The organism is Noviherbaspirillum album, from assembly GCF_035916955.1.
Classification (GTDB): Bacteria; Pseudomonadota; Gammaproteobacteria; order Burkholderiales; family Burkholderiaceae_D; genus Noviherbaspirillum; species Noviherbaspirillum album.
This window is the reverse complement of record NZ_JAWIIV010000001.1, coordinates 422,287-479,957: the sequence shown is the minus strand read 5'-3', so window position 1 is coordinate 479,957 and position 57,671 is coordinate 422,287. Positions and strand designations below refer to the sequence as shown.

The window sequence follows — 57,671 nt, the reverse complement described above, 5'->3', positions numbered from 1 at the left end:
AGATTGCCGCTGGTGATGCGGCTGATGTCAAGCAGGTCATCGATGATGCGTGCCTGTGCCCGCGCGTTGCGGTCGATGACCGTCAATGCCTTTTCCAGGCCGGCATCGCCCGCGCGCTGCATGCGCAGCAGCTCGGACCAGCCGGCGATGGCATTGAGCGGGGTACGCAATTCATGCGACAGCACCGACATGAACTCTTCCTTGAGCCGGCTCTCGCGCTCCGCATTCGCTCTCGCTTCGCGCTCCGCCTTGAGCAGCGTCTGCGTTTTTTGATACAAGTGCGAATTGATAATGCCGATGGCAGCCTGCACGGAAATCCCGTGAATCAGTTTTTCATGCGCTGCGGTGAAACGCCCCGTCTGCCGGTGTCCAAGAAAGATGCCGCCGAAGACCTGACCGTCCCGGCTTTTTACCGGTGCGGCAAGATAACTCCTGACCGGGAGGTGTCCCTGCGGCATGCCTTTGTACGGCGGGTTTTTAGCGTAATCAAGGTCGCGGGTGATGTCGTCGCTGCGGCGAATTCCGATGCCTTCGAAGGTGGGACCAAAGATCGCGGTATTGCGCGGCATGGGAAACCCGGAAAATGCCTCCCGCGGCACGCCCGAGATCGTATAGAGCGTATAGGACTCGCCATGCTCGTCGACCACGTTGTGAAAGAAGGCGCCGAACTCCGCGCCGGTAATCTTGACGGCGGCATCCGTCACCTTCTGCAGCAGGGGCTCCAGGAGCAGTTCGGAATGCACCGACTCGCTGACCCTATTAAGTTGCTCAAGAGCGATGACGCTTTCCTGCAGCGCTGTCTCCGCCCTCGCCTGCTCGACGATGCGCCAGGCGGTTTCGGCGGCGTCCCTGACAAGATCGATTTCATGAGTCAGCCATGAATGCGGCTGGCCGTGTTCGGCGAACAGCAATGCGCGCAAATTGCCGTTCCGAACTATCGGCGCGATCATCAAGGAACGGACGGCTCCAGCCCAGCGCTGAACGAGTCGTTCGCGTATGGCGGGCTCGATGCAGGCATTGCGTCCGCCATCAAGAAGATCGTCGATCACCAGCACGCTGCCATTGCGCAACAAGGCAAGCAATTCATCGCCCAGGTCAACGGTCGACCGTACCCCCATGCCGCCGATGCCTTCGCTGTCTCCGCCGCGTCCATGCTGGCGAATCGTCCCGCCCGCTTCATCCACCTCGCCGAACAGGACTGCATCGATGCCCAGCTGCCGTGTCAGCAGGCGGCTCGCCTCGTGCAGGATGACATCCAGGTTCGATAAACCGCGCAAGCGGTCGGCGATGGCGAGCTGAAAGCTCTGCCGTTGCTCGACGCGTACCTGACGAGTGGTTTCCATGCAGGTGCATAGCACGCCGTGGATGATGCCATGCTCATCGGCCAGCGGTGAGTACGAGAACGTGAACCAGGCCTGGTCGGGGTAACCGCTTCGGTCCAGCAGGACAGGCATGTTTTCGAAGAACATCGACTCGCCGGACATCGCGCGTGCAATGATGGGCGCGATGACATCTTTCACTCCCGGCCAGATCTCGAAAAAAGGCCTGGTGAACGATTGCGGATGCAATCCGCCGAGAATGCCGACATAGGCATCGTTATAGAGACAGTGAAGCGGTTCGCGCCACAGGATGAACATCGGGAATGCCGAGTGCAGCATCAGGTTGACGCTATTGCGCAGGACCGGCGGCCAGGCGTGAAGAGCCCCCAGCGGAGAGGCTTCCCAGTCATGCGTCTGGTATTGGCGCGCGATTTCTCCGCGCGCGCTAAAGACAGGCGCAGCCCCGGCCGTCGGCACGTTGGGTGGGTTCATCGATGCAGGCGCAGGCACGCCGGAAAATTGATCATGAGTCGCGGGGAACGGGCAATAAGCCGACATCCTACACAATTTCGCCGCACGGACATGCCATGCAGCGTTATTTTGTTTGCAACGACAATCCGGTCCTCGTCTGCCGGACGATTCGCGAGTTCGCCAGATGGAAAATGTTCTAATATACGGCGCGCCCGCCGTCTTCCCATTACCGCAACCGCTCCGATGAATGATCCGTTTTCCCTGTTCGGTCTCACCACCACCCCGCTAGAACTGATTTCCTTTGTCCTTTCCGTGGCGACGGTGGCGCTTAACATCCGGCAGGTGCATTGGGCATGGCTGTTCGCCATCGTTTCTTCGGCGACCTATGCTGTGGTCTTCTTCCACTCCCGGCTTTACGGCGACATGGGATTGCAATTCGTCTTCATCGGCACGGCCATATGGGGGTGGCAGCAATGGCTGCGCGGCGGCGCGATGCATCGCGGGCTGAGTGTTTCCCGGCTTACTTCCGCCGGCCGCGCCTGGTGCGTTGCAGCCTGGCTTGCCGGCTTTCTGCTTCTCTCTTTCTTTCTTCGGACCTACACCGATACCGACGTGCCCTATATCGATGCCTTCCTGACCGCGGGCAGCCTGGTCGGACAGGTACTGCTGGCGCGCAAGAAGATCGAGAACTGGCAGGTCTGGATTGCGGTGGACGTGCTGTATGTTGGCCTCTACCTGTACAAGCAGCTGACCTTGACGGCCCTGCTCTATACGCTTTTCATCCTGCTGGCATGGATGGGATTGCGGACATGGCAGCGCGCGCTTCGGGCCGACGCCGCTTCGAATGCGGGAATGGACCATGCCGCCCGACTCTAAGTCTAAACCGGCGCGCATCGCCATCCTGGGCGCGGAATCCAGCGGCAAATCCACATTGGCGGCAGCCCTGGCTGCGCGGTATGGCACGCTCTGGGTGCCTGAATACCTGAGGGAGTTCGTCGAGACCCGGGGCCGCACGCCGCGCGAGCAGGAGCAGATCGAAATCGCGCTCATGCAGGTACGGCGCGAGGAAGAGGCCGCCCCTCAGGCGAAACGTTTCCTATTCTGCGATACGACCCCGCTCATGACCGCGCTCTACAGTCAGTTTTACTGGGAGCGCGTGGATCGCAGGCTGGCTGCGCTGGTTCGCGAACGACATTACGAGATGACACTGGTGGCCGTGCCCGACATGCCCTGGATCGCGGATGGCATGCAGCGGGAGTCCGACGAAGTGAGGCATGCCATCCACGCAATGCTGCTGGCGCTGCTTGACCGTCAGGACATCCGCTACGAGTTGCTCGACGGGGGAGAAGCGCGGCGGCTCGCGAGCGCCGCCGCGCTGCTGGAACGACTGCCCTGACGTCCCGGATATCGTTCAGAAAACGCTTATAAATCCCTTAGAAATCGAATTGCGCTGATACCCGGAAGGTACGCGGCGCACCCGGGAAAAGATAGCCGCCGAGCGACTGGGTCACATCCCGCCAGTAAAACTTGTCGGCCACGTTGTCGATGCCGGCGCGCAGCGTGGTTGCCATGCCGCCGACCCGGGTGGAATAACGCGCGCCGATATTGAAGAGGTGATAACCGGGTACCGTTACGCTATTGTCCGGGTTGAACGCCTTGTTGCCCGCGTACTGCCAGCTGCCATTGAGCGCAAGACCGGCCAGCTCCGGGACCGTGTAGTCGAGATGGACGATCGCCTTCAACTTGGGGACGTTCGTCGTGCGCTTGCCGTCAACACCTGGCAGGCCGGTGTTCTCCTGGCGCGTTCGCAGGGCCGCGAGGCTTGCGCCGATGGTGAGGTTGCGCGTGGCACGGCCCTGGGCCGACAGTTCCAGGCCGCGGTGTTCGGCATCGCCGTTCCTGATGTAGGCAAAGTCTGCATCGGTGTATTCAAGCGGCTTGCGGATCTGGAACAGTGCCGCCGCAATCTGCCAGTCGTCGGCGACCGCCATCTTCATGCCGAATTCCACCTGTTTCGACTTGCTCGGATCAAGCGCCTGGTTGGCGTTGCTGGCGAAGAGCGGCGCGATGCCGCCGTGTTCAAGTCCTTGTGCATAAGAAACATAAGCCGTCCAATCCTTGCGCGGCGAGTAGGCCAGCGCCACGTTCGGGAGGAAATAGCCTCGGTCATGGTTACTTGCGCGCAGGCCGGCGGGATCGTACTGTTCACGCTCGATATGGGTATAGCGCACGCCGGCATGCAGTTTCATTGACTCGGACAGGCTGATGACGTCGTTGGCAAACAGGGAATGCTCATTGCCGCTGCGGCGCAGGCGCACCGGCCCGGTGGCGATGGTCGAGGCCGGAACGGCCACCGGGTTGTAAAGATTGCTGCTGCCATTCGGCGCGGAACCCAGGCAATCGACCGCTCCGTAGACGCAGTCGCCGAATTCGTCGCGGCGGCGCAGCGTCGAAACGCCGACCGTCGCCGCATGAGCCAATCCGCCGGTGGCGAAACGGCCTTGCAGCATCGCCTGCGTCGTCAGCAGCGACTTGTTTTCGTTTTCGCTCTGGTAATCGTAAACGTCAAAGTCGCCGTTGGCGCAGAATCCGAAGAACAGCCCGCCTGCTGCACAGCCGAACGGAAACGCGGCGAAGTCGTCGCGGCGGAAGGCATGCCGGTTGATGGCGACCGATGCGTTCCAGTCCGGATTGAACTGGACATCGAGACGCAGGCCGACGTTGGCACTGTCGGTTTTCACCGGGCGGCTCCACGGCTGGTTGTTGAGCATGGTGCGCGCCGAGATGCCGGTGGGCAGATCGGTGCCGTTGATGAGCTGGAAGCCCGGCACCGAAAGCTGGGATTTGTGCTGATAGTCGAGATCGAGCTGCAGCAGCGCCTGCGGCGTCAGGCGCCAATCGAAGGCGCCGGAGACAAACTGGCGTTCGCCATCTGCATTGCGCACGTAGGAACGCAACTTCTCCGCGGCGGCATTGATGCGATAGCCGAAGCGGCGATCATCGAAGCGTCCGCCGAGGTCGACCGCGCCATACAGCGTGCCGCGTTCGCGTGCCTCCAGCGTCACCGTCCGCAGCGTTTCGGCGGTCGGTCGCTTGGTGACATAGTTGATAATACCGCCTGGCGTGGCAATGCCCGCCTGCAATCCGGCGAGGCCTTTGAGCACTTCGATGCGTTCCTTGTTTTCCAGAGGAATGGAGGCGTCGGCGCCAATCTCCAGACCATCCTTGCGATAGCTCGACGCGTTATCGAGGTTGAAGCCGCGAATCGAAAACTGTTCGGCATAACCTATTGCGTTATATGCCTCGTTCAGGCTGGCATCGAGTCGAAGGACATCAGTGGTCTGGCGAATGCCGCGTTCCTGCATCTGCCCGCGCGTGATGACGCTGACGGCGGCAGGCGTCTGGTGCAGGGGAATCTGCCCGAATGCGGCTACGCCTGCGGAGTCAACCTGATCGCCGGAAATCCTCGGCGCGGAAACGGAAACGGACGGCAGCACGGTTTCGGCACTGCCGGCTTGCTGAGCCTGGGCAATTGATGCGCCTGCAAGCACTGGCAGTGAGGTTAATATTGCGATCGCGTGGCGGGTATGCGAAGTGGTCATTGTTTGCTCGGTGAAGATGAAGGCCGATCGGGGCGGCGCGGGAGCAAACAAGAGCCTTGGCTTTGCGCTTCCCTGCGCTGGCATTATCCAGATCAGGTACGAAGGGTCTTTCTCACCCGAAGCACATCGTCTTCAGGACCCCTAGCGTGGGCTGAATGCTATCACGGGCGAGGTATCGCGTGCGAGGCGCTTCAGCCCGCATTCTCCTGGCCATGCATTGACCGACTCTTACTCAGGACCAAAATCGGCTCTGGCGTCATGCGGCGCCCTGGGTGCCGCCATCCAATCTTAATCAGGCCGGTTCAGGAGGCCGGCGGCACATGACTTCAGACTTTCGATCGATTTCCTTTAATAAATAACAAAATTAGTTAAGACAGTTTTTCCGTTTTAAAGTACCTTATTAAAAGTTTTGTTAAAGTTAAAAATATTCGCTTGAGTAATTCCGTCTGCTGCCATCTAGGGGCCGGTCGCGCCGAAATCGCTTTTCCGAAGTGCTTTCGGCGCAGGAACCCTGGCAATGGCAAGCTGGCAATCATGAACATTCTAGGAGGAGTAAATAATGTCTAATCTGAAGTCCGCTGAACTAGCTATCCAGGCTGAACTCGATCATGCCAGGCAGGGACTGGCTTATTATCAGTCGAAGGTGGAAGCGCTTGAAGATGCGCTTGCCAAAGTGCACAGCGTGCAGACGGTACTGAGCGAAGAGGGCAATGTTCCCCGCGCGGCAAAATCCAGGAATTCCGCCGCCGCCGCGCCGAAGAGCCAGGGCAAGCGTCGCGCGCAACCGGCAGCCGAAGATGAGAAATTGCCGTCCACGGGCAAGGACTTCTGGCCGAGCCTGTTGAACGATGAGCCGCAATCTCCCGCTGAAATTCTTGCCGCAGCCGTCAAGGCACTCGGAATTACACCGTCCGCCGACCAGACCAAGAAACTCTCGCAACGTCAGGCCAATGCATTGAGCGTGATGGCCAAGAACGGAGATATCGGCACGGTTGGAGATGGGCGGTCGCGCCGCTATTTTAGAAAAGAAGGCAATCGCGCTGCATGACGCTAAATGGAGACGACATGGCTGGCGCCATGACCGTCAACATGATGCGCGACGTAGCGCTCGTCGCTTAACGCAGCGCATCGGTTACTTGAGCACGCCGATCTCCACCCTTCCCTTGCCGCTGTAACGCTGATCGGCCAGCGCCTGCTGCTCGTTCTTGATGCGGATGGCAAGGTCGGTCAGTTCGTAATCGGACGGCTTTTCCCAGCCGTCCTCCCAAACCGCGTTGCCGAGAAATTTAAGGAACACCGGCCGTACAATCTGGCTGGCAATGCCCTTGGTCTGGAATGCCTTGCGAATCGCGCCGCTGGCCGGAAGGCTTTCCTGCTCGAATCGGGAAATCCACTGCGCCTGGTCGGCTTCGGGCATTTCCTGAAACATCTCATTGAGTTGCGCGCGCTTCATCGCCATGAACTGTTCTATCAGTTTCAAGCGTTCTGCCTTGGTATCGTAAATTTTGCGCGCCGGCGGAGCAGCCGGTTTCTCGCCACCGAACTGGCCGGACTGAAGAATCGCCGTCAGGTATTTTTCAGGCGTGCGCACCGGCTCCATGTCGGCCCGGCGATGCCGGTCATTCATTACCTCAATGGCTTCGTCGATCGGCTTCGCGCCATAGCGCAGCAGCAGTTTTTCAGCCCGGTCCTGAGGAATTCCCGCACGTATCATGTTGCCGATGGTTTTCAGGTCGACCGGCTCAATCGGCCGCTCCGCCAGTGCGAGCTGAGGCTGCTTGCGCTTGACCCGGAACTGCAGATCCTGCACCGAGCGGCCGCTCTTGTGCTCGATCAGCTCGATTTCGAGATCGGTGGCTTCATTGACCTTCTTAACCGCCTTTTTCACCACGTCGCGATTGAATATCTTGTATTCCTGATAGGCGCTGGCAGGGCTGTCCGGCGCGCCGGTGAGAACCGGTCGCCACCACGACCAGGCTTGGCGCGCGGTCAGGCCGCCGGGATTGTCCGCATAACGACAGCAGATTTCGTAAAGCACCAGCGACGCCATGGTGTTGAGCGCTGCCAGCACCTGGAGCGACATCTTCGCGAAACGCTGCGGATCCAGCAATTCCTGCTTGATGTTGGGGGCATAACTCCATTCCAGCGTCAGTTCATTGCCCCGCTGGATGAGATCGGCATGGGCAATCAATGCGGAAATGCTCCAGCGCGCGCCTTCACCCGTGGTCGGAGATTGCCACTCCACGCCGGTGGTGGCCATTTGCCGGAAGTACTGCTTGATGACTTCCGTATTGTTGGAGTTGAAATCGATACCGATGGCTATCTCCGACAGCCGCGCCCGATAGCGTTCCTTTTCCACGCCCTGCCGCTGCGCATACTGCAGCATCACGTTATAGATCTTGCGCGCGGTAACCGTGATTTTTTCGGACTTGGGAACGATGGCGAGCGTATTGACGGGCTTGCGCAATAGGTAGTCATGTTCGCCAGCCTTCTTGCCGCTGCGCGCGCGCCGGGTTGTCGTTGCGTTGTCGGCCATCGTGGTAAGGGAAATGGAATCTTTGCAAGAGTCTATAGTGAGACTAATGGAAAAGCAAACTCACCTTTCTGCGGCGTGTTAAACCGCATCCACACTTGAGTGAGAATCGCTTTTCAACCCACTCCCAAAAATTCTCACCTTTGCAGCAGCTCGCCAGACGTGTCCAGAAGGGCATCAGTAAGTTGCCAAGACCCTATATCCACTCACCGTTCCACCCAAACTTTCTCACCTTGTTTCCCATTAGTTTTCACCATAAGTCCCAATATCTCTCACCATAGGTCCCAAAAACTCTCACCAAAGTGAGCATAAGCTATTGATATTAAAAGATTTTCAGCTTCCTATAGTTCTTAAAGAGATGTTAGATTTTTTTATTATTTTTAGCCCCGTATCGGGCGACGGTGTGGACAACTGGAACAAAACTCGAAACTTTTACGGTTTTCGCGGATTTTTTGAAAAAGCATTGAATTTGTTGTTAGTGGAAAATAAGCCTTTGTCGTAAAATGTTTTTCCCTTAGAGAATCCTCAGGAATACTATGATTTCACCAAACGTAAATAGTCCGCAGAAAATACATATCAGCGACATTGTTGAACAGGCGGAGCGTGCGACGCAGATGGTGAATCAGATTCGGTCACGCATGCTGGCGCCGAACACCATCAAGAATCCCCCAGTGTTTTCGCTGACTCAGCTCGCGAGTCTGTGCGGTATTGACAAGGGGCAGGTCGCTTATCGTATCAGCAAAGGAGATTTGCCTGCTGGACAGCTCAATGACAAGGGCTCCCGTCGGGAATTTTCCCTTCATGAAGCCCGTGTCTGGGTGCAGCAATACCGTAGTACTTATCTTCGCCCGGAAGGCGCGCGTGCGATTACGCTGGCAATCGGCAATTTCAAGGGCGGGGTCAGCAAGACGACCACCGCGATGGTGATGGCTCAAGGCTTGAGCCTGCGAGGCCATAAGGTGCTGGTTGTCGACGCCGATCCGCAAGGGTCTTTGACAACCCTGTTCGGCATCATGCCGGATACGGAGGTCAGCGAGAATCAGACAATTGCACCGTTGGTCTATGGTGACACGACCTCGATCCGCCCTTCAATCCAATCGACTTACTGGGACGGAATCGATCTGGTTGCCGCGTCTTCCAGTCTGTTCTCTGCTGAGTTCGTCTTGCCTTCGCGGCAGATGAAGGACCCCGAATTCCAATTCTGGGACGTATTGAACTTGGGATTGGAAGATGTGCGTGATGAATATGACGTGATCATCATTGATACCCCGCCTTCCCTGTCCTATGTAACCATCAATGCCTTCATGGCGGCAGACGGCCTGATGGTTCCGCTGCCGCCGAATGCTTTGGATTTCGCCAGTTCCGCTCAGTTCTGGAGCCTGTTCAGTGATCTGGCATCCAACTTGGTGGAAAGTGCCGGTATCAGCAAGACATTTGACTTTATCCATGTGCTGCTGGCGCGCGTCGACTCCGCCGATGTTGCAAGCGATGTTGTGCGGTCGTGGATCTCGGCGACCTATGCGGAAAAGGTACTACCCGTGGAAATCCCGAAGACGGCGGTGACATCGTCCAGTTCGGCGGAATTCGGCACGGTATATGACATCAGTCGATACGATGGCAGCATGAAAACGTACAGTAGGGCGCGGGATGCTTATGACCGTGTAAATGATTTGGTCGAGGTATCGATCAGGAATTCTTGGACAGCGCAGCTGGATTAAGGAGAGGAATAATGTCGATCAAGGACCGACTTGCGAAGAAAACAGAAGGTCTGCTCGTTCCGAACAAGAACGAGTCCGCAACAGGAAGTGCTCCACTGAGAACTGGTCCCGGCCAGATGCTGATGGTGAACTCTCTGATGAAGGAGAGTAACGAAAAGCTGGCTGTGCTTGAAGCGCGGCTGAAAGAGTTTGAAGGGACTTTGCCGGTCAAGCTTATTGAGGCGGAAAAGATCCAGCCTTCAAGATGGGCAAATCGGGACACGCGTAGTTATGAGCATGCAGACTTCCTTGCGTTAAAAGAAGAGATCCGAAATGCCGGGGGCAATATCCAGCCTATCAAGGTTCGCCCGCTTGCTGCATCTTCCGATCGTTATGAAATTGTATTTGGGCATCGTCGTCACCAAGCATGCCTTGAACTTGGATTGCCTGTGCTCGCATTTGTCGAGGCTGTCAGCGATCAGGATCTGTTCAAGGAGATGGAGAGGGAAAATCGCACGCGCGCTGACCTCTCGCCGTGGGAGCAGGGGATTATGTATCGCCGCGCGCTGAATGATGAGTTGTTTTCGTCGCAGGAGCAGCTTGCTCGGGAGATCGGAGTTGATCCTGGAAATTTGAGTAAAGCGCTTCGCTTGGCAGACCTGCCGGAAGCGGTGGTACGCGCATTTCCTTCGCCGCTCGATTTGCAGTTCCGTTGGGCCAAGGCGCTTAACGATGCATTGCAGCGTGATCCTGAGGGTGTTCTTGAGCGTGCCAGCGAGTTGGCGGCAAACCGTTCGGTTGGACAGTCCCCCAAAGAAGTCTTCGAAGTTCTTACCGGCTTGTTTTCTGACACGCCCAAGGAGGAAGCGATTCTCGTTGGCGGCCGTATCGTCGCAAAGATTGTTGCGCATCGTGGTGAAGTATCGCTTCATTTCGGGAAGGGAGCGTTGAGCGCGGAGCAGGCGAAGCGCCTTGGTGAAATCGTCAAAGAATTTATGAGTACCTAAACTGCAGTTTTCGTATTCGCACGTATTTCAAAAGGGGTTGTACGGTACAACCCCTTTATTATTTGAGCGGCAATTGCTTCGTCACTCCAATCTTGTATCTTCTGCCTTGTACGGTACAACCCTTCCATACCCGCAACGCCGCCTTGCTGTTTCACCATCTGACCACGCTAAAATGTGGCCGGCAAGTTTGAATCATCCGACGCCATATGCTCCGCGATAACCACATCCAATGGACCCCATTTAAGTTGCTCAGTGTGTGATCTCTTGCTTGATTACGTGGAACGCGGCGCAGCGCGACACTACGGGTTTCAGCGTGTACAGTTAGCTCGCACTTGAAAAAAGCGGAGAACGGGGGGATTCCCCCGACGCCGCTACTCCCGTAATCCTGGCCGCGAAAGCCGACAGAATCGATGGACATCAGGTCAATACATCTGTGCCAGCAACCAGCGCTAAAGCCGCAAGCACCAGTCGGAAAACTGTTCGAAATTCCGTAGTTCGCGCTCGCCCTCCACGAGACCTCAACTGCCTCTAAAAACCGCCTCGGGAGAGGAATTGGTAATTCTATCCAGCGGTGCGAGTTAAAAATTTGCTGATCAAATGGTGGACGAGAATCATGTCAATACTGCGTCAAAGATACGCGGAAGGCCCGGGCCTTGCCGTGCTGTTATTCTTGTCTCGACAGGACTGAGGCACATTCGCTTTCAACAAATTCCAACTTACACCACAAATCAATCTGATGAATCCCCCGCGATTAGTCCCAAATTTTCTCACCTTAGGCGGTACAGGCCCAGACTTCTAAGTGCTGTCCGTAGGAATAGATTCTCTGAATGATCACGTCGGCCTCGCGTCGCGCCACGCACATTACAGGTGGCGCGCACTCGAAGTTTCGATAGTTCAGCAAGAGACAACATCCCGCAAGAACAGGGTATTAACATCGCAAATCTCTGTGTTATCCGCGAGTCTTTGAGTTTCTACAGTTACGGTTTCGCTAAGCCGTAGTGTGTCTCGTCTGTATATGAAAGCTGTTTCGCTATGGCCGCTTTAGGCGAAGCTGCTGGGTATTGCTTCGGGCCAAGGCGTAGCGACGTGACATGGCAGGCTTAGCACGCGGGTGCAACGAGATACTAGAGGCAATCCGCCTGAGATCGGCAAACAGGTCAGTAAGAAAGCGCTCTAGCGGCGAATGATTAATTCTGGTCAGCGTGTCAGCCGTAACCAAGTACCACGTGTTGATAGCCCGCTCTAGGCCACTCGATGCAGTAGTTAAGAGCAATACGATGACATTTTCAAACAAGATAGACTTTGAATGAAACCATCCCAAAACTTCTCACCTTTGAGCTCTGTGCCACATTGTAAATATTCAATAAAAGATACTTGCTAAGAGGCATAACACCGTAAAAGCTGGACGAGGCATTCTTGCGGGAATCTGCATCGGAATGCGTTGACAGTTACGCATCGGTTAGAGAATGTTCTTAAAGAAAATGGCGGTCTGCAATCCATTGGTTCGCGACTGCGTGCTTTCATTGGTTATAAACGAATTTGTACGGTACAACTAAAGGTCTTTGCCAAAAATCGTGTGACCTTAGAAGTACTGCTTCAGTAAAGCCTCCCAAATCTTCTCACCTAACTCGGCCTGACAAAAATCTCCGTCTGCATCGAATAGGTGTGAATGCTGGCAAAGCCGAGGTGAGCTTCTGCAACATTGGCTTTTCAGGAAGAAATGCTGCAGAAAAGCGAACAGGCATAAGCATCAGGACAACGACAGACGTACCTTGTACTGACTGACCTGATATTCACGACTCTAGCAAAGCGTGCAAATTCGGCCGCCAACACCCCGCCAGAAACCCATGTCAAACGGGGTTTTGGAAAATATGCCTTGAGCTTGGTGCACTTGGGAGCATGAATCCCATGAATGAAGCGCCCGTTCGATTCAGCATTTTTGTCGTATCTGAGAGGCGAGCGATATAAGGTGTATCGTCCATCGTGCCAAGCGGATGCGTGCTTATCCAGATTCAAGGTGATGAATGTATTCCTTGAGATAAGTGCTTGAAATTAAAGGTTAAATATCTCCCTTACTAAGAAAAGCTGTCTGGTTGCAACAATTTTTGCGATCAATGATAATGGCGGCTATGCAGACACTCCCTCCGCAGCCAATGGCAGTCATGGAAAATCAATCCGCTGAGATCACCCGACACTCAGCCAGGAAGGGGCACTCGCTCGCGACCCTGGTGCAAGGATCGACCGCGCGGCGCCTGCATATCGGCCACTTCGCATTTATGCGGGCGGTTGTCCAGGGGTTGGATACACGTGATAGCTGGAACCGGTATCTCCGGGTGGAAGGCGAACATGACGACATTCGCAATGTGAACCGCACGATTCAATGGATCAGGGACGAGTTCGCCGCCGCCGCCAGAAGAAGCGAGCGGCATGGGCTGGCCCGACTGATCCGGATCGATCCCAACCGCATTGAAGACAAGGGTGAAAAACTTCCCAGCCTGGAAGAGCATGCAATTGCTCACGGCCTGGAAGACTTTTCCCAGGCGGAGCAGGTTGAACACTACCAGAGCCACTACGGCAATCTGCGCACAACGCAATCCCGCCGGAGACGCTTGATCGGCAAGCAGCTGGAAGCGCTGCACTGGCTTGAAGCCCTCGCCGTTCAACCTCCCCGTGCCGATGATCCGGTGTCGGCATGGTTTAACCCGGACCTCGCGCACCGATTGGAGGCGGCAGGCCTCTCCACCTTGCGTCAACTGATCGGGCAGATCAATGGCGTCGGCTTTCGCTGGTGGGTCAAGGTGAAGGCGATCGGCAAGGGAAAGGCCGACCGCATCGTTGCATGGCTGCAAGCGCATGAACATACCATCGGCATGAAGCTGGGAGAGCATGTCCGCGCACGCCGCGCCGCTCTGGGTCCGGGCCAGCTTGACCAGGTTGTCGCCCCGGCGACGGCTGTCGTACCCATGGAAAAATTGATCGTTCCGGCCCATCTTGACGGAACATCCGGCAAGCACCGTCTGCCGCAGCAGCAGTGCGCGATCCGGGCATCGAATGATATCGAAGCCGTCTTGAGCTGGATAGAAGCGAAAGGCCGGCGCGCAAAACCGGCGTGCGGCGACACCGGAAAACTGACACATACGCAACGCTCCTATCTGCGGGAAGCGGAACGTTTTCTCCTTTGGGCCGTCGTCCAGCGCCAGCTTCCACTGTCTTCCGTCGAACCGGCGGATTGTCAGGCCTACCTTGAATTCCTGGTCGACCCTGCCCCGGCCGAGCTGTGGTGCGGAAAGCGGGGAAGGGAAAAGTGGAGCCCATTATGGCGGCCGTTCGAAGGGCCGCTCTCACCCGCCGCACGCCGTCATGCGGCCACCGTCCTCAAGAGTCTGTACGCCTATCTGGTTGAACAGCGATATCTGCATGCCAATCCCTGGCTCGGAATGGCGGAGGCAAGCGGAAATACCGCGGGGGCAATCGCCAAGCCGCGCGAAAAGCAGCTGACACAGGAACAATGGCAGTGCCTTTGGCAGCAGGCAGAAAACTTGCCGCATAGTTCAGTCAACCTGCGTCTGCGGCTTGCATTGAAATTATTTGAAGTCACTGGTTGGCGTCTTGCCGACATCGTCGCTTGCCGTGTCGATGCCCTGAAGCGTTCGTCCGGCGCAGACTGGAAAATTGCCATCGATAGCCAGGGTTCCCGACGAAGCTGCCGTATGGATGATGCTTTCATGCGAGCGGTGTCGGGTTATCTCGCTTCGCGCGGCCTTCATCCCGATCCGGAGCATCCAACGAACCATGGTGTTTTCCTGCTGGGTCGGGCCACGGACGTATCCGAGCAGGCGCCATGGAGTCCCGCACGCTTGCGCGAGGTCGATCCTAGGGCCGGCATCACGCCGGGGACGCTTTATGGCCAGCTGAAGTCCTTCTTCGATCAGTGCGCATCCAACTACACAGGAACCGGAATCAATGTGTTTGCGATGGCGAGTACTGAATGGCTCAGACACATCCGGCGCGCAAGCAACTGATCCCTTCAAAAGGAAGTACGTCGCCGAACATAAGAACAGACCAGCATACCCGAAAGGCATGATTTGCGGTTAGTTCGCTTGGTGGATTATTGAAAAGCTATTGATAAAGCTGCCGATGCGGAAAACGTGCCAAAATGAGAATGTCGGCCCTTGCGAGGAGGAGCAGCATGCAGGGATGCAGCGAAACCAGCGCAACCGCAACCCGGCAAGAAAGTCCAATCGGCCTCGGCAACCGCTTCCGTAACAGAGTACAGTTGAACTTTCCGTAGTTGCCTGCACATGAAACAAACGGCATCTGCCGGAACCTCGCTGCATCGCCAGTGACTTACTTCTTACGATTCTGCATTCACCTTCCTCTCAGGTCGCATTTACAATGACATTTCAAAAATTCCGCACCCGTCACATTCCTGCCATGCAAGCCGAAGTGCAGGAATACGAAGATACCGGCACTGGCGCAAGACATATTCACCTTGCCACGGACGATGCGGAAATGGTGTTCATGGTGGGTTTTCCCACGGTTCCCGAAGTCAGCGACGGACGCGCGCACATTCTTGAGCATCTCGCCCTGTGCGGCAGCGACCGTTATCCGGTGCGAGACCCTTTCTTCGCCATGTCGCGCCGTTCGATTGCGCACTTCATGAATGCAATGACCTATCCCGACAAGACGGTCTATCCGTTCGCCAGCACCGACAGGACCGACTTCTTCAATCTGCTCGATGTCTACCTCGATGCCGCGTTCTTTCCGCGCCTTGACTATCTGGATTTCCTGCAGGAGGGATGGCGACTGTCGCTCGATGGCGACAAGCTGTCCTACCAGGGGATCGTGTTCAATGAAATGAAAGGCGCATTCGCCGATCCGGTGCGCGCGCTCGACAGCGGCATCGCCGCGCAACTCATGCGCAATACCACCTATGCGGTCGAATCGGGAGGCGATCCGCTGGTCATTCCCGAGCTCACCCATGCGGCGCTCAAGGAATTCCACGCTTCCCACTACCATCCTTCCCAGGCCGTCTTCATGACTGCGGGAAGCGTCGATCCGCGCGAAGTCCAGGCCTTGATCGAGGAGCGCGTGCTGTCCCGCCTGTCGGGCCGCAGTCCTCGCCTGCTGCCCGAGCGCGCGGTCACCTGGAAAGCGCCGGAACAGGTGCGCATCGAGGTGCCGGTCCGCGAGCATGGCATGCAGATCGCATGGCTTCTTGGCGACGCGGTCGACCCCATGAGCTATTACCGCGCCGAATTGCTGGAAGCCGGCCTGCTGGGCAATGCCGCGGCGCCGCTGATGCGGGCAATGGAGTCCGCCGGATATGGGCGGCCGTCCGCCTTGAACGGCACAGATGCCAGTGGACGTCAGATGGTTTTCCACCTCGGCATGGAAGGACTGACCGCCACACAGGTCGGCAAGGCGCGCGACCGCATCTGGAGCGCCCTGGAAGAGGCCGCGCGCGATGGCGTGCCGCAGGCAATCCTGAACGCCACCCTGCGCGACATCCGTTTCCGCCAGCAGGAAATCACCGGCGGCTCCACACCTCACCTGCTGCGCCAGTTGCTGCGCGCGATGCCTCATGAAATGTACGGCGGCGACATCATGAATGCCTTCGACAGCGAAGAGGTTCTGAAGCAACTGCGGGAAGACATCGCCGAACCCGCCTTCTTCAAGACCTTGGTGCGCGAGCTGATCGACAATCCTACCCGACTCGATGCGCAGATCGTGCCCGATCCGGAATACTTCCAGAAGCGCAAGCGCATCGAGGATGAGCGTCTTGCGGCGCTGCAGTCCGGCATGTCGGACTCGGACAGGGAGCGCATACGTGCCGAATCGGCGGCCCTGCTCGAGCGTCAACGCCAGCCCGTCAACAATGACCTGCTGCCTCGCATACGTCCGCAGGACGTCAATCCGCTGCCGCATCCGATGCCTGTCCTGCCAGCGACGGATGAAGGAATCGTGGTGACGCCGATCGCCTCCAACGGCATTGCCTACGCGCGCGTGCTGGCGGACGTCTCCGGCATGCCCGAGGAAACATGGCCGTGGCTGCAGCTGTACATCGAAGTGGTGCCGGAGCTCGGCGTGGGCAGCATGTCTTACGAGGAGGCGGATGCCTGGCGCCATGCGCGGGCGCCCTTTTTCGACATCAATCTTCATGTAACGCAGTCGCAGCAGCCCAACCGCGGCCTGAACATGCATGTCGACTTCTACGCAAAGGGCCTGGCGGAAGAGCAGCAGGCCATCGTCGAAATCATTTCCGAATCGCTGAACGCGCCCCGCTTCGATGAACTCGACCGCATTGCCTTCCTGATCGACAGCAAGGTTCAGAATATGCGTGACAGCCTGGCCGACGAAGGCGATGACTATGCGCGATATGCGTCGTCGGCGCCGCTGTCGCCGCTGCGCCGCTTCGAGGACAGCGCCAAGGGCGTCGCCTCGCTGGCCTTCTTCCGGTCGCTGCATGCGCAGATGGAGTCGGAGCAAGGCCTCAAGGAGATTGCTGACCGACTCGCGCAGCTGCACCGGCAAATCATCGGCTCTCCCCTTACCGTCATGGCCGCCGGGGCCGCGGATCAGAGCGCCGAATTGGCGCGGCAGATCCGCCTGCCCGCGCCGGGTGCTCATCGTGCCCCGACAGCGTCAGCGCCGTCGGCGGCATCCGTATCGCCTCAGCAGGCTTCGGGCATCGGTTCCGGCATCAGCAATGTCAGCAATGTCAGCAATGTCAGCAATGTCAGCAATGTCAGCAATGCTGCCTTGCATGCGGATGCGCAGGTCAACCATTGTTTCGCAGTGTGGCAGGCACCCACTCTGACCGATCCTGACGCCGCCGCACTTTCCGTGCTCGGGGAATTGCTGACGAATGTGGTGCTGCATCAAGCCCTGCGGGAAGAAGGGGGCGCCTATGGCGGAAATGCCTACTATTCTCCTGGCACCGGCACTTTCGCCATGACGTCGTACCGCGATCCGCGGCTGACGGCAACCTACCAGGACTTCGAAAGGGCGATCGCCTGGGTGATCGATGCGGAGCTTAAGCAGGAAAATATCGAGGAAGCCATCATCTGCGTCATCCAGAGCCTGGACCGGCCGCGCTCGCCTTATGGCGCGGTGATGTGGGCCTGGGAGCTTTCGCAGCAGAACATCGATGAAGACATGAGAAAGCGCTACCGGCAAGGTGTTCTGCAGTGCAACGCCGACAGGCTCAAGCAGGTTGCTGCGACCTGGCTTCACGGAAAGCCTTATAGCCGGGCGGCATTCGTCGGCAACAAGTCACAAGACCTGGCTGGACTGGAACTCATCGAGTTGGCCGAGCTGGCTGAACCGACGGAGTGATTGCGAGGGGAGACAATCGAGAGATATTTTGAATGGTGATAACAGATATCATAAAACGAAAGCAGACAATTTTTGTGCACTGCACTAACCTTCGAAGTGTCTCCTCCAACTCTCCTTGAATTGGATTCACCCGCAAACCGCAAGGTCTGCGGGTTTTTTTTTGCCAGGCGCAAGTCCGGCGATCATGCAATGACCGGTCCGACGCCGGTCGGACTTCTCGATCGGTTTCAGCGCCCCAATCCGGCGAGAAGGGAAGGCTGGACGATTTCGATCCAGTAGCCGTCCGGATCCTTGATGAAGGCAACATCCTTCATCTTGCCCTGCTCTGGCCGCTTGACGAAATCAACCTTGTTCTCGTCGAACCAGCGCACTGCCGCTGCCAGGTCGGGCACCGAAAAGCAGATGTGCCCGAAGCCCTGCGGCTGTGCATTGCCGTCGTGATAGCGAAAGTCCGGGTCCTGTTCCGTGCCCCAGTTGTGTGTCAGTTCGAGAATGCCGCGCTGGCTGAACGTCCAGCTGGTACGCGCACCTTCTTCCTCCGGCACGGCTTCCTGTTCATCGGGGCGAGCAAGGAAGTACAGCGAAAACTTCATTTCGGGAAAGTCCAGCTTGCGCAATACGCGCATGCCGAGCACGCGCGAATAGAAGTCCAGCGATACCGCCGGGTCCTTAACGCGGAGCATGCTATGGTTGAACACGAAACCGCGTGTGGCGACGGGAACGTCGGCGGTAACGCCGGGATGCATTTCGGTTTGGAAGCTCATGATCGTCCAAAGAATAAACAAGGGAAAGAAAGCACGGAACGAAGCCCGCATGCAGCGAGGTCCAGTTCTCGGTAAGCCGCGATGCTTTGCAAGATGCGCATTGAACCCGCGCGCAAGCCTGGCATCCTAGCAAAAACACATGAAACGCGAATGATGGCAAACAATTCCAACGGCAACGAACACGATAACGCACGCGACAACGGCCATGAGCGCGAAGATGGTGCCGGCCGGCTCGACTCCGACGGCAGCGACATCCAGTATCGAAAAGAAAACGGCGGCAGCGCCGCCACGCCGGCCATCCATCCGCAGGCTGCGGAGCGGCATGTGCAGTCGCTCGGCGCGGAGATCGTGAAGCTGGAAGGCCGCGTGATGGTACGGTATGCCGGCACGGCAAGCGCTGCCGGACTGGAGATTCCCTACGATCTCGTTCCGGGTGACGGCGTCCTCGCCAAGACCGGCAAATGGCGCAACATGGTACCGGACAAACAGCTGCAGGTGGTGCAGGAACGCGTGAATCCGGCGGCCATCGAGAAGCTCCATCGCACGGTATGCCAGTTCGTTGTCCGTCTTGCCGAAGAAGCGCGCGATTATCAACTCGATCCCTTGCCGTTCCTGCAGGCACTGGCCGTGAAGGAGTCGTCGGTGCCGTTCGACCAGGTCTTTGGCCGCATCGAACAGCGGCTCGAACACGCGATCGAGCGGCAGCAGGAGCAGATCCATGCCGAGCGCACCCGGGAGAGCATCAACCTCGCCGAATACCCCGCATCCTTCGAACTGGCGCGCCGACTGCCGCGCCGTTTCATCGCGGTGCTGGGACCGACCAACAGCGGCAAGACGCACGAGGCAATGGAAGCGCTGGCCAAGGCCAAGACAGGCGTCTACCTGGCGCCGCTGCGCTTGCTGGCCCTGGAAAATTATGAACGCCTCGCCGCCGCCGAGCGCAACGGCGAAAAGATCAAGGTCAGCCTCGTCACCGGAGAGGAGAGGCGCATCATCGAAGGCGCGACGCATGTCGCCAGCACCGTGGAGATGCTCGATACCAGCACGCGGGTCGATGTCGCCGTGATCGATGAAATCCAGATGCTAGGTGACCGCGACCGTGGAGCGGCCTGGACCGCGGCGGTCTGCGGCGCGCCCGCCACCACCGTCTATCTTGTCGGTGCGCCCGAGGCCAGGAAAGCCATCGAGGCGCTGGCGCGCCGCCTCGACTGCCCGCTGGAGATCCGCTTGCTTAAGCGCAAGGCGCCGCTGACGATGGAAGCCAACGCGGTTCGCAAGCTGCGCAACCTGCGACGCGGCGATGCGGTGATCGCGTTCTCGCGGCGCGACGTGCTGATGTGGCGCGACATGATCACCGAAATCGGGCTGTCGGTGGCGACTGTCTACGGCAACCTGTCGCCGGAAGTGCGCCGCGCCCAGGCCGCGCGTTTCCGCGACGGCTCCGCGGATGTCGTGGTCGGCACGGATGCGATTGCGATGGGCCTCAACCTGCCGATCCAGCGCGTCGTCATGACCACGGCCACCAAATACAACGGGATTGAAGAGGAAGAATTGAGCGCAGCGCTCGCCAAGCAAATCGCCGGCAGGGCAGGGCGCTTCGGCGTGCATGAAGAAGGATTTGTCGCCGGCTATGATGAACAAACGCATTATGTGATGCGTTCCTTGCTCCAGGAAAAGGTGCCGCCGGTTCCGGCACTGGGTTTCTCGGTAGCACCGACGCTGGAGCACCTCAACCGCATCGCCTCGGTGACCCGCGAGCAGTCGCTTTCCAAGCTGCTTCGGCGCTTCGAACACAACATCGACGTACCGGACGGCTTCTTCACGCCGCGCATCACCGAAGAGCAGTCGGAGCGGGCGCTGTGGCTCGATACGCTGCCGATGCCGCTGGCCGACAAATTCACGCTTTCGCTGGTGCCGATCTCCTCGCGCATTCCCGTCCTGCATGAAGCATGGCAGCAGTGGGCACGCGCGGTCGCGCGCGGCAAGCCCAGTATGCTGCCGTCGGCGCAGCTTACCGACCATCGGCGCAATCTGCAGGAGGTCGAGGACGACTGCAAGCTGTATTCAGCGTATGCATGGCTGAGCTACCGCAATCCGGAGCTGTTTCCGCAGGGAGAGGAGGCGCAGCAGCGCGCTCGCGATGCCTCCGAGACCATCGATCGCATCCTGCAGTCCCAGAATGCGGCGATGCGGCGGCGCACCCGCAACCAGGCCGCGTAAGCGGTGCTGACGCTCGCGTAGCGCCCTGAAACAGCCTTTACTCTGCTTCAGACGCCGGTTCACCGTGTCCCGGGAGCGTCCGCTCGCTCATCCCCATTGCACGCAGCTCGGCAGACCGGCGTCATCGGCATCCATCGCGCGCCTGCGTATTCCCGCTTCGACGGCCGGCTGCCTCGCCGGCACGAATTCGCCCATCCTGTATTCCCGGCGCCGGTCGCCCATCAGCTGACGCAGCTCGCGCACGTTGATGCCGGAGAGCTCGTTGATGCGGATCAGCAGCGAAGGAGGAATCGGCGATTGCCCGCTGCGGATGCGGGCGATGACGAACGGGGCGACATGCAGTTCGGCGCAGAGCGCATCGTCATTCGCCAGCTGCAGCCTGCGCAGCAGGACGTCGAGCATGCGGTTGGGGTCGAAACGGAAAGCAGGATGGTGCGCGATTGTTTTCATGTCCGGTGCAAGTGAATATGGTTCTGCCGTTCAGACTGGTTCTGACCATTCCGGTGCGTGAAAATTCCTGGGCATGCACCATGAAGCGGCAGGCATGCACAACGATGGCGAGCATTGAGCCTGCACAGCTGCGGCGTTAAACCATTTCTCGCATTGCGGGTCATATCGCTATACGATCGCGTCTCCCCGACGATCTTCCGACCCTTCCCAGACACCGATGCATGCTTCCGATCTTCCCCATCCGCCGCCCGGCATGATGACGCTGCGCGTCGGATGTACGCTGTCGTACATAGTCCAGGGCAATGTGCCGCTGCTGCTGCTCGTGCAGCCGCGCCTTGAAGGAGGGCAGGTGCTGCTGCAGGAAGAATGGACGCATGCATCCGGGTCTTCAACGACGCCGGCAGCGGATCGGTTCCGGGATGCCCATGGCAACGCCGTGATCAGAACCATGCTGACCCCCGGCCTCAACCTGATCCGGCATGACATGGTGGTGCTCGTGCCCGAGAGCGAAGAGAGGCAGGAAGAGCCGATGGATCTGGTGTCGCCGTCGGCACTGCCGCCCGAGGCATTGCGCTATACCTTCGCGAGCCGGTACTGCGAGTCGGATCGCCTGGTGCAATTCGCCTACGAGCGCTTCGGCCACCTGCGCCAGCATCCGGCGGAGCTGATCGATTCCATCTGCGGCTGGACGCATGCGAACATCGAATACCGCTACGGCTCGGGCAGTTCGCTGCTGTCGGCCTGCGATATCCTGGCCCGGGGTTACGGCGTCTGCCGCGATTATGCCCACGTCATGGTGGCACTCTGCCGCGCCATGGACATTCCCGCGCGTTACGCGGCCGGCTACCTGCCCTATCTCGATCCGCGCACCGCCGAGGGCGACATGGGGGTGGACTTCCATGCCTACTGCGAAGTCTATCTGGGCGGGTGCTGGCACATCTACGATCCGCGCTACAACCGCACGCACAAGGGGCGCATCAAGATCGCGCATGGCATGGACGCAGTCGATTGCGCGTTCGCCACGCTGTACGGCGAAGCCACGCTCGACCGCTTTCAGGTATGGGCCTACGACACCGGCGGCCGCGACGAGCATGCGGGAGATCCGGTGGCGGTGGTCAGGGGGAAGGACGGGAACGCGGTGCTGGCAGCGTAGAGTTTGCCTTCTGAAAGTCGCCTTGCGTCCCGCCAGCCGGGATCGCTTGCTGAATCAGGAATATTCCTCTCCCCGCGAAATCAGCGTATCTGCTGCCGCTCAAGCACCACTTCATGCACGAAGCGCAGCTTGTTGATCACCGGCGTCGACAGCGTGAATGGATAAGGGTCGGGCATGCCGACGCTGCGGTTGAGGCTGTTGAGCACGTAGCTCAGCGAAAACCATTCGGCGATCACGTCATCGAATGCGGTGCTGCGCGCCGGACGTTCGTCGATCTTCAGTTCCGGTTCTCCGGGCTTCTTCGGCTGCAGCACCATGCCGCAGGCATAAGCGGTATCGAGCGTGTCGACCATGTGAAGATAATGCGCCCAGGTCTCGGCCCAGTCCTCCCAGGGATGTGAACTGGCATAGCTGCTGATGAAACGCGTGTCCCAGTCGGCCGCCGGCCCTTCCTTGTAATGCCGCTGCAGGCATTCGCCATAGTCCTGCCGCTCGTCGCCGAACAGTTCGCGGAACGGCTCTATCCATTTCGACTCCACGATCAGGCGGTCGAAATAGTAGTGGCCGCTCTCGTGGCGGAAGTGGCCGAGCAGGGTGCGGTAGGGTTCGCCCATCTGCTCACGCGTCTTTTCCCTATGGGCAGGATCGGCTTCGGCGATGTTGAGCGTGATCAGGCCGTTCGAATGCCCGGTCATTACCCGCTTGCCGGGCGTGTCTTCAAGGAACTCGAAGGCCAGGCCGCCCTCCGGGTCATTGATCTTCGGTGTCGGCTGCAGCCGCAGATCCCACAGCGAATACAGCAGGCGGCGCTTGGCCGCTTCCAGTCGTTTCCAGTACAAGCGGTTCTTTTCCGACGACAACGCCGGAATGATATGGGTCAGCTGGCAGGATGCGCAAAGTTCGCTCGGCGCGTCGGCCGGCAGCATCCAGTTGCAGACATCTTCCCGCGAATAGTTGATGCACTGCTTGTACAGCAATCCTTCATTGGCCGGATTGAGGCTGCGCCACACATTGTCGCCGGCCGGCTCGAAGCTGCTGATCGCATGATGCTCGGGCTGATAGCCGAGCATGCTGCCGCAATTCTCGCAGCGTACATTTTCAAAAAACACCTGTTGTCCGCACTTGTCGCAGTGAAACGTTTTCATGCCTGAATGTCCGCTCGAGGGAAAAAGAGATGGTGCCGGGGAAGGAAAAACGCTGCTAGTGGAACCCTCATGCAAGCGATCGTTCCCGTTTTTTGCCTGCGTCAATGGTTGGCGGAATTTATCTCCGCCGGGACGCTGCAATGCCGCGAAAACGATGCGCGTTGACAAATTGTCAGGAACAAACGGGCGCTTTAGGCCTCTACATACCCAGACGAGGTGCGGGTTCAACCGGTTCCAACCTTGAGGCACCTCAGGGCCACGCAATATTGCGTTTGGAAAAGTCACGCAGCCCAACGCTGTCTTCCGTGCCGGGCCAAGAATCTCGCACCGCCTATCCAACTTCCCCCAAGAGGAGTTTGATCCCATGTGCGGTATCGCCGGAGAAATACGTTTCGATCAACAATTTGCCGATGTACGCACGGTCGTGGACATGACCGAAGCGCAGTCGCGCCGCGGCCCCGATGGCGAAGGCATCTTCAGCCTCGGCCCGCGCTGCTTCGGCCATCGACGCCTGTCCATCATGGACCTGAGCCATCGCGCTCATCAGCCTTTCGTCGACAATTCGCTCGGCATGGGCATCGTGTTCAACGGCGCCATCTACAACCACCATGAACTGCGCGAGGAACTCAAGGGCGCAGGCTACCAGTTCGCCTCCACCGGCGACACCGAAGTCATCATCAAGGCCTGGCATGCCTGGGGCCCGAAGGCGCTCGACCGCTTCTACGGCATGTTCGCCTTCGCGCTGTGGGAACGCGACAGCGGCGTCACCTATTTCGCGCGCGACCGCCTCGGCATCAAGCCGCTCTACTATTCGCTCGACACGCGCCGCCTGCGCTTCGCCTCCTCGCTGCCGGCACTGCTGGTGGGCGGCGACATCGATACCTCGCTCGACCTGCAGGCGCTGCATCATTACATGAGCTTCCACGCGGTCGTGCCGGCACCGCATACCATCCTGCGCGGCGTGCGCAAGCTGCCGGCCGGCACCTACATGAAGATCACGCCCGACGGCGACTGTAGCATCAAGCAATGGTGGAACCTCGAATTCAAGCGCAATGAAGACGATGAAAAGCGCAGCTTCGAGGACTGGAAATCGGAAGTACTGGATGCACTGCGCCTGTCCGTCAAGCGCCGTCTCGTCTCCGACGTGCCGGTCGGCGTGCTGCTGTCCGGCGGCCTCGATTCCAGCCTCATCACCGGCTTGCTGGCCGATGCCGGCACCCGGGATCTGCGCACCTATTCGATCGGCTTCGATGCGGTGGATGCCGAAGCCGGCGACGAATACTACTATTCCGACCTGATCGCCAAGCATTACGGCACCGTGCATGAAAAGCTGCATATTCCCGCCGATCATCTGCTGCGCTCGCTGCCGGACGCCATCGCCGCCATGTCCGAACCCATGGTCAGCCACGACTGCGTCGCGTTCTACCTGCTGTCGCAGGCGGTCTCGCGCCACAGCCGCGTGGTGCAGAGCGGGCAGGGCGCCGATGAAGTATTCGGCGGCTATCACTGGTATCCGCCGCTCACCGATATCAGCGACCCGGCGCGCGGCGTCGCGGCCTACCGCAACGTGTTCTTCGACCGCAGCCATGAAGAGCTGATGGGCCTGCTCAACCCGGACATACGGCTGGAAGATGCCAGCGGTCATTTCGTCGAGCGGCATTTCGCGCAGCCCGGCGCCGACAGCGTGATCGACCGCGCGATGCGTCTCGACACCACCGTGATGCTGGTCGACGATCCGGTCAAGCGGGTCGACAACATGACCATGGCCTTCGGCCTGGAAGCCCGCGTGCCCTTCCTCGATCACGAACTGGTGGAACTGGCCGCGCGAATTCCCGCCCGCCACAAGGTGGCCGAGGGCGGCAAGTATGTGCTCAAGGAAGCCGCGCGCGCGGTGATACCCGCCGAAGTCATCGACCGGCCCAAGGGCTATTTCCCGGTGCCGGCGCTCAAGTACCTGCGCGGCGATTTCCTGCATTTCGTGCGCGACACGCTCGATTCGCGGGCGGCGCGCGAGCGCGGACTGTTCCGGCGCGATGCCGTCGAGGCCATGCTGGAGGCGCCGGACAGCCACATTACGCCGCTGCGCGGTTCCAAGGTCTGGCAGATAGCGCTGCTGGAATCCTGGCTGCAGACGCGCGGCCTGTGACGCGAGTCCATGCGGATATACGCCGAATTCATCCCAATCTGATAGGAAGCATGACATGACCGCTCTTCATCACGATCCTTCTCTCCAAGGGAAACGCAATCAAAATCTGCCCTTCTTCGCCGAAGGCAGCGATATCAACAGCAATGAAGGCGACAAGGTGAATGAAGCCAGCCGTCCCAATGCGACGCTGGAATGCGGCTGGGGCCGGCTGCTGTACGGGCCATCCTTCGAATCGCCGCAAGCGCTGGCGCGGGCGCTGCAGGAAGAGCAGCCGGGCAAGCGCGACATTGCCCTGCATGTGGAAGCGCCGCAGCTGGTGCTGGCGGAAGCGCCGTCGGGCCTGTTCCTCGACCCTTCGCTCATCTTCCGCAAGCGGCTCGATGATGCGCCGGCCGAAGCGCCGCCGCCCGGCATCGTAATCCGGCCGCTCACCACCCGCGCCGACATCGCCGCCATCAACCGCCTCTACACCATGCGCAACATGGTGCCGGTCGATCCGCGCACCGTCTGGCGGCAGCGCCATTCCGACGCGGTGGTCTTTCTCGTCGCGGAAGACGAGCGCACCGGCGACATCATCGGCTCGGCCATGGGCGTGGACCACTACGAAGCCTTCGGCGACGAAGGTCAGGGCTGCAGCCTCTGGTGCCTCGCGGTCGATCCCCAGACCGGCCTGGTCGGCGCCGGGCGCGGACTGGTCAATTTCCTGATCGCGTATTACGCCAGCCGCGGCCGCAAGTTTCTTGAACTCTCGGTCCTGCACGGCAACGAACCGGCGATCGCGCTCTATCAGAAGCTCGGCTTCGAGCAGGTGCAGGGCTTTGTCGTCAAGAACAAGAACGCGATCAATGAAAAGCTGTTCGTCGAGACCACCGACTTCGGCGGACTCAATCCCTATGCGCGCCTGATCACCGATGAAGCGCGCCGCCGCGGCATCAGCGTCGAGGTCATCGATGCGGTCGCGGGCATCTTCAAGCTGCGCCATGCCGGCCATGAAATGCTGTGCCGGGAATCGCTCACCGAACTCACCGGCGGCGTTGCCATGACCTGGTGCCAGGACAAGGTGCTGACTTCGCGCCGGCTGGCCTCGATCGGCCTGCGCGTGCCGCGCCAGGTCACGGCCGGCGACCCGGAAGCCAATGCCGCCTTCCTGCAGGAGTGCGGCTCGGTGGTGGTGAAGCCGGCGCTCGGCGAGCAGGGCAAGGGCATCAGCGTCGATGTGCGCAGCGAAGACCACCTGGTCGAAGCCATCGATCGCGCGGCCGCCCAGGGCGGGCATGTGATCATCGAGGAATTCTGCAGCGGCCAGGACCTGCGCATCGTGGTGATCGGCTACAAGGTGGTGGCCGCGGCCATCCGCCGCCCGGCCGAAATCGTCGGCGACGGCGAGTCCACCGTGCTGCAGCTGATCGAGCGCCAGAGCGCGCGCCGCGCTGCCGCCACTGGCGGCGAAAGCAGGATACCGGTCGACGGCGAAACCGAACGCTGTCTCGCGGGCCAGGGCCTGAGCTACGACTCGGTGCTCGACGCCGGCCAGGCGGTCAAGGTGCGCAAGACCGCCAACCTGCACACCGGCGGCACCATCCATGACGTGACGGCCGAGCTGCACCCGATGCTGCGCGACGTGGCCGAAACCGCCGCGCGCGCGCTGCGCATCCCTGTGGTCGGCCTCGACTTCCTCGTGCCCGAACCCTCGTCCGACGACTATGTGATCATCGAAGCCAACGAGCGACCCGGCCTGGCCAACCACGAGCCGCAACCCACCGCCCAACGCTTCATCGACCTGCTTTTCCCGTTCACCATGACAGGAAACCCGTAACCGCCATGCAAAAGCTTCCCATTGACACCACTTTTCTGAAAACCACGCTGCTCGAACTGCTGCACATCCCGAGCCCGGCCGGCTTGACCGATGAAATCGTCCATTACACCGGCGCCAAGCTCGACGCCATCGGCATCGCCTATGAGCTGACCCGGCGCGGCACCATCCGCGCGGTACTGCGCCGTAACATGCCCGAGCGCCGCCGTTCCAGCCCGGCCTGCGCTATCGTGTCCCACCTCGATACGCTGGGCGCGATGGTGCGCGAGATCAAACCCAACGGCCGCCTGTCGCTGTCGCCCATCGGCACCTGGTCAAGCCGCTGGGCCGAAGGAGGGCGCGTGACACTGTTTACCGAAACCGGCCGCCATCGCGGCTCGGTGCTGCCGCTGCTCGCTTCCGGCCATGTATTCAACGAGGCCGTCGATGCCCAGCCGGTCAGCTGGGACCAGCTCGAACTGCGGCTCGATGAAGACGTGGAGACCGATGGCGACGTGCGTGCGCTGCGCATCCAGATCGGCGATTTCGTTTCCTTCGATGCCAATCCCGAGCTGCTGGAAAACGGCTATGTGGTGTCGCGCCATCTCGACGACAAGGCCGGCGTGGCTGCGGTGCTGGCCGCCGTCAAGGCAATCGTCGATTCCGGCGTGCAGATCCCGATGGACTGCCACGTCGTCTTCACGCTCACCGAGGAAGTCGGTTCCGGCGCGCGCGCCGTGATACAGAGCGATGTCAGCGAAGTCATCGGCATCGACATCGGTCCGGTCGCGGCCGGGCAGGGCGCGCGCGAACGCGGCGTCACCATTCCGCTGATGGATTCGGCCGGCCCGCACGACTACCACCTGACCCGCCGCCTGCTCAAGCTGTGCGACGAGCATGGCATCCATACCAATCGCGACGTGTTCCGCTTCTATCACTCCGACGCCGGCGCAGCCGTCAGCGCCGGCCACGATGTGCGCACCGCGCTGCTGTGCTTCGGCGCCGATGCCTCGCACGGCTACGAGCGCACGCACATCTCGGTGCTCAGCGATCTGGCGCAGCTGATGACGCTGTATATCCAGAGCGGGCCCACCCTGGCGGAAGACCGGCACCACCGGCTCGATTCCGTCGATTCGTTCTCGCACCAGCTCGATGCGGGACAGCTTGCGCCGGTCGAGACGACCCAGCCCGACGTGACCGAACTGGTACGCCTGAACGAGCCGCGCGAGCCCCACGAACCCCACTAGACGCAAGTCAAAGATCCTGCAGAACTAAACGGATCGTCCATCTGCCTTACACGTCCGCATCCGCGCTCGCGGATGCCGACTTGAAAGGAGAAACGATGAGCCGAGCAAACGATGTCACTGCGCTGCTGCAACAATATGCCGCCGAGACCGGCGTACGTTCCATGCAAAAAGTGGAACAGGATTTCATCGACATTGCGCATCAGGTGCCTTCCGAGGCCATCAGCAACGGCCTTTCCGAAGCGCTCGATTCCGAACATACGCCGCCCTTCGATCAGATCGTCGGCGCTTCCTTCGAGCGCGGCGACGCAAGGCAGCGCGCAGGCATGCTCAAGCCGCTGCTCGAAGCCGCCGGTCCGGTGGCCACCAGGCCGCTGATCGAACAGGGCCTGTCGCCGCAGGCCACCGGCGCCCGCCAGGATGACTCCATGCCGGTGGAATCTCGCCTCGCCTCCTATCTGCATCCCGAAGCGGTGCAGCGCCTGGCTTTCCATGCGGTACAGGTGGACCCCGCCGTGGTTCACAGGATGAGCAGCCTGTACGCCGGCGACCCGGAGCTGGGCAAGACATTGGGCGGAGCGACGCTCAGCGTGGCCCTGGGCAAGCTTGCCGAGATCCGGTAAGGGCGCGCTCATTGATGGCGCCGGTCGGCCCCGCTGCAGTCACTTCAGTGCCGCTCCCGGTGCCGCGGCGCCACCGGTAGTCCAGGCGGCTCCAGCCGGCCATGTCGGAACCGCCGCTACCACTTTCCATCCCTCCTTACTTTCTTCCTCTACCCGACCTTGCCGATGCACGCGATCGGCAAGGTCGCATGTTTCCGCATGGATGGAACTCTTCGGTCCTCGTCCGCCACTCAGACTCATCCGACGCATGATTTCGCAAGACACCGCCCTTTCTACATGACCGGTGTTCAGCGCATGCATTCCATTCCTTGACCGGACGCCGCCATGTTGAAACTACCTTCGCTGTTCCAGGCCTTGCACATCCCCGCCGGCAGGGGTAATGACTTGGCGTCACCGGAGGCGCCGGGTGCCATGCGGAATGCGCAACGGGCGACGCAGGAACAGGCCCAGACCCAAACACAGACACAGACCGGTGGGCGTTCCGGTCAAGCCAGAGGGCAGCGGACGTTTCTGCAAACAGCGTTGACCAACCTGTTCCGGAACCGACCGACGGCGGAGATCGAAATACCGGCGAAGTCTCCACGCCGCAAGCTGAAGAAAAAGCGGCCTCCCAAGTCCATGAATAGTGTGGCCGGCAGGGGTAATGCCTTGGCGTCGCCGGAGTCGTCGGATCCCATGCGGAATGCCCAACGGGCAGCGCGGGAACAGGCGCAACCACAAAACAAGTTGCGGAAACCGCGTCCCGGGCAGGTCCCTCCCTCGGCAGCGGGCCAAAGCAACGCACCTCCTATGCAGCGCACGCGGGTTCGCGAATTATCTACGCCCATGTTGGAAGGAGTACGGCTTGTAGATCCAGGGGCAGTAGCCACGACAGCAAGGTTCGCAGATAGATCCTCATCCGCATCCGTGCCGCGCCGACACCGGCAAGTGGACCAGCACCAGCAGGCCCTCAAGGACCTGGCGCTATGGGTGCGGCAAGGCGATGATGCCGACGTGGGCGCGCGGTTGAAGATCCATGAGGCCGTCTCGACCCGCTTCAATCCCTCATTGCCGGGGCAGGCAGGATTGCTTCATGCCGCCGCCGACCGTGTATCGTTTACAGACTCGAAGGTGCTCGACAACCTGGCGCAATGGGCGGCGGAAGGCGGCGCTGCCAACAAGGCGGCCCGAACCGAAATCTACGAATGGATATTGAACTGGCAGCAGCGGCCGGCGGCGCAGCAGGCACCGGCATCAAAGCCAAAGTCAAGGCCATTGCCATCGCCGCCCGCCGCTGCCGGCAGCGTGTCCGCCATTAAAAAAGCGGACGCGCAGCTGCTGGAAAGTCTCACTCTATGGGTGCAGCAAGCCGCTGACACCGAACTGGAAGCAAGGACCAACGCAGCGTCCATGATCCTCCATTGGGCGGAAGACACGCAGGACAGTCGCGTATCACGCGGTCTCCCGGGAGGAAGCTCGCTGCAATTACCGGTGCTTGAGCTTTCGGGACGGGGTTTGAGTTCCATGCCGCCCATACCGGAGGGCGCGAAAGAGGTCAGGTTCAGCACCAACGATCTGACCTCCCTGAGCGGATTGCATCGTCTGCCGAAGTCCGTGACTTCGCTTGTGCTGGACAAGAACCTGCTGCAGTTGGTGGCCCCGGATATCTGCCAGCTGAACCGACCCTACCTGAAGATCAGTCTGGGAACGGTCCGCCTTGCGCAGGAAGATATCGCCACGCTGGAGCAAGCCAAGTTGCATTCCCAGGTGCAGATCGACTACCGGAATGAGTCCGATGCATCGACGCCGTCGAAGTCAGAGCGCCTGCCGGCAAGGACTCGGAGACGGGCGCCCGAGTCAGCGTCAAGTGCTTCTCCGCTGCCGACAATGCCCGCGCCTTTGCCGAAGGCACCTGCTACTCCCATCGCATATTCGTCAAGCGAACGGTTACATGCGCGTATCAACTCTTCATCCAATGCCAGGTCTACGTCCGGTCCGTCATCACCCGGTCTTTCGCCGGCGACGCTGCTGCTCAATGACTGGGTCAGGAGCGGTCCAGGGAGCGAAGCACAGGCACGGAAGGCTGCCGCCAAAAGGATCATTGCACACGCAGATGCGCAATCGCCGAATCGTGCATTGGATCTGAGCGGGCTGCAACTGAGCACTTTCCCGCCCGGAATTCCCGATTGGACAAGGAACATTAATTTCCAGGGCAATCGCCTTCGGGAAATGCCGCCAGTCGCAAGCCTGCCGCCCAACGCCGAGCTCAATCTCCTCGATAATCCGGTCACTGGCCTGCCCGCGGACTGGGACGCCATCGAGTCGGACGTGAGAATCACATTCGATCCGGAGTCGCTTCCCATCGCAACGCGGATCGCGCTCGAGGCGCGGTTCGACCAGGACGATTATGTCGGCCCGGTGTTTAATTATCCGCCCGGCATCAGCAGGAACCAGGCCGCCGCCCAACTGGCCAATTCGGTGAAGACATGGACCGATGCCGGATTGCCGCCAATACGGGATTGGACGGAATTCCGTCTGGAAGACAATTCCAATAGTTTTGCCACGTTCCTGGATCGCCTGCGCGAAGTCGACCTGTACAGGAGTGCGCATGCTGAGGCGGCGGCGGAGAATGCGATAGGCAAGGGAGAAGGAGGCACGGGTGCGGATGCCGTTTCGCAGCAGCCGCTGCATGCGTTTCGTTTGCGCGTCGTGAATCTCCTGAAACAGCTTGAGGATGAACCGGAGCTGCGCGCCGCATGCTTCGGCCTGGCTCACGATGCCCTGGGCAATTGCGAAAATAGAATCGCATTGAGGCTGATGGACATGGAAACGCTATGCCTGAACAAGCGGTTCGAACGCGACATCGAAAATGGCCTATATAACGACAACCCGCAAGCCGTGATTGACTTTTGCAAGAGCCAGTACCGAAGTGAACTGATCGCGGAGGCCGCCTTGCGGAAAAACGAGGGCGTCAAGGACGAAGCGCTGCACGTCGAGACTTTACTTATATTCTTCAACAGATTTGCCGAGAAATATAGCCTGCCTATAACGATGACCAGCAGCCCCGAGAATCTGGTCCATGTCACCGAGCAGGAGTTTGATGAGCTTGACAAGAAACTCGGCAACGGCCAGGGTGCATCCAAAGCAGACCGGGATGCCAACAATCAGTCGTTCCTGCGCTTTCTTGCCACATCTTCGGCGATGAATCTGCTGTTGACGAAGAAAGTCTCCGGAGATGAAATGACGAGATTGCAGGCGCGTATCGACAATGAGGTAAAGGCGCAACAAGAGCGTCTCCAGACAGAGGTAAGCGAGTTGATGGGAGACGGACTTGCCCCGGGCTCGAATGAAGTCGTTGCGCAGATTAACGAAATTCAAACCAAATACCTGCGCATTGAAAAACAGGTCCAGGAAACATTGCGAGCCCGCTTGATCGGCCATTTTGTCAGTAATCGTACTTTGCAGGCGAATCTGGATTCCTGAGATGGATTCCTGAGGTGATAAGCAACCCGGACCGGGCCGCGCAAACATGTCTTCGCGGCCCGTCCGCGCCAGTCCGGCCAGCTTGATGCAGGCTCCAGGCCGCTTGATCGACCTTCCATTCCATTCATGCTGCGCGACTGGATCCAATCGAGCCTGCCTGCGATTTTTCACCGACAAAAGCTGCAATAAAAATGCATCGCGCATGGAACCGTCCGGCCCATCGAGCCACTCAATCGGGTCGTAAGCCAAAGGTTTACGTAACGGACCGCAACGCCAGTGTTTCGTATTCAATTGGTTCCGGGTCCAAGGTGCCCTTGCTGCGTTCACCGCGCCTGACGATATGGCTGGTCTGCCGTTCGGTCAGGGATGGTGGATTCGACATGGGGGCACGCCACGAGCATTGATCAAACCGTCCTATCGGCAAGCGCGCATATGAGCGGCAAGTTCGACGGATAACTTATTTAGTGAATATCATGAAAATTCTAGGTTCCTCCATTGACTATTCCGTTTCACTTCGGCTTCCCGATACTTTGAAATCGCAGCAGCAGAAGGAAGCGCGCCGCGAACGGGCACAGAACTTACCTCCGAATCAGCTACCGCCGAAACTTTATCTTGGTGGCATGGTGAAGATTAAGAGAACAATGCTGCAACGTGATCTGGAGGCTGCCGCGCGGATGGCCGATGAAAGGCGAAGCGTCCGCGCCTCGCCACAGGCCGGTCCCAGCGCTGTTCCGCGTCTGCCAATAAGCGAGGCTCAGTTGGGCCGAGTGCGTGCCGCACTGGGCAATTGGATTTATAAGAACGGACCCGACGATGCACGTGTTCTCGGGCGAGTCGCTCAGGCTACAGCTTTCATGAAGGATGTCGCTCAGTCCACCGTGACCCAGGACAGTGAGGGGCGCCTGCGGCTCTTTCTGCCTCAACGTAGTTCATTGTCGACCAACGCTCACACGGCATTGAACAATGCAGGTATTGACCTGGACGGGGCGGCTTCACCGGTTTCATCGGTTCGGTCGGAACAATCGGGGGAGACGGCTCATCCGTTACCATTGCTTCTGTCGACAGAACCGGAGGAGTCGATACAACCGGAGGAGTCGGTGCGTTCGTTACCATCGCTTCCATCGGTAGACCCGGAAGAACTGGCTCTTTCGCCACCATCGGGGCACACCGCGAGAAGCTCGATGCAAGCCGCTCCTGACAGCACTCCACTTGAGCCAATCAATGCCGATCAGTTGAAGCAAGTGCGTAGCGTAGTGAACGCATGGGTTGATGCGGAAACTAGCGGAGGCAGGATAAGCTCGCAGATGATCGCTCTGGCTACTTCCTTGCTGTGGGATGCCGAAAATTCCACCGTGCATCAGGGCACGGACGGGCGCCTGAGTCTCTTTCTGCCTCAAATGGGGTCATTGCCGACCGGCCTTGTTACGACACTGAGGACTGCAGGTATTGATTTGCATGAAGCTAGTTCACCGAGCTCGCCAACCCGGTCGCAAAAATTTCCACCATCCGGTGCGGCAGTTGCCCATGTTCAGCAGGCATCGGCGTCGACTGCCCTTGGGGCAGCGGAGGAACTCGCTCACTGGCGGAATGCCTTGCGCGACTGGTCCATAAGCCTCCAATCGGACGAAGGTCGGCAGCGGAGGGTTCACGTCGCCACGAACATCCTGCAATGGATTCGCGCTGGTGACTACAGCCAGGCATTGGATTTACGCGGACTAAAAAGCGATGATTTGCCGCCAGGTTTTCTACAAGCCTTTACAGGCAGGCTCACGAACGTCCAGGCAACATATGGGGAGATTAAGAATGCTGTCATGCGCGAACTTCAAACGCGCGGTGTAGCGGTTAACTATCCTGATTCAACAACACGCTAACCAGGGATCGGGGATCAGGGGCAAGGCTGCCTGCGGCATTGCATGCATTGAACTTGAAGCGTTCTGACCGGTTACGGCAATGGCCCCTCCCGGGGGCTATTGTCAATCTCATGCAACGTGCAAACTGCATAGGGCCGCCGTTCCTATTCGCCAGATCATCATTGCCGCAAACCGGGCGGCCCGGTAAAGAAACTCCTATTGCTTTGCTTTGCGGGCCGGCTCGACTGCCTTGTCACCGCGACACCTCCTGTATTCAATGACCGCAACGCAAGCTACCACTCAAGCTGTAACAGGGATGGAATGCTTTTCCGGATTGGCGTCGATCTGAACAACATTTCACCATTCGAAAGGAATCTTTCGGCTTCCGGTTCCACTCATCATTGTTAGACAGATTTACACGCTGTCGGCGAGCTGGCAGCAAAGCAGCAATCTGCCGCGGCAAGTGCAATGAAATCACCATTACTTAACAGGAGCTATGATGTCCGTTACAAAAACCGGGGGCAGTCAAAATGCCAGGACGTACACCGAGAAACCCAATGATGTGGGTGCCAAGGGTTCGGGCAAAACGATCGAGGTAAAGAATTCGGAAGAATTGAAGTCGGCGCTCGCAAACGCGGAATCGGGCACGACGATCCGTCTGGCCGACGGCGAATACAATGGCAATTTCGAATTGAAAGGGAAATCGAACGTCACGATCGAGGGTTCCCGGAACGCCAAGATCAATGGCGGAGACATGAACAGCGGGTACGCTCTTCATGTTGAAGATAGCGAGAACATTACCCTCAAGGGCTTCAGCGTCACCGGCGGCCAGAAGGGCATCGTCTTCGATGGTACAAATAAAAGCCTGCTTGATGATCTCTCGATCACGGGGACCGGGCAGGAAGCAGTCCACTTTCGCAAGAACAGTTCGGACAACGTCATTCAGAATTCCTTCATCAACGATACCGGCAATATAGATCCTGGCTACGGCGAAGGCGTCTATATCGGTTCCGATGACGAAAAAGGCATTGACCTAAGCAATAACAACAAGGTCCTCGGCGTTGAGTTCGGGGATGATGTCACAGCCGAGAATGTCGATATCAAGGAGCACACGCAAGGAAACGTGGTCGCTTACAGCAAGTTGAATGAAAGCGGTATTACTGGAGAACACTTCGCGGATACGGCCATCGATGTGAAGCCAGCCGCCAGCGGTACCCTCCTCTACGGTAACTTTATTTGAAGGCGGACGCCTTCAGCCGTAGCTGATTCTGATTCTTGAACGCCGAAGGGAAAGGACAACGGTTTGCGCTCCGCTGCCTTTCCTCTGCCGGTGTCTTTTGAAATTGAAATCTCAGTGTCACAACTGCATCTATGTGCAAAGAACCAGCTTACATAGATAGCTATTAAGCTTCGTTTGCACGGCCTTAAGCGGATGGCGAATGGGTGTAAGGTCGCCTCGGCCTGCCTTGGGCCCACTTCACCATGGCAGCGTTGTTCGTCGCTTGTGTGGCCCGCCACACGGCGCTCCTCGCGCCTTGCCCTGCATCCGAGACAAACCGATTCTTCCCTACACCCACCCGCAATCCGCTCGAGAACCCGCCATAGAATTCCTTGCCAAATTCTTTCCCGGGTTGTCTCCATGTCCGTTGTCGCCCTTGTTTTCTCGTCACCGAAACTAGAGCGCTTTCGGTTTGACCCGCCTGACGATCCCGCCTGCTTTGCCAGCGACACTGCGTTGTGTGGGGACGCCGAGTCCTCCTTGCCATGGCCCGGGGGCGCCGAGCCCGCCATGTCGCGTCACCACGCCTTGTTTCGCCGGCAAACCACCTAGGCCTCGCCTAGGCCGGTCAAACCGAAAGCGCTCTAGCGGGTCCGAAACAAACCTGACTATCCGTCCTTTGGATGCGCTGCTCGGTGCCGAAGTCATCGGTCTCGACCTGGCGCGGCCCTTGAGCGATACCGACTTTGCCCGTCTGCAGATCCTCGCATTGGCCGCAGGATTTGAACTTGCCTGCATTCCGTATTGCCTGGTCAGCACCAGTCCGAACGTGACGACCATCGCCGACTTCACCGGCGAAGACAGGACGCGCTGCCCGCGGAGCCGGTTTTCGGCGCGACTTCCGGCAAGGGCGGCTTGGGCTGGTAGGTTTTCCAGAACCGCAACGAGCTCTATACTGACAAGGTGTTCGCCGGCCTGGCCGCGGTCATCCTGATCGGCTTGCTGGTGAAAACATTGTGTTCGATTCGCTAGAGCGCGTCACGGCTCGGCGCCGGGTTTGGCGCGCACCGACAAGGTCGGAGGTCGTTATGGACTGGCTTGATCTTTCCACTGCCGTTCTGGCAGTCATTGCCGCCGTTGCTTCGCTGATGTTTCCCCTTCAGAGGGACCAGCCCGACGACCCCGAGGGTCGCGAGCGTTGGCGGCGGTAGTTGCTGCGGTTGCGGCAGGCGCGTCGGTAGATGCCGCCCGCGCTTACTCCGCGGTGCACAACAGCGGTGTGCAGTCGCCCAGAGCTCCGTGCTGCTGCCAGATCGGCAGGCGCATGGCAATGATCGCGCGAACCGTATTGCGGATCTCCTCATGCCGTTCCTCGGCACTCTCGATCGGCTGGCCGTTGCGCATCAGGGGCGCTCCCTGCGCTTCGACCACCGAATCGATATAGCGGGCGATCGTCTCGACGTCCAGGTCCTTTCCAAGCTGCGCCGCGAACGGATAGACAAGACGCTGTATCAGACCCGCCGTCGTACCGCTGCCCAGCAGCGGCGACGCCAGCACCTTGTATTCGTCGCTGGTCTCCGACAGCCGCGCCAGCTCCATGTTGAGGCGGTGAGCAGGCGCCGGATCGATGGCCGCTGTCTGCACGAAATAGGGCGCAACCCTGTCGAATTCGACCAGCATCGAGGCCACCTTCAGCAGGGCCGAGGCATGCAGGCCCTCGAAGGCCGGCAGCGCCGCCAGTTCCGACAGGCGGTGCGGCCGTTTGGCGAGCGCATCCAGCACCGACGTGTACAGCAGATTCATGCCCTCGTTATCATCGCCCACAGCTTCAAATTTCACGGTGCCTGGAACATAGGGACGGCTGAGCGCCAGCCCGGTCTTGCCCATCCACGTGGCCAGCCTGGCCGGCGACAGGCGGCGGACGCCGCGCACGTAAACATCCTGGCGCATGGAATTGTTCAGGATGCAGTCGCGCGCCGTTTCGCGCAGCACGCCATGCTCGATGGTTTCGAGAAGCCGCCGCTGGTCCGGCGTCAGGTGCAATTCGGGAAAGTTCGTGAACAGATGGGCCGAACCGGCATAATCGAGCTTTGCGCCGGCCATTTCGCGTACCACATCGGCGTAATAGAGCGCACCCGAATCCTGGTTCAGGTATTCATGTGCCCTGTAATTTCTGTCGCTGTCATTGAACCACTCCAGGTATGGAGCCAGACTGTTGTTCGCCGTGAAGAAACGCGCGCCGGTGTTGCGCAGGCGCTCGACGAAATCGCGTGCCTGGTCGATCTGTTCGGCGCTGCCATTGGGGTGCAGGTCCGCATGCAGCCGCGCCAGGCGGTGGAGCGTGGATGCCGCGCTCCAGCCCGGCATGGCGTTGTAGTTGATGAAGACGATGCCGCCCGGCTTCAGGTAACGCTTGAGGAAGTCGACGATATGCCGGCGGTTCGCAGCGCTGACCCAGGAATAGATGCCGTACATGGAGACGAAGTCGAACTGGGGCAGATCCGTAATCTTGCCCGCGGCCAGGTCCTCGAAACTCTCTTCCAGAAACACCATGTTTTCCAGGTTGGCGGCCTCCGCCAGTTCGCGGGCGTTGACGATGTGCGCCGGGTTGAAATCGCTCGCGAAGAAGCGGGCATGCGGATGGGTCGCCGCCATGACATTGGACGTCAGGCCATGGCCGCAGCCCAGTTCGAAGTAGGTGAACGGCTTGTCCAGCGCCACCGGCTCATGGCCGCTGAGCATGCAGGCAAAGCCGAGATGCGCCGGGCTCTGTTCCGCATAAAACGTTACCGGATAGCTCACGTCCGATACATAGCCGTTGTTCCAAGTCATTCTGGTCTCTCCTCGTCAGTGTCGGATTGCCGCTTTTCGCGACCATATTCTGTGAGTGGCGCGGGAGAAGAAAAGGGTTCCTTGCGGCGGCAGCTTCGCCTCCGCAAGGAAGCCCGGTCAGGCGGATACGTGATTGAGGTGGCAGGCGGAGTGATGCCCCGGCGCGATTTCCGCCAGCGGCGGCGCCTCGCTCCGACACACCGGCATCGCGTGCGGGCAGCGCGGATGGAAGTGACAGCCCGATGGCGGGGCCATCGGCGACGGCATCTCCCCCCGGATGGCGATGAAACGCTTCTTCGCGGGTTCCAGGGAAGGCACCTCGGCCAGCAGGGCGCGGGTGTAGGGATGATTGGCATCGCTGAAGAGACGCTCGGCCGCGATCGATTCGACCACGCGTCCCAGGTACATCACCACGATGCGATGGCTGACATGATGAACGACATGCAAGTCATGGCTGATGAACAGGTAGGTCAGGTTCAATTCGTCGCGCAGGCGCAGGAACAGGTTCAGGATCTGCGCCTGTATCGAGACGTCGAGCGCGGCCACGGCTTCGTCGCAGACCAGGAATTCCGGCTCGACCGCCAGTGCCCTGGCAATGCCGAGGCGCGCTCGCTGGCCGCCCGAAAACTGATAGGGAAAATGCCGGATCACCGCCGGGTCCAGGCCTACCCGCTCGAGCAGCGTCTCCACATACTCCGCCTGCCGGCGGCGCTCCACGATGCCGTGCGCGACCGGCGCTTCGCCGATGATGTCCTGCACCCGCATGCGCGGGTTCAGCGAAGCCTGGGGATCCTGGAAGATCATCTGCATGCCCAGGCTGGTCCGGTGCGGCGCCAGCCGGCTCGCGCCGGCCAGCAGTTCGCCTTTCCAGAACCGTTCGCCGGCCGACAGGCTGTGCAGGCCGACGGCCATTCTTCCCAGGGTGGATTTGCCGCAGCCGGATTCTCCGACCAGGCCGACGACTTCGCCGGCCCGGATCGACAGGCTCACATCGTCAACCGCGACGACCCCCGGCGCTTGCCGCGCCGGCAGGCCGGCGGCATTGCGCAGGCGCGCAAGAAGTCCGGGCGGCTTGCGGAAATGCTTGGACACCCGGCGCAGTTCCAGCAGTGGTGTGGTGCTCATGGCGCGATCATTTCAAGTGGGTTCTCGATCATGCGGGACTGTCATCGCCCACGGGATGAAAGCAGCGCAGCTCGCGTCCCTCTTCACCTTCACCCCCGCCGATGGTCACCGGCGGCTCCTGCAGGCAGGCCTGCGTGGCGCGTGGGCAGCGCTCGCGGAAGGCGCAGCCGGAAGGGCGGTTGAGCGGCGACTGCGGGTTGCCGGGAATCTGGCGCAGCGGTTGTCCGCGCACGCCGCGCGAGGGGATCGAATCCATCAGCGCGCGGGTGTAGGGATGCCGGGCCGCCTTGATGATCTGGCGCGTGCTGCCCTGCTCCACCACGCGCCCGGCATACATCACGGCGACGCGGTCGGCGAGGCCGGCGACGACCGCGAGATCATGCGTGATCCAGATCAGGCCGGTGCCGGACTCGCGGCACAGCGTTTGCATTTCGTACAGGATCTGCGCCTGTATCGTCACATCGAGCGCGGTCGTCGGTTCGTCGGCAATGATCAGGTCGGGACGGTTGAGCAAGGCTATCGCGATGGCCACGCGCTGGCGCATGCCGCCCGAGAACTGGTGCGGATAGGCGAGCAGGCGTTCATCCGGCGATGGAATGCCGACGCGCGCAAGCACATCGCGCGCGCGGGCGCGGGCAGCGGACTTGCCGACCCGTTCATGGGCGAGTACGGCTTCGATCATCTGGGTATCGATGCGCAGGACCGGGTTGAGCGTCATCATCGGGTCCTGGAAAATCATGGCGATGCGGTTGCCGCGCAGGCGTCGCATCTGCTCGCCGCCGTATTGCCGCAGGTCCTGTCCCTTGAAGAGAATACGGCCGCCCACCACCTGTCCCGGCCTGTCGACCAGTCCCATGATCGACGCGCCGGTGACCGATTTGCCCGAGCCGGATTCGCCGACCAGACCCAGAATTTCGCCGGCACCGACATGGAAGCTCACGCCGTCGACCGCCTTCGCCGTCGTCGCCTCGGTGCGGCCGATGAAATGCGTGCGCAAGTCCTCGACGGCAAGCACCGGAAGTCCCTTGCCGTCCGAGGGCATGCCTGGATGGGATGGAATGGAGGACATCAGTGCACCTGCAGGCGGGGGTTGATCACATCGCGCAAGCGGTCGGCGACGAGATTGATGGCCACCAGGGTCAGCAGCAGCGCCGCGCCCGGGAAAAAGCTGATCCAGTATTTTCCGGTGAGCAGGTACTGGAAGCCGTTCGCGATCAGCAGTCCCAGCGAGGGCTCGGTGACCGGCAGACCGACGCCGAGAAACGACAGCGTGGCTTCCAGCGCGATGGCCGCGGCAACCTGCAGCGTCGCCACGACGACCAGCGGCGGCAGGCAGTTAGGCAGCAGGTGCCGGAACAGGATGCGCGTCACCGGCAGGCCGAGCAGGATCGCGGCATCGATGTATTCCTTCTGCCGCTCGACGATGGCCACGCCCCGGGTGGTACGGGCGTAATACGCCCATTGCACGGCCACCAGCGCGATGATGATCTTGCCGGTGCCCTTGCCGAGTATGGCCAGCAGCACCAGCGCGATCAGGATGGCCGGAAAGGAAAGCTGCAGATCGGCGATGCGCATGATGAAGGCATCGACCTTGCCGCCGACATAGCCGGCGATCAGCCCGAGCGTCATGCCGATGGACAGCGCGATCAGGGTGGCGCTCACGCCCACGAAGAGGCTGACCCGCAGGCCGTACAGGATGGCCGACAGCATGTCACGCCCCTGTTCATCGGTGCCCAGCAGGTAATGGCGCAGGCCGTCGCTCGCGGGCGAGCCGGGCGCGCGGCGAGCATCCGAAATGTCGAGCTGGGCAAGATCGTAGGGATCCTGCATGGCGATCCAGGGCGCCAGCACCGCGGCGCACAGGATCGCGGCGAGCAGGATCAGGCCCAGCAGCGCGAGCCGGCTTTCGAAATAGGCCGACAGGAATTTGCGCAGCGGGGTGCTTGCCGGGGTATTCATCGAGGTACTCAAGGGCGTGCCGGTTTCCGGAGAAGGAGTCATTGTGCCGCTCCGGCCAGGCGCACGCGCGGATCGAGCGCGGCATACAGGATATCCACGGCAAGGTTGATCATTGCATACAGCAACACCGTCATCAGCAGGTAGGCCACGATCACCGGCCGGTCGAGCTGATTGATGGAGTCGAGCAGCAGCTTGCCCATGCCGGGCCAGGAAAAGATGGATTCGGTGACCACGGCGAAAGCGATCAGCGAGCCGAATTCCAGTCCGATGACGGTGACGATGGGGATCAGGATGGTCTTGAGCACATGGACCCCGATCACGCGCCGTTCGCGCAAGCCCTTGGCGCGGGCATAGCGCACATAGTCCTGCAGCAGCGCTTCCCGCGTTCCCGCCCGGGTGAGCCGGATGATGAGCGACAGCTTGAACAGCGCAAGGTTGATCGCCGGCATCAGGATGTGCCGCCAGCCTTCCGCGCTGTGCAGCGACACCGGGAACCCGGCGATGTCGGTGGTCGGGCCGCGCCCGCTGGACGGCAGCCAGCCCAGCTGCACCGAGAACAGCATGATCATCATCAGTCCCACCCAAAAGGTGGGCAGCGAGAAGCCGAGGATGGAACCGGCCATGATGGCGCGGCCGGACCAGGCTTCGGGCCGCAGGCCGGCCCACAGGCCCAGCGGCACGCCGAGCAAGACCGCGATGCCCATCGCGACGAAGGACAGTTCCAGCGTTGCCGGCATGCGCTCCAGTATCAGGCCGATGGCCGAGGTGTCGTGGATGAACGACCGGCCGAGGTCGCCGGCGAGCGCGCCCTGCAGGAAGCGGGCGTACTGCTTCCACAGCGGCTGGTCGAGGCCGAGCGCCGCCGTGGCGCGCGCGATGTCGGCCTGGTCGGCCTGCGGGTTGACCAGGATATCGACCGGATTCCCGATCGCATAGACGCCGAGGAATACCAGCAGCGACATCATGAGCAGGACGCCGCCGGTCTGCGCGATGCGCCGGGAGATGAATGCGAACATGTGTTACGGAATCTTATGAAAACTTATTCCGGAACGAACTGGTGAGCGAAGGTGAATTCGTCGGTGCGCGCAATGTACTTGACGCCCTTGCGCACCGCCCAGGTTGCATACTGGTGGTGCAGCGGGATCACCGCGTAATCCTTCAGCGCCGTGACGGCGCCTTCCCTGGCCGCGGCTTCGCGCTTTTGCGCATCGACCGAAGACAGCGCGCTGCGCACCGACTGGTCGACCTTGGGATTGCTGTACTTGCCCCAGTTCCAGGTGCCCCAGCCGGAATCAGGATCGGGCGTGCCCAGCAGCGAGCGCAGCGAAAAGTCGCCCGCGAGCGAACCCCAGCCCAGCAGGGCCATGCTGAATTCGCCGCCGCGCGCCTTGCCGAAGTACGAAGACAGAGGCATGGTCTCCACCTTGGCCTGGATGCCGATGCGGCTCAGGAACTGCGCCGTGGTCTGCACGATCTGGTCGTCGTTCACATAGCGGTTGTTCGGGCCGTGCAGCGTCAGCGCAAAGCCTTCGGGATAGCCGGCCTCGGCCAGCAGCTTCTTCGCGCCAGCCACGTCGTACGCTTCCACCTTGACCGATTCCGCGTGACCGAAGATGCCGGGCGACACCACGTTCGATGCGGGAACCGCCAGGCCTTCCATGGTCTGTTCAACCAGCACCTGGCGATTGATCGCCTTGGAAATCGCCTGGCGCACGCGGACATCCTTGAGCGGATTCTTCTCCAGCGGCTTGCCGGACTTGTCGAACACGAAAGGCGACTTGTCCCGCGACTGGTCGAGATGCCAGAAGATGGTGCGCCACGATACCTTCTGCTCGATGCGGAATTTCGGATTGGCGCGCACCTTGCCGATATCCACGGTCGGCACGGATTCGATCGCATCGACTTCGCCGGCCAGCAGCGCGGTCAGGCGCGGCGTGTCGGAGGCGATGATGCGGAAAGTTACCTTGTCCCAGGCCGGCTTGGTGCCCCAGTAGGCGTCGTTGCGCAAAAGTTCGATGCGGTCGCCTCGCCGGTAGCTGCCGAACTTGAACGGGCCGGTGCCGATCGCCGCCTTGCCGCGGTTGAAGTCCTCGGTGCCGGCCTGCTGGGCCGCCTTCTTCGAGACGATGAAGATGGAGCTGACATCGAGCGGAAGCGGACCGTAGGGGGTCGCGGTTTTCAGGCGTATCGTCTGCGCGTCGACGATTTCCTTGCCGACTATCTGCTTGGTATAGCTGGTGAACGGGCCGGGGCTGTTGGTCAGCGATGCCGGCCGGTCGAGCGAGTAGGCGACGTCTTCCGCCGTCAGCTCCGAGCCGTCGTGAAACTTGACGTCGGGACGCAGCTTGAATTCCCAGGTGGTCGGATTGACCGCCTTCCAGGATGCCGCCAGGCCGGGAATCAGCTGGCCGTTGGGGTCGACGTGCACCAGTGCGTCGAACATGTGCTGGGAAAGCGCGATGTTGGGCGCGATATTGACGAAATGCGGATCGAGCGACGACACGTCCGCCGCCAAGGCAATCTTCAGATCGGCCGCCTGCACCGGAGCCGGGCCAGCGATGACGAGCATGACCGAGGCGCTTGCGGCCAGCAGGGTGCTGAGCATTTTCTTGCGATAAGTCGACATGAGAGGACTTCCTGAAAGATGATGAATGGCGGAAAACGGCGGACAAGCATGACTATCGCTATCGTACTGCAGCCGGTGAATTCCGGTGCGCGGCAGCGGAAGGACGCCGGCCCTGCTCAGAATGCCGCGAAACGATTTTCCGAAGGTTATGCTTTTCTTGTTTCTCTTTTAAGCGTGGCGCTGGCAATTTTAACAACAAGAAAAAGGCGGGAAAAGAAATAAAAGGAATAAAGGGAATATGTCCTGCAACCCTCATGCGGATTCTGCATGAGCCAGCCTTATGAGCCAGCCTTGTCAAGGCCGGGCCGCGGATAAGCCGGGAGTTCCTCGCGCAACGGAAAGCCCGATTGAACTTGTCATGTCTGATTCCTGACAAACCAGGCGGACCTGGCCTCGGCTAGTATTCAACCGTGCCACTTGAAGACTGGCGTTATTGGGAGGCACAAAGGGACTGCATTCATGCGCCTGGTGCAGTCCCTTTTCCTGACGGGTCTTATTCGTTCCCTTTCGGGTCGCGCGCATGTTCGGCATCGATCAGCATGTCTATCATCCGATAGACCAGCTGTATCGGCGATACCGGCTTGCTGAACACCTTCGTGTTGGCATCCTGATCGGGAACATCGCTTGCATAGGCCGAGACAATGATGGCGGGGATATTGGCTTGGTGTTTTCTTATGCGGGTGATCAGCTCGTCCCCATCCATTCCCGGCATCCGGAAGTCGCTGACGATTCCATCGACCGGATCATTCTCTATCAACTTCAACGCCGTTTTTCCATCGTAGGCAGCTGTCACGCGGAATCGCTGCGCCTCGAAGCTTCTTCGGAACAGATAGACGATTTCTTCGGCATCATCAACGATTAAGATATGTCTCATTGGTCGTGGGGAAATCTAAAGCTTCAGCCAGTAGAGTAGCGCGGCAACCAGGACAGCGAAAATGCAGAGGCCGAGGCCCGAAAACAGGAACATGAGAACTTCGGAAAGCATGACGTGATGAATCTTGCGTATTAGCTTGGATACGAATTATCGCAAAATTTTCGCCATTGGAGATATCGGCGATGCGAAGCTTTTGTATCGGGCGGAGACATCCCGACCGGCAATAATTGCGGTGCGCAACTAATTATGCGCATCCATCGACCGGCGGGGATGCGCGACACCGTCGGCAATGAATGCGGCTGCTGTCAGGACTGCTGCCAGGACTGCTGCCGGACAGGCATGATGCCGAAATGCATCGAAGCGCATCAAAGCGCATGTGAAGGCCCTGCACGGCATCCTTTCGTGGCCGCTTCGAAAAATTCCTTCGCAAGGATCCGGTTATAGTGGGAAGCTTTCGTATCTTTTGCAGTGGGACAGGCGCTTTTCATTTGCGGAGGGCATCTTTCCGAAGTCGGTCAGTCTGCTTCAAGTTCAGCTTGCTTTTAAGTTGCAGCGCAGTTGCAGCACAATTGCAGGAGCCATTTTCGGCGGCCGGCATCCAACATCTCCGAATCCCGATGAATCGCGCCGCATCCGCATGCGGCGCGATAGACAAAAAAGCGATGGCTACTCGACCTGATTTTTCTGCGTTGTTCACCGCATCGCCGTATCCCTACCTGCTGATCGATACCGGTTTCATGATCATCGGCGCCAACCCTGCCTATCTGCGAGCGACCGGCCGGACTGCCGACGATATCCTGAACAAGCATATCTTCGATGCCTTTCCCGCCAACCCAGCCGACCCCAATTCGACCAACCTCAATGAAGTGCGCGCATCGATCGAATTTGCCATCGCCACGCAGATGCCTCACACCAGTTCATTGCTGCGTTACGCCATCCCGCGCCAAACTCCCGAAGGAACTGTCTTCGAGGAGCGATACTGGAGCGCGGTGCACACCCCGGTGTTCGACGAGACCGGCAAGGTCGCCTTTGTCAGCCAGAACGCGATCGACGTGACCGACCTGTATCGGTTCGATACCTCGTCCAATACATACTTCCTGAAACAGGATGCCGACGCCGTGCCCGACATGCCGCTGATGAACCGGCCGCAGATGCATGAAGCGATGACGCGCATCCTGAATGCCGAGCGCAGCCAGCTCCAGATGCTGTTCAACCAGGCGCCGGGCTTCATTGCCGTGCTGACCGGCAAGACCCATGTATTCGAAATCGTCAATGAGGCCTACTACCAGCTGGTGGGGCATCGAAACATCATAGGAAAGCCGGCAATCGAAGCGCTCCCCGAAATTGCGGGACAAGGCTTCGAAGAATTGTTGGATCGCGCATTTCAATCAGGCGAACCGATAGTCTTAAGGGAGCGCAAGATCAGCTTGCAGCGCAAGGCCGGTGCTCCGATGGAAGACCGCTATGTGGACTTGCTGTATCAACCCATCATCGGCCAGGACGGGCGGGTGACCGGCATCTTCGCGCAGGGCAATGACGTGACGCGGGCTCAACAGGCGAGCCAGGCGCTGGCGGAAAAAGTGCGGCAGCTCGAAGACATACGCGCCAGCCAGGCTTTCCATCTCGAATTGTCCGACCGAATTCGCCCCTTCAGCAATCCGGACGAAGTGACCGCCGCGGCCTGCGAGCTGCTGGGGCGCAAGCTGGATGCGTCGCGCGTGCTGTATGCCGAAGTCGACGACGACAGGGGCACCATCTTCATCCGCCGCGACTGGACGGCGCAAGGATCCGCCAGCCTCGCGGGCCACACCAAGACGATGGACGACTTCGGCCCGGAGATGATCGCGGTACTGCGCACCGGCATGGTGGTGACCAACGACGACGTCGAGCATGACAGCCGTACCGCGCAGCACGCACAGGCTTATGAAAGCATCGGCGTGCGGGCCGAGCTGTTGCTGCCCCTGATCAAGGCCGGCAAACTGCACGTGGTGCTGACCATCCACAGCGCCACGCCGCGCGCCTGGCGGGCGGAAGAACTCAAGCTGGCGCAGGAAATGGCCGAGCGGACCTGGTCCGCGATCGAGGCGGCGCAGGCACAGGCGCAATTGCGCGCCGAGCGTGACCAGAGCCAGTACGTTTTCGACAGCATGGCGGAAGGATTCTCGGTGCTCGACCGCCATTGGACAATTGTGCGCATGAATTCGGAAGGGCTGCGGATTACGCAGCGTTCAGCCGACGAGGTGATCGGGCGCAGCCACTGGGACGTCTGGCCCGAGCTCAAGGGTACCAATACCGAAGTCATCTACCGCCAGGTGAAAGAAACCGGCAAGGCCGAGATCATTGAAATCAGTTACACCTTTCCTGATGAGACGCAGGCATGGATCGAGATACGAGCCCATCGCTCGCTCGATGGCGGCATGGCCCTCTTCTTTCGCGATGTCACCGACCGCCGGTCGGCGCAGGAGGAACTGAAGATTGCCGATCGGCGCAAGGATGAATTCCTGGCCATGCTGGCGCATGAGCTGAGGAACCCGCTGGCGCCGATCGGCGCGGCCGCACAGCTGCTGCAAATTGCAAAGCTCGACGATGCGCGCGTGCGCCAGACGAGCCAGATCATTGGCCGCCAGGTGGATCACATGACGCATCTGATCAATGACCTGCTGGATGTGTCCCGTGTCACCAGGGGATTGGTGGCGCTGGAGAATGCGCCGCTCGACATCAGGCACATCGTCACCGACGCGGTGGAACAGGCGGCGCCGCTGATGCAGGCGAGGCGCCATCATCTGGCCCTGCATTTGCCGCCGGAGACCGCCATTGTGCTGGGAGACAAGAAGCGGCTGGTGCAGGTCATTGCCAACATACTCAACAATGCCGCCAAGTACACCAATGAAGGCGGCAGCATTCTGCTCAGGACCGAGGCCCGCGAATCCCTGGTGTGCATCGAGGTGGTCGACAACGGCATCGGCATGAGCCCGGATCTGGCCGAACATGCATTCGAGCTGTTTGCGCAGGCCGAGCGCACCTCCGATCGTTCGGCGGGCGGCTTGGGCCTCGGGCTGGCCCTGGTCAACAGCCTGGTTCAGCTGCATGGCGGGACGGTGGCTTGCCACAGCCAGGGGGTTGGAACGGGCAGCACGTTCAGCGTATGCCTGCCGCGCCTGCCTGCGCAAGACTGCGGGCAGGAGCATGCATGCGGCGGCCAATCGATGCAACGCGGCGCCAGGCCGCTGCGGGTCCTGATTGTCGATGACAACGTCGATGCCGCTTCCATGCTGGCAATGCTGCTGGAAGCCTCGGGCCACCAGGTGATGGTGGAGTACGGATCGCACCAGGCATTGGCGCGGGCAAGGGCGGAGGTGCCGGACGTCTGCCTGCTCGACCTAGGCCTGCCGGAGATGGACGGCAATGAGCTGGCGCAGCGGTTGCGCGCGCTACCCGAAACCGCCGAATCCATATTGGTTGCCGTCACTGGCTATGGCCAGGAAAGCGACCGCAGGTGTTCGCTGGCCGCCGGCTTCGACCATCACCTGGTCAAGCCGCTGGATACGAACAAGCTGGTCGCGATACTCGACAGCGTTGAATGAGTCACCGATCGCGCGATGCTCGGGTTTGCCATCGCCATCGCTGCGCAAGCATGCTGCGCCGGCCCAGCCGGTAATTGTTTCATCAGCTCGATGCGTTATGCCTGGCTTCGCCAGCGGCGAAGGAACGGGGGATGGCGCCGATCTGCTGCAGCACGCCCAGCCGGTCCGCCTGCAGCCAGGCGCGTACAATCCGGCCATCGCGGATCTGATAAATGACGTTGCCTTCCTGGATCACGCCGGCGTTGCTGGGCGGCAGGCCGACGAAGCGGCCGGCATGGCTGGCTCGAAACGTCCAGCGGGCCGCTACCCTGTCGCCTTCGCCAAACAGGTCATGGATCTCGAAGCGCACGTCGGGAAATCCGGTAAGGACCGCTTCGATCGTGACGCGGAATTCGCGCGGTCCGCGCTCACCGCGTGCGCCTTCGAAATCCGGCGAAATCAGCGCCTCCAGGCGATCAAGATCCCTCTTGTTGATGCAGTCCTCGTACAGCTCGCGGACCAGCGCCTTGTTGTGCTCGACGGCCGTCATGCCAATGCTCATGGTGTCCTCCGGATGGTTAGTTCACTGCCGGCGAGTATAAAACCTCAAGTTCACTTCAGGTCAAGGGCGGAATGCCCGATGTTCAATGTCCAAAATGGATTTGGCTGGTATCGGATGGCATCAGCCGCCGGGTCGCCGCCCAGAAGATGAGCGCGGTTGCACTCACGCCCGCACCGAGAATGCAGACGCCCTGCCATCCCGCGAAGGCATAGCTTGCCGTGGCCGCCACGGCGCCGGCGCCGCTTCCGACCGCATAAAACGTCATGTACACCGCGACGAGGCGGCTGTGGGCGTCGGTGGAGGAACGGAAGATCATGCTTTGATTGGTCACATGGATCGCCTGACCGCCGAGATCGAGCAGGATGATGCCAACGACCAGGGCCCATAGCGACAGATTCATGAATGACAGAGGCAGCCAAGCGGCCACGAGCAGCAGCAGCGCCGCCAGGCTGGCCTGCCGTTCGAAACCCCGGTCTGCCAGGCGGCCTGCCCATGTCGCGGCGAATGCGCCCAACGCGCCGACCAGGCCGAACGCGCCGATGGCCGTGTGCGAGAAACCGTGGGGCGGAGCGCTCAGCGGCAGCACCAGCGCGCTCCAGAAGATGTTGAACGCGGCGAACATCAGGAGCGCAAGCATGCCGCGGATCTGCAGTACCCGGTGGCGCGCCAGCAGCGTGAACATGGACGCGATCAGGCTTGGGTAGTTCATGCGGCGCCCGGTCACGGCAAGCGCCGGCAAGCGCCGCCACAGCAATATCGCAAGCACCAGCATCGTGCCCGCCGAGCAGAGATAAACGCTGCGCCAGCCTGCGAGGTCGCTGATCCCGCCCGCCAGCACGCGCGCCAGGAGCAGGCCGATGAAGACGCCGCCCTGCGCCGTGCCTACCACGCTGCCGCGCTCATGGTCGGCCGCCGCGCTCGCGGCATAGGAAATCAAACCCTGCGTCATGGCCGTGCCCAGCATCCCGGTCAGCAGCATTGCCAGGAGCAGGCCATGTGTTGATGCGGCCAGGCCGACGGTAACCAGCACTGCGGCAAGCATGAGTACCTGCGCCAGCATCAGGCGCCGGCGATCGACAAGGTCGCCCAGCGGCACCAGCAGCAGCAATGCCAGGGCACAGCCGACCTGGGTCGCGGTGACGATGCCGCCGACGGCCGCGTGGGAAATGGAGAAGTCGGACGCCAATGCGTCCAGCAGCGGCTGCGCATAGTAGACATTCGCAACGCTCATGCCGGCGGCGCAGGCGAAAAGCAGGGTGGTACCGCGCGACATCGGCGCGGCTCCTTGTACGTTCGGATGCGGCAAGGCAATAGCGGAGCGCGGAGATTGCATGATCGACCTTTCCCAACTTGGTTGCAAAATGAAACCGTTTGGAGATTAGGTTAAACGGTTTTAAAATGCAACCAAAATTTCATGGGTTTTTTCGAGATGAACAAGCGCAACTACGATGGCTACGAGCCTTGCCCGGTGGCCCGCACCGTCGGCGTGGTGGGCGATCGCTGGTCGCTACTCATCGTGCGCGATGCCTTCGACGGGCTGCGGCGATTCAGCGAATTCCAGCGCAGCCTGGGTGTGGCGCGAAACATTCTGACCGACAGGCTGCGCCGGCTGGTCGATGCCGGAATCCTCGCCACACAGCCGGGAAGCAACGGCGGCGCCCACCAGGAATACGTGCTGACCGAGCAGGGCAAAAGCCTTTTTCCGGTCGTGGTGGCGCTGCGGCAGTGGGGCGAGCGGCATCTGTTCGAGCAGGGCGAGCCGCATTCCGAGCTGGTGGAAAAAGACACGGGCAAGCCGCTGCACTTCATGGCGCCTCAGGCGGAGGACGGGCGCCTGCTGTCGCCGGACGAAGCCGAGGTGCGCAAGCTGCCGTGAACGGGCGCGACCTGCGCGCATGCCGGCCGTCCATCGACTGCTGAGCGCTGACCGCCGACAACGAAGCGGCCGGCAATATGAACCGTGAGGAGAAACTATCGTGACTTGCCGCATCGATCACATCACCATTACATCGCCGTCCCTGGAAGCCGGGAGCGAGTTCGTGCATGAACGCCTGGGAGTGAGGCCGCAGGCCGGAGGCGAGCACCCGCGCATGGGTACGCACAACATGCTGCTGCGCCTAGGTAATGCGATGTTCCTCGAAGTCATTTCCGTCGATCCCGCCGCCGGCAAGCCGCCGCGCCCACGCTGGTTCGAACTGGATGCGCAGCCTGCCCCGGTGCCGAAGCTGGCCTGCTGGGTCGCGCGGACGGAAGATATCCGCACGTCGCTGTCTTGCGCTACGGAGCCGCTTGGCACCGCCGAGCCCATGACGAGGGGCAGTCTGGAGTGGCTGATCTCCATCCCGGAAGACGGCAGTCTTCCCTTGAATGGAACGGCGCCCGCCTTGATTCAGTGGAACACCGCAAAACATCCCGCGCTGTCTCTGCAGGACCAGGGCTGTCAACTGGCGGCGCTCGAATTGCTGCATCCCGAGCCTGCGCGACTGAACGCCTTGCTCCGTGCCCTGGCCGTCGCCGAACCCGGGGTTTCGCTATCCGTCGCCCGGTCTGGCGTTGCCGGCCTGATTGCGACCATACGTACTCCGCTCGGACTGCGAACGATTGGAGATCCGGCATGAGAACAAGCGGATACGCCACGTGCGGGACTGCCGGCGACCATCAGATGCGATAGGAATCGCTTGTCCTCCATGCCCGCCCTTGGCGCGCAAGTGCTCATCCTCGGCGCGGCAAGCTGCAGCGCGGCATCACACCATCGGCGGCTGTCCGTTGGACGCTGTCAGTCCGCCATCGATGGGCAGATTGACGCCGTTGACAAAGCGCGCATCGTCGCTTGCCAGGAACGCGATCACGCCCGCCACCTCTTCCGGCTCCGCGCCGCGCGCCAGCGGTATCCTTTCCTTGAACTTGGCCATGATCTTCGGATCGGCGTACATGTCTTCCGTCAGCTCGCTGCGCGTGAGGCTGGGGCAGACCGCGTTGATGCGGATGCCGTCGGGACCATGGTCCAGCGCCAGCGCGCGGGTGAAGTTGGTGACCGCGCCCTTGGCGGCGTTGTAGAAGCTCAATCCCCAGTCGCCGCCCAGTCCGGATACCGACGACACGTTGATGATCGAGCCGCGGGTCTTGATCAGTTCAGGAATGGCGACGCGGCAGCCGTAGAACACGCCGTCCAGATCGATCGACATGACCTGCCGCCAGTCTTCGACACTGGCCTCGTTGACCTTGCCTTCGGGTGCGACGCCGGCATTATTGACCAGCACGTCGAGGCGGCCGAAGCGCTGCAGGGTGTCCTTCACCAGGCCTTCCACTTCCTCAAGGCGCGACACGTCGGTAACGCGCACCAGGTGCTTCCCTTGGGGCAAGCCTGCCGCGACCTTCTCAAGCTTTTCGCGCGTGCGGCCGGCGAGCACGACCAGCGCACCCTCCTCGGCAAAGCGTCTTGCGGTCGCTTCGCCGATGCCCGATCCGGCGCCGGTGACGATCACGACCTTTTCGATAAACCTGTTCATCTTTTTCTCCATGTCATGTGCCGCGGCAACGGTGACCGCGGCAAAAGGCTTCCGCCAGATGGATGCATGCATTCCATTCAAGTTCCGCTTGTTGCGTTGGCCAGCAGTGCATGCCTCCAGGCAAGCAGACGATGCGCGCCCATGGATGTACGTCCGTGTATCGAACGGCGGCGCATTGAAAGCAGAGGTAAAGATGAACCTTGGCCTGTGCAATGCTTTCTATACTGCTGTGCAGGAAGTCCCCTGATTCTCAAGAAGGAAGGTCAACATGAAAAAATCGCTTCTTCTCGCAAGCCTGTTTGCCGCAGCAGTTTCGGCGCACGCGCAAAGCCCCGCAGGCGGTGCGGCCGGCACATCGGCGGCTACCCCACCGACGCCCGGTTCCGCACAGCAGGGCGGTCCGCGCGGTTCCGCCGACAAGCCGCATCACGGCCGGCACCATGGACAGATGGATGCGCAAAAGATGGTCGACCACCAGATTGCGAGCCTGGATACCGACAAGGACGGCAAGGTGTCACGCCAGGAATTTCTGGCGCGCCAGTCGGAAGCCTTTTCAAAGGCCGACGCCGATGCGGACGGATTCGTGACCAAGGAGGAACTCGCGGCCCGGCATCAGAAACATCACGACGAGATGGCGGCAGTGCGCGACGCAAGACGCGCCGCGCGCGGCGGTCCGGGCGCGGCTCCGGGCAATCCTTCAGGCTCAGCGGGCTCAGCGGCGCCGGCCGCATCGGGTGCAGCCAAGTAAGAGAACCGACGCGAGCCTCACGCCTGCGGCATCACTGCTGCTGCAGGCGGATTTTTACCAACTGTTCGAGCGCGGGCGACGTCGCTGTCGCGGTGCATCCGACAGCGCCCGCGCCGCCTTGCGCTCCCAGCACACTTGCAGGAATAGCGCAGGCGCTTGCTGCCACGTGGATCGGTGCCTGCACGGTCAGCGGGACGCGGGTAGCTTCCACATCAAGATTCTTCGCCACCTGTGCCGCCACCGGCTTGATATCCACGATCAGCAAGACTTCGCTGTCCCCTGTATCGGTTTTCGACACAGGTTGCGCCTGCGCCGCGCCGAAGCCGCCCAGCAATGCGGCCAGCACAAGAATCAACTTATTCATGGCATTCTCCGTAGGGAGTGGTTATCCATTCAATATCGTTGCTTCCCTGCGTTGGCACAGCCGCTTTTACCTCGCGTTACAAGCTTGCGTGGCCGCAATGAGGTGCAATGAGCCACAATAGCCGCACCAGCTGCGCAGGTCCTGCCGGCCACGCTGGCGATTTGTGCAAACCGAAGGCAATTCTTGCGCATTGCCCGCCGGATCGTATGCCTGCTCCTTGATGCGTGGCGGTCGGTCGCCATCGCTTGCAAGCGGCTAACGCGCTCTCTTGCCCGACATCGTGTCGTAGACGGTATCGAAATCGCGCTGCATATCGATCAGTTGTTCTTGCTGGGCAGTCCTGACCAGGCGTTTCAATGCATCCCTGAACAGGTAGGCATCATGTTCGGAAGTGCTGGATGCCAGCGAAGACACCAGCAATTCGATCATTTCATCGGATTGGTTCATGCTCTGGTACCTGTAAATTATCGTGGCATCCGTGAAGCAATGCGCGTGCCAATTCTTGCATCCTTGAGTTGAGCCAAGGCAAGCATGGATTGAATGCCAACCGCGCCGGTCAGTTCCGCTATGACAGTGCCGGCGAAAGTGCGGATTGCAGGGTAAAAAACCGAAGATTGCTTCTCGAAAGCAAGGCAAAGCGAAGCCAAATTTGGTAAAGTGTTCGGGCCTTTATACATCTGTCACGAATCCGGATGATCAAGCGGACCGGGATGTTTCCGCATCCGCCATGCCGTTTTCCGCTGTTTCGTTTTTTATAACAGGCGGCACATTCGATGCCGCTCGCTCGATACCAAAGGAGACATCTTGCGCAAGCCCCTCTTCACACTGGCCGCACTGGCCATCGGCGCCGCGTTCGCCATCGCCGGCCCTGCACATGCACAGCAGAAATACCAGCCCGAATATCGCCTATCGACAGTGCTCGGTACCGCATTCCCATGGGGCAAGGGCGGAGAGCGCTGGGCCGAACTGGTCAAGGAAAAGACCCAGGGACGCATCAATATCAAGATGTATCCGGGCACATCGCTGGTCGCCGGCGACCAGACCCGCGAATTCACCGCCATCCGCCAGGGCGTGATCGACCTCGCGGTCGGTTCCTCGATCAACTGGTCGCCGCAAGTCAAGGAACTCAACCTGTTCTCGCTGCCCTTCCTGCAGCCGGATTACCGCTCGGCCGATGCGCTGATGGCCGGCGAGACCGGAAAGCTGATTTTCAAGGCCATCGAGAAAAACGGCGTGGTGCCGCTGGCCTGGGGTGAAAACGGCTTCCGCGAAATCAGCAATTCCAAGCGCGAGATCAAGACGCCGGCCGACATGAAAGGCATGAAGTTCCGCGTGGTCGGTTCGCCGCTGTTCAACGATACCTTCACAGCGCTCGGCGCCAACCCGACGCAGATGAGCTGGGCCGATGCCCAGCCGGCGCTTGCATCCGGCGCGGTCGACGGCCAGGAAAACCCGATCTCGGTCTTCCTCGGCGCCAAGATCAGCGCGGTCGGCCAGAAATACCTGACCCAGTGGGGTTACATGAACGACCCGCTGATCTTCGTCGTCAACCGCAAGGTCTGGGAAAGCTGGAGCAAGGAAGACCAGGAAGCGGTGCGCGCCGCCGCCATCCAGGCCGGCAAGGAAGAGATCGCACTGGCGCGCAAGGGCTTGAGCGGCACCGACAACGCGCTGTGGAAGGAAGTCGAAGCCCTGGGTGTGAAGGTCACCCGTCCCGGCCCTGCGGAGCTGGAAGAGTTCAAGAAGCTGACTCGCCCGGTGTACGACAAGTGGTCCAAGACCATCGGCGTCGATCTCGTCAAGAAGGCAGAAGCGGAAATCGCGGCGCGCAAGTAAACCGGTTCCGTTCCCGATTCCTCATCATCAAAAAGTAAAAAGCCGCTCAATGAGCGGCTTTTCATTACCCACCAAACATTGCATCAAAAGAGCCTTTCATGAGTGACTTGCCCGACAGCGCGCAATCGCGCGGAGAAGCGCCGCCGCGCGTACCGGTGAAAATCGAGGAAGCCTGCGCCGCCCTGGCCATGGCACTGATCTGCTGCATCACCTTCGCCAACGTGCTGGTGCGATATTTCACCGACGTCTCGTTTGCCTTCACGGAGGAATTCTCGATTTTCCTGATGGTGGTGCTGACGCTGTTCGGCGCATCGGCCGCCTTCGTGCGCAACCGGCACGTCCGCATGACCTTCATCACCGAGCGGCTGGCGCCCGGCACGGCGCGCAAGGTCGAATATTTCATCATGATGCTCAGCGCCATCATGTTCGCCGTCATCGCCTGGTACGGCACTTTCCTGTTCTGGGACGACTGGCAATACGACACCACCTCGCCGGGCATCGGCATACCACAGTGGATCTACACCATCTGGCTGCCGTTGCTGTCGGCGCTGATCTGCCTGCGCATCATCGGACGCCTGATTCGCCTGGTTCGACAGCCTGGCCAGCCTCTTCAAGCCCAACCCAATGCAGGCGGAGGCGCAGAATGATCGCCGAAGGCAGTCTCATTCTCTTCCTCGGCTTTGCCGTGCTGCTGGCGCTCGGCGCGCCCCTCGCCGTGGCGCTGGGGGTGGCGGGCACCGCCGTCATCCTGATCGAAGGCCTCGGCATCATGTCGGTGCCGACGAATGCCTACAATGGCATCGCCAAGTATCCATTGCTGGCGCTGCCGGTGTTCGTGCTGGCCGGCATGATGTTCGAGCGCGCCGGCGTGGCGGTACGCATCGTGCGCTTCGCATCCGCGGTGGTCGGCAAGCGGCGCGGCGCGCAAGGTATCGTCGCCATCCTGGTCTGCATGTTCCTCGGCGGGATTTCCGGGTCCGGCGCGGCCGATGCGGCGGCGGTCGCCATGGTGATGATTCCCAGCATGCTCAAGCAGGGTTATCCCAAGGAATTCTCGGCCACGCTGATTGCCGCCGCCGGTTCCACCGCGATCCTGATTCCGCCTTCGGTCGCGCTGATCGTCTACAGCGTGCTGGTGCCGTCCGCATCGGTGCCGGCACTGTTCGCCGGCGGCGTCATCCCCGGCATCATGGCCGGCCTGGCATTGATATTGCCGACGCTGTACTTGTCGTGGAAGTACGGTTGGGGCCTCGACGATGGCGAGGAAACGCCGAAATTCTGGGACAGCTTCAAGGAAGCGATCTGGGGCCTGCTGGCGCCGGTCATCATTCTCGGCGGCCTGCGCACCGGCATCTTCACGCCAACCGAAGCGGCGGTGGTCGCGGCCTTCTACGGTTTCTTCGTCGGCGTCTTCGTCTACCGCACGCTCAGCATGCGCAAGGTCTATGAAGTGCTGGTGGAATCGGCGGAAATCTCCGCGGTGGTGATGCTGATCATTTCCCTGGCCGGCGTGTTCGCCCATGCCGGCTCCACGCTCGGCGCCTTCGATGCCTTCGCCAAGCTTCTGCTCGGTTTCACCAGCAATGAAGCGCTGATGCTGACCATGATCACCATCATGCTGCTGATCGCCGGCATGCT

General features: G+C 60.4%; 44 protein-coding genes, 2 pseudogenes and 1 riboswitch (2 of these 47 only partly in view). Of the genes and pseudogenes, 27 read left to right on the top strand and 19 right to left on the bottom strand.

Features of this window, described 5'->3' with window-relative positions; all coding sequences use genetic code 11:
* A protein-coding gene (locus RY831_RS02120; protein ID WP_326504679.1) for a hybrid sensor histidine kinase/response regulator crosses the window boundary here: on the bottom strand, nt 1-1,811 show its 5' portion. The gene continues 925 nt to the left of window position 1, outside the view; 1,811 of the gene's 2,736 nt are visible here — the first part of the coding sequence; its start codon is at nt 1,809-1,811; the stop codon falls past the left edge of the window.
* 222 nt (nt 1,812-2,033) lie between these two features.
* On the opposite strand from RY831_RS02120, the gene pnuC reads away from it, so the two are divergent.
* Together pnuC and RY831_RS02110 are read left to right on the top strand one after the other, a co-directional pair.
* On the top strand, nt 2,034-2,666 hold the full coding sequence (gene pnuC, locus RY831_RS02115) for a nicotinamide riboside transporter PnuC (RefSeq protein WP_326504678.1): 633 nt from the start codon (nt 2,034-2,036) through the stop codon (nt 2,664-2,666).
* Complete coding sequence (locus RY831_RS02110) at nt 2,650-3,186, top strand: AAA family ATPase (RefSeq protein ID WP_326504677.1); 537 nt, start codon at nt 2,650-2,652, stop codon at nt 3,184-3,186. The genes pnuC and RY831_RS02110 overlap by 17 nt, the downstream gene beginning before the upstream one ends.
* Before the next feature lie 37 nt (nt 3,187-3,223).
* Here the strand turns inward: RY831_RS02110 and RY831_RS02105 are convergent, their stop codons facing one another.
* Nucleotides 3,224-5,392 carry a TonB-dependent siderophore receptor gene (locus RY831_RS02105; protein WP_326504676.1) on the bottom strand — a complete coding sequence of 723 codons (2,169 nt, stop codon included), beginning with the start codon at nt 5,390-5,392 and terminating at the stop codon, nt 3,224-3,226.
* A gap of 52 nt (nt 5,393-5,444) precedes the next feature.
* Nucleotides 5,445-5,545, bottom strand: a riboswitch (TPP riboswitch).
* Between the two features lie 406 nt (nt 5,546-5,951).
* Here RY831_RS02105 and RY831_RS02100 point away from each other — a divergent pair.
* Entirely contained in the window at nt 5,952-6,440 is a 489-nt protein-coding gene (locus RY831_RS02100; RefSeq protein ID WP_326504675.1) for a hypothetical protein, read from the top strand.
* An 84-nt stretch (nt 6,441-6,524) separates the two neighbouring features.
* Here RY831_RS02100 and RY831_RS02095 read toward each other — a convergent pair whose 3' ends face one another.
* Complete coding sequence (locus RY831_RS02095; protein ID WP_326504674.1) at nt 6,525-7,928, bottom strand: replication initiation protein; 1,404 nt, start codon at nt 7,926-7,928, stop codon at nt 6,525-6,527.
* Nucleotides 7,929-8,461: 533 nt separating this feature from the next.
* On the opposite strand from RY831_RS02095, the gene RY831_RS02090 reads away from it, so the two are divergent.
* The 4 genes from RY831_RS02090 (at nt 8,462) to RY831_RS02075 (ending at nt 17,967) form a co-directional block, all read left to right on the top strand.
* The gene (locus tag RY831_RS02090) at nt 8,462-9,643 is read left to right on the top strand and encodes an AAA family ATPase (protein ID WP_326504673.1); all 1,182 of its coding nucleotides are present in this window, start codon (nt 8,462-8,464) and stop codon (nt 9,641-9,643) included.
* Between the two features lie 11 nt (nt 9,644-9,654).
* Nucleotides 9,655-10,629, top strand: a complete 975-nt coding sequence (locus RY831_RS02085; protein ID WP_326504672.1) for a ParB/RepB/Spo0J family partition protein — start codon at nt 9,655-9,657, stop codon at nt 10,627-10,629.
* 2,162 nt (nt 10,630-12,791) lie between these two features.
* Entirely contained in the window at nt 12,792-14,651 is a 1,860-nt protein-coding gene (locus tag RY831_RS02080) for a site-specific integrase (RefSeq protein WP_326504671.1), read from the top strand.
* 373 nt (nt 14,652-15,024) lie between these two features.
* On the top strand, nt 15,025-17,967 hold the full coding sequence (locus RY831_RS02075) for an insulinase family protein (protein ID WP_326504670.1): 2,943 nt from the start codon (nt 15,025-15,027) through the stop codon (nt 17,965-17,967).
* A 227-nt stretch (nt 17,968-18,194) separates the two neighbouring features.
* Here RY831_RS02075 and gloA read toward each other — a convergent pair whose 3' ends face one another.
* Nucleotides 18,195-18,731, bottom strand: coding sequence for a lactoylglutathione lyase (gene gloA, locus RY831_RS02070; RefSeq protein ID WP_326504669.1), 537 nt, complete (start codon nt 18,729-18,731; stop codon nt 18,195-18,197).
* Between the two features lie 150 nt (nt 18,732-18,881).
* Here gloA and RY831_RS02065 point away from each other — a divergent pair, with 150 nt between their 5' ends.
* Nucleotides 18,882-20,951, top strand: coding sequence for a helicase-related protein (locus RY831_RS02065; RefSeq protein ID WP_437126195.1), 2,070 nt, complete (start codon nt 18,882-18,884; stop codon nt 20,949-20,951).
* A gap of 87 nt (nt 20,952-21,038) precedes the next feature.
* On the opposite strand, the gene RY831_RS02060 is transcribed toward RY831_RS02065, so the two are convergent.
* Entirely contained in the window at nt 21,039-21,401 is a 363-nt protein-coding gene (locus RY831_RS02060; RefSeq protein WP_326504668.1) for a hypothetical protein, read from the bottom strand.
* Nucleotides 21,402-21,618: 217 nt separating this feature from the next.
* Between RY831_RS02060 and RY831_RS02055 the strand changes: the two genes are divergently transcribed.
* Entirely contained in the window at nt 21,619-22,554 is a 936-nt protein-coding gene (locus tag RY831_RS02055) for a transglutaminase-like domain-containing protein (protein WP_326504667.1), read from the top strand.
* A gap of 80 nt (nt 22,555-22,634) precedes the next feature.
* Here RY831_RS02055 and RY831_RS02050 read toward each other — a convergent pair whose 3' ends face one another.
* Nucleotides 22,635-23,699 (bottom strand): zinc-binding metallopeptidase family protein, encoded by a 1,065-nt coding sequence (locus RY831_RS02050; protein WP_326504666.1) that lies wholly within the window; start codon nt 23,697-23,699, stop codon nt 22,635-22,637.
* Between the two features lie 364 nt (nt 23,700-24,063).
* Here RY831_RS02050 and RY831_RS02045 point away from each other — a divergent pair, with 364 nt between their 5' ends.
* The 5 genes from RY831_RS02045 to RY831_RS02025 all read left to right on the top strand — a co-directional run bounded on the left by RY831_RS02045 (nt 24,064) and on the right by RY831_RS02025 (nt 32,966).
* On the top strand, nt 24,064-25,845 hold the full coding sequence (locus RY831_RS02045; RefSeq protein ID WP_326504665.1) for an N-acetylglutaminylglutamine amidotransferase: 1,782 nt from the start codon (nt 24,064-24,066) through the stop codon (nt 25,843-25,845).
* Nucleotides 25,846-25,900: 55 nt separating this feature from the next.
* Entirely contained in the window at nt 25,901-27,661 is a 1,761-nt protein-coding gene (gene ngg, locus RY831_RS02040; protein ID WP_326504664.1) for an N-acetylglutaminylglutamine synthetase, read from the top strand.
* A 5-nt stretch (nt 27,662-27,666) separates the two neighbouring features.
* On the top strand, nt 27,667-28,884 hold the full coding sequence (locus RY831_RS02035) for an osmoprotectant NAGGN system M42 family peptidase (protein WP_326504663.1): 1,218 nt from the start codon (nt 27,667-27,669) through the stop codon (nt 28,882-28,884).
* Between the two features lie 95 nt (nt 28,885-28,979).
* Entirely contained in the window at nt 28,980-29,504 is a 525-nt protein-coding gene (locus RY831_RS02030) for a hypothetical protein (RefSeq protein ID WP_326504662.1), read from the top strand.
* 927 nt (nt 29,505-30,431) lie between these two features.
* Nucleotides 30,432-32,966 carry an NEL-type E3 ubiquitin ligase domain-containing protein gene (locus RY831_RS02025; RefSeq protein WP_326504661.1) on the top strand — a complete coding sequence of 845 codons (2,535 nt, stop codon included), beginning with the start codon at nt 30,432-30,434 and terminating at the stop codon, nt 32,964-32,966.
* A 253-nt stretch (nt 32,967-33,219) separates the two neighbouring features.
* Here the strand turns inward: RY831_RS02025 and RY831_RS02020 are convergent, their stop codons facing one another.
* A complete protein-coding gene (locus tag RY831_RS02020) occupies nt 33,220-33,348 on the bottom strand; it encodes a hypothetical protein (RefSeq protein ID WP_326504660.1) in 129 nt (42 codons plus the stop codon).
* A gap of 91 nt (nt 33,349-33,439) precedes the next feature.
* Between RY831_RS02020 and RY831_RS02015 the strand changes: the two genes are divergently transcribed.
* From RY831_RS02015 to RY831_RS02005, 4 genes and pseudogenes are all read left to right on the top strand, one after another.
* Nucleotides 33,440-34,837, top strand: a complete 1,398-nt coding sequence (locus RY831_RS02015) for a hypothetical protein (RefSeq protein ID WP_326504659.1) — start codon at nt 33,440-33,442, stop codon at nt 34,835-34,837.
* 475 nt (nt 34,838-35,312) lie between these two features.
* Nucleotides 35,313-36,056, top strand: coding sequence for a right-handed parallel beta-helix repeat-containing protein (locus RY831_RS02010; protein WP_326504658.1), 744 nt, complete (start codon nt 35,313-35,315; stop codon nt 36,054-36,056).
* Nucleotides 36,057-36,699: 643 nt separating this feature from the next.
* A pseudogene (locus RY831_RS33380) lies at nt 36,700-36,792 on the top strand (TauD/TfdA family dioxygenase); the annotation flags it as partial.
* Nucleotides 36,793-36,905: 113 nt separating this feature from the next.
* Nucleotides 36,906-37,087 (top strand): annotated as a pseudogene (locus RY831_RS02005) (ABC transporter permease); the annotation flags it as partial.
* 202 nt (nt 37,088-37,289) lie between these two features.
* On the opposite strand, the gene RY831_RS02000 reads toward RY831_RS02005, so the two are convergent.
* The 6 genes from RY831_RS02000 to RY831_RS01975 form a co-directional block, all read right to left on the bottom strand.
* On the bottom strand, nt 37,290-38,867 hold the full coding sequence (locus tag RY831_RS02000; protein WP_326504657.1) for a class I SAM-dependent methyltransferase: 1,578 nt from the start codon (nt 38,865-38,867) through the stop codon (nt 37,290-37,292).
* A gap of 117 nt (nt 38,868-38,984) precedes the next feature.
* Nucleotides 38,985-39,992 (bottom strand): ABC transporter ATP-binding protein, encoded by a 1,008-nt coding sequence (locus RY831_RS01995; RefSeq protein ID WP_326504656.1) that lies wholly within the window; start codon nt 39,990-39,992, stop codon nt 38,985-38,987.
* A 28-nt stretch (nt 39,993-40,020) separates the two neighbouring features.
* On the bottom strand, nt 40,021-41,061 hold the full coding sequence (locus tag RY831_RS01990) for an ABC transporter ATP-binding protein (RefSeq protein ID WP_326504655.1): 1,041 nt from the start codon (nt 41,059-41,061) through the stop codon (nt 40,021-40,023).
* Nucleotides 41,061-41,993 carry an ABC transporter permease gene (locus RY831_RS01985; RefSeq protein ID WP_326504654.1) on the bottom strand — a complete coding sequence of 311 codons (933 nt, stop codon included), beginning with the start codon at nt 41,991-41,993 and terminating at the stop codon, nt 41,061-41,063. The genes RY831_RS01990 and RY831_RS01985 overlap by 1 nt, the downstream gene beginning before the upstream one ends.
* The gene (locus RY831_RS01980) at nt 41,990-42,967 is read right to left on the bottom strand and encodes an ABC transporter permease (RefSeq protein WP_326504653.1); all 978 of its coding nucleotides are present in this window, start codon (nt 42,965-42,967) and stop codon (nt 41,990-41,992) included. The genes RY831_RS01985 and RY831_RS01980 overlap by 4 nt, the downstream gene beginning before the upstream one ends.
* Before the next feature lie 23 nt (nt 42,968-42,990).
* Nucleotides 42,991-44,577 (bottom strand): ABC transporter substrate-binding protein, encoded by a 1,587-nt coding sequence (locus RY831_RS01975; RefSeq protein WP_326504652.1) that lies wholly within the window; start codon nt 44,575-44,577, stop codon nt 42,991-42,993.
* A gap of 48 nt (nt 44,578-44,625) precedes the next feature.
* On the opposite strand from RY831_RS01975, the gene RY831_RS01970 reads away from it, so the two are divergent.
* Nucleotides 44,626-44,799, top strand: coding sequence for a hypothetical protein (locus tag RY831_RS01970; RefSeq protein WP_326504651.1), 174 nt, complete (start codon nt 44,626-44,628; stop codon nt 44,797-44,799).
* 271 nt (nt 44,800-45,070) lie between these two features.
* Here RY831_RS01970 and RY831_RS01965 read toward each other — a convergent pair whose 3' ends face one another.
* Nucleotides 45,071-45,451 carry a response regulator gene (locus RY831_RS01965; RefSeq protein ID WP_326504650.1) on the bottom strand — a complete coding sequence of 127 codons (381 nt, stop codon included), beginning with the start codon at nt 45,449-45,451 and terminating at the stop codon, nt 45,071-45,073.
* 376 nt (nt 45,452-45,827) lie between these two features.
* Here RY831_RS01965 and RY831_RS01960 point away from each other — a divergent pair, with 376 nt between their 5' ends.
* Both RY831_RS01960 and RY831_RS01955 read left to right on the top strand, forming a co-directional pair.
* Entirely contained in the window at nt 45,828-46,130 is a 303-nt protein-coding gene (locus tag RY831_RS01960; protein ID WP_326504649.1) for a hypothetical protein, read from the top strand.
* The gene (locus RY831_RS01955) at nt 46,114-49,035 is read left to right on the top strand and encodes a PAS domain-containing protein (RefSeq protein WP_326504648.1); all 2,922 of its coding nucleotides are present in this window, start codon (nt 46,114-46,116) and stop codon (nt 49,033-49,035) included. Before RY831_RS01960 ends, RY831_RS01955 begins: the two co-directional genes overlap by 17 nt.
* Nucleotides 49,036-49,117: 82 nt before the next feature.
* Here RY831_RS01955 and RY831_RS01950 read toward each other — a convergent pair whose 3' ends face one another.
* Both RY831_RS01950 and RY831_RS01945 read right to left on the bottom strand, forming a co-directional pair.
* On the bottom strand, nt 49,118-49,576 hold the full coding sequence (locus tag RY831_RS01950; protein ID WP_326504647.1) for an ester cyclase: 459 nt from the start codon (nt 49,574-49,576) through the stop codon (nt 49,118-49,120).
* Nucleotides 49,577-49,658: 82 nt separating this feature from the next.
* A complete protein-coding gene (locus RY831_RS01945) occupies nt 49,659-50,849 on the bottom strand; it encodes an MFS transporter (RefSeq protein WP_326504646.1) in 1,191 nt (396 codons plus the stop codon).
* Nucleotides 50,850-51,005: 156 nt separating this feature from the next.
* Here RY831_RS01945 and RY831_RS01940 point away from each other — a divergent pair, with 156 nt between their 5' ends.
* Nucleotides 51,006-51,452 carry a winged helix-turn-helix transcriptional regulator gene (locus tag RY831_RS01940; protein ID WP_437126203.1) on the top strand — a complete coding sequence of 149 codons (447 nt, stop codon included), beginning with the start codon at nt 51,006-51,008 and terminating at the stop codon, nt 51,450-51,452.
* A gap of 100 nt (nt 51,453-51,552) precedes the next feature.
* Nucleotides 51,553-52,194, top strand: coding sequence for a VOC family protein (locus RY831_RS01935; protein ID WP_326504644.1), 642 nt, complete (start codon nt 51,553-51,555; stop codon nt 52,192-52,194).
* 126 nt (nt 52,195-52,320) lie between these two features.
* Here RY831_RS01935 and budC read toward each other — a convergent pair whose 3' ends face one another.
* Entirely contained in the window at nt 52,321-53,085 is a 765-nt protein-coding gene (gene budC / locus RY831_RS01930; protein ID WP_326504643.1) for a meso-2,3-butanediol dehydrogenase, read from the bottom strand.
* A gap of 268 nt (nt 53,086-53,353) precedes the next feature.
* Here budC and RY831_RS01925 point away from each other — a divergent pair, with 268 nt between their 5' ends.
* Complete coding sequence (locus RY831_RS01925; RefSeq protein ID WP_326504642.1) at nt 53,354-53,833, top strand: EF-hand domain-containing protein; 480 nt, start codon at nt 53,354-53,356, stop codon at nt 53,831-53,833.
* Between the two features lie 31 nt (nt 53,834-53,864).
* On the opposite strand, the gene RY831_RS01920 is transcribed toward RY831_RS01925, so the two are convergent.
* Together RY831_RS01920 and RY831_RS01915 are read right to left on the bottom strand one after the other, a co-directional pair.
* Entirely contained in the window at nt 53,865-54,197 is a 333-nt protein-coding gene (locus RY831_RS01920; protein ID WP_326504641.1) for a hypothetical protein, read from the bottom strand.
* A 255-nt stretch (nt 54,198-54,452) separates the two neighbouring features.
* A complete protein-coding gene (locus RY831_RS01915; protein ID WP_326504640.1) occupies nt 54,453-54,644 on the bottom strand; it encodes a hypothetical protein in 192 nt (63 codons plus the stop codon).
* A gap of 357 nt (nt 54,645-55,001) precedes the next feature.
* On the opposite strand from RY831_RS01915, the gene RY831_RS01910 reads away from it, so the two are divergent.
* The 3 genes from RY831_RS01910 to RY831_RS01900 all read left to right on the top strand — a co-directional run.
* Entirely contained in the window at nt 55,002-56,033 is a 1,032-nt protein-coding gene (locus RY831_RS01910; protein WP_326504639.1) for a DctP family TRAP transporter solute-binding subunit, read from the top strand.
* Nucleotides 56,034-56,131: 98 nt separating this feature from the next.
* The gene (locus RY831_RS01905; RefSeq protein ID WP_326504638.1) at nt 56,132-56,680 is read left to right on the top strand and encodes a TRAP transporter small permease; all 549 of its coding nucleotides are present in this window, start codon (nt 56,132-56,134) and stop codon (nt 56,678-56,680) included.
* Nucleotides 56,677-57,671: the 5' portion of a TRAP transporter large permease gene (locus RY831_RS01900; protein ID WP_326504637.1), read on the top strand. Its footprint extends 295 nt past the window's final position; only the first 995 of its 1,290 coding nucleotides appear in the window; the start codon lies at nt 56,677-56,679; its stop codon lies off the right edge, out of view. Before RY831_RS01905 ends, RY831_RS01900 begins: the two co-directional genes overlap by 4 nt.

Bases quoted from the DNA above. Each gene is read 5' to 3' on its own strand.
- pnuC (WP_326504678.1), top strand. From the start codon at position 2,034: ATGAATGATCCGTTTTCCCTGTTCGGTCTCACCACCACCCCGCTAGAA.
- RY831_RS02110 (WP_326504677.1), top strand. From the start codon at position 2,650: ATGCCGCCCGACTCTAAGTCTAAACCGGCGCGCATCGCCATCCTGGGC.
- RY831_RS02105 (WP_326504676.1), bottom strand. From the start codon at position 5,392: ATGACCACTTCGCATACCCGCCACGCGATCGCAATATTAACCTCACTG.
- RY831_RS02100 (WP_326504675.1), top strand. From the start codon at position 5,952: ATGTCTAATCTGAAGTCCGCTGAACTAGCTATCCAGGCTGAACTCGAT.
- RY831_RS02095 (WP_326504674.1), bottom strand. From the start codon at position 7,928: ATGGCCGACAACGCAACGACAACCCGGCGCGCGCGCAGCGGCAAGAAG.
- RY831_RS02090 (WP_326504673.1), top strand. From the start codon at position 8,462: ATGATTTCACCAAACGTAAATAGTCCGCAGAAAATACATATCAGCGAC.
- RY831_RS02085 (WP_326504672.1), top strand. From the start codon at position 9,655: ATGTCGATCAAGGACCGACTTGCGAAGAAAACAGAAGGTCTGCTCGTT.
- RY831_RS02080 (WP_326504671.1), top strand. From the start codon at position 12,792: ATGGAAAATCAATCCGCTGAGATCACCCGACACTCAGCCAGGAAGGGG.
- RY831_RS02075 (WP_326504670.1), top strand. From the start codon at position 15,025: ATGACATTTCAAAAATTCCGCACCCGTCACATTCCTGCCATGCAAGCC.
- gloA (WP_326504669.1), bottom strand. From the start codon at position 18,731: ATGAGCTTCCAAACCGAAATGCATCCCGGCGTTACCGCCGACGTTCCC.
- RY831_RS02065 (WP_437126195.1), top strand. From the start codon at position 18,882: ATGATGGCAAACAATTCCAACGGCAACGAACACGATAACGCACGCGAC.
- RY831_RS02060 (WP_326504668.1), bottom strand. From the start codon at position 21,401: ATGAAAACAATCGCGCACCATCCTGCTTTCCGTTTCGACCCCAACCGC.
- RY831_RS02055 (WP_326504667.1), top strand. From the start codon at position 21,619: ATGCATGCTTCCGATCTTCCCCATCCGCCGCCCGGCATGATGACGCTG.
- RY831_RS02050 (WP_326504666.1), bottom strand. From the start codon at position 23,699: ATGAAAACGTTTCACTGCGACAAGTGCGGACAACAGGTGTTTTTTGAA.
- RY831_RS02045 (WP_326504665.1), top strand. From the start codon at position 24,064: ATGTGCGGTATCGCCGGAGAAATACGTTTCGATCAACAATTTGCCGAT.
- ngg (WP_326504664.1), top strand. From the start codon at position 25,901: ATGACCGCTCTTCATCACGATCCTTCTCTCCAAGGGAAACGCAATCAA.
- RY831_RS02035 (WP_326504663.1), top strand. From the start codon at position 27,667: ATGCAAAAGCTTCCCATTGACACCACTTTTCTGAAAACCACGCTGCTC.
- RY831_RS02030 (WP_326504662.1), top strand. From the start codon at position 28,980: ATGAGCCGAGCAAACGATGTCACTGCGCTGCTGCAACAATATGCCGCC.
- RY831_RS02020 (WP_326504660.1), bottom strand. From the start codon at position 33,348: ATGTCGAATCCACCATCCCTGACCGAACGGCAGACCAGCCATATCGTC.
- RY831_RS02015 (WP_326504659.1), top strand. From the start codon at position 33,440: ATGAAAATTCTAGGTTCCTCCATTGACTATTCCGTTTCACTTCGGCTT.
- RY831_RS02010 (WP_326504658.1), top strand. From the start codon at position 35,313: ATGATGTCCGTTACAAAAACCGGGGGCAGTCAAAATGCCAGGACGTAC.
- RY831_RS02000 (WP_326504657.1), bottom strand. From the start codon at position 38,867: ATGACTTGGAACAACGGCTATGTATCGGACGTGAGCTATCCGGTAACG.
- RY831_RS01995 (WP_326504656.1), bottom strand. From the start codon at position 39,992: ATGAGCACCACACCACTGCTGGAACTGCGCCGGGTGTCCAAGCATTTC.
- RY831_RS01990 (WP_326504655.1), bottom strand. From the start codon at position 41,061: ATGTCCTCCATTCCATCCCATCCAGGCATGCCCTCGGACGGCAAGGGA.
- RY831_RS01985 (WP_326504654.1), bottom strand. From the start codon at position 41,993: ATGACTCCTTCTCCGGAAACCGGCACGCCCTTGAGTACCTCGATGAAT.
- RY831_RS01980 (WP_326504653.1), bottom strand. From the start codon at position 42,967: ATGTTCGCATTCATCTCCCGGCGCATCGCGCAGACCGGCGGCGTCCTG.
- RY831_RS01975 (WP_326504652.1), bottom strand. From the start codon at position 44,577: ATGTCGACTTATCGCAAGAAAATGCTCAGCACCCTGCTGGCCGCAAGC.
- RY831_RS01970 (WP_326504651.1), top strand. From the start codon at position 44,626: ATGACTATCGCTATCGTACTGCAGCCGGTGAATTCCGGTGCGCGGCAG.
- RY831_RS01965 (WP_326504650.1), bottom strand. From the start codon at position 45,451: ATGAGACATATCTTAATCGTTGATGATGCCGAAGAAATCGTCTATCTG.
- RY831_RS01955 (WP_326504648.1), top strand. From the start codon at position 46,114: ATGGCTACTCGACCTGATTTTTCTGCGTTGTTCACCGCATCGCCGTAT.
- RY831_RS01950 (WP_326504647.1), bottom strand. From the start codon at position 49,576: ATGAGCATTGGCATGACGGCCGTCGAGCACAACAAGGCGCTGGTCCGC.
- RY831_RS01945 (WP_326504646.1), bottom strand. From the start codon at position 50,849: ATGTCGCGCGGTACCACCCTGCTTTTCGCCTGCGCCGCCGGCATGAGC.
- RY831_RS01940 (WP_437126203.1), top strand. From the start codon at position 51,006: ATGAACAAGCGCAACTACGATGGCTACGAGCCTTGCCCGGTGGCCCGC.
- budC (WP_326504643.1), bottom strand. From the start codon at position 53,085: ATGAACAGGTTTATCGAAAAGGTCGTGATCGTCACCGGCGCCGGATCG.
- RY831_RS01925 (WP_326504642.1), top strand. From the start codon at position 53,354: ATGAAAAAATCGCTTCTTCTCGCAAGCCTGTTTGCCGCAGCAGTTTCG.
- RY831_RS01920 (WP_326504641.1), bottom strand. From the start codon at position 54,197: ATGAATAAGTTGATTCTTGTGCTGGCCGCATTGCTGGGCGGCTTCGGC.
- RY831_RS01915 (WP_326504640.1), bottom strand. From the start codon at position 54,644: ATGAACCAATCCGATGAAATGATCGAATTGCTGGTGTCTTCGCTGGCA.
- RY831_RS01905 (WP_326504638.1), top strand. From the start codon at position 56,132: ATGAGTGACTTGCCCGACAGCGCGCAATCGCGCGGAGAAGCGCCGCCG.